Annotated in this window: 55 protein-coding genes and 2 tRNA genes; 31 read left to right on the forward strand and 26 right to left on the reverse strand. The window is 57.7% G+C overall.

Going from position 1 to position 56,125, the window contains the following annotated elements; genetic code table 11:
- Positions 1–96 precede the first annotated feature (96 nt).
- A complete protein-coding gene (locus AWX27_RS24980; RefSeq protein WP_060419594.1) occupies positions 97–411 on the reverse strand; it encodes a hypothetical protein in 315 nt (104 codons plus the stop codon).
- A 540-nt stretch (positions 412–951) separates the two neighbouring features.
- Here AWX27_RS24980 and AWX27_RS04485 point away from each other — a divergent pair.
- Positions 952–1,311 (forward strand): hypothetical protein, encoded by a 360-nt coding sequence (locus AWX27_RS04485; protein WP_004927961.1) that lies wholly within the window; start codon positions 952–954, stop codon positions 1,309–1,311.
- Positions 1,312–1,358: 47 nt separating this feature from the next.
- Here the strand turns inward: AWX27_RS04485 and AWX27_RS04490 are convergent, their stop codons facing one another.
- Genes AWX27_RS04490 through AWX27_RS04500 form a run of 4 tightly spaced genes read right to left on the reverse strand, consistent with a single transcriptional unit; the run spans position 1,359 to position 4,948 of the window.
- Positions 1,359–2,627 carry an NAD(P)/FAD-dependent oxidoreductase gene (locus AWX27_RS04490; protein WP_060419596.1) on the reverse strand — a complete coding sequence of 423 codons (1,269 nt, stop codon included), beginning with the start codon at positions 2,625–2,627 and terminating at the stop codon, positions 1,359–1,361.
- A complete protein-coding gene (locus tag AWX27_RS24370; protein ID WP_072265404.1) occupies positions 2,620–2,880 on the reverse strand; it encodes a (2Fe-2S)-binding protein in 261 nt (86 codons plus the stop codon). The genes AWX27_RS04490 and AWX27_RS24370 overlap by 8 nt, the downstream gene beginning before the upstream one ends.
- The gene (locus AWX27_RS04495; protein ID WP_060419599.1) at positions 2,877–4,001 is read right to left on the reverse strand and encodes an NAD(P)/FAD-dependent oxidoreductase; all 1,125 of its coding nucleotides are present in this window, start codon (positions 3,999–4,001) and stop codon (positions 2,877–2,879) included. Before AWX27_RS04495 ends, AWX27_RS24370 begins: the two co-directional genes overlap by 4 nt.
- Positions 4,001–4,948 (reverse strand): 4-hydroxyproline epimerase, encoded by a 948-nt coding sequence (locus tag AWX27_RS04500; RefSeq protein ID WP_060419601.1) that lies wholly within the window; start codon positions 4,946–4,948, stop codon positions 4,001–4,003. Before AWX27_RS04500 ends, AWX27_RS04495 begins: the two co-directional genes overlap by 1 nt.
- A 389-nt stretch (positions 4,949–5,337) precedes the next feature.
- Between AWX27_RS04500 and AWX27_RS04505 the strand changes: the two genes are divergently transcribed.
- The 5 genes from AWX27_RS04505 (at position 5,338) to AWX27_RS04525 (ending at position 11,637) form a co-directional block, all read left to right on the forward strand.
- Positions 5,338–6,192: an AraC family transcriptional regulator gene (locus tag AWX27_RS04505; RefSeq protein ID WP_060419604.1), complete on the forward strand. Its 855-nt coding sequence runs from the start codon at positions 5,338–5,340 to the stop codon at positions 6,190–6,192.
- A gap of 209 nt (positions 6,193–6,401) precedes the next feature.
- Positions 6,402–7,322 (forward strand): dihydrodipicolinate synthase family protein, encoded by a 921-nt coding sequence (locus AWX27_RS04510; protein WP_060419606.1) that lies wholly within the window; start codon positions 6,402–6,404, stop codon positions 7,320–7,322.
- 55 nt (positions 7,323–7,377) lie between these two features.
- On the forward strand, positions 7,378–8,994 hold the full coding sequence (locus tag AWX27_RS04515; protein WP_060419608.1) for an aldehyde dehydrogenase (NADP(+)): 1,617 nt from the start codon (positions 7,378–7,380) through the stop codon (positions 8,992–8,994).
- Positions 8,995–9,038: 44 nt separating this feature from the next.
- Positions 9,039–10,604 (forward strand): APC family permease, encoded by a 1,566-nt coding sequence (locus AWX27_RS04520; RefSeq protein WP_060419610.1) that lies wholly within the window; start codon positions 9,039–9,041, stop codon positions 10,602–10,604.
- A 19-nt stretch (positions 10,605–10,623) separates the two neighbouring features.
- Positions 10,624–11,637 (forward strand): Ldh family oxidoreductase, encoded by a 1,014-nt coding sequence (locus AWX27_RS04525; RefSeq protein ID WP_060419613.1) that lies wholly within the window; start codon positions 10,624–10,626, stop codon positions 11,635–11,637.
- 46 nt (positions 11,638–11,683) lie between these two features.
- Here AWX27_RS04525 and AWX27_RS04530 read toward each other — a convergent pair whose 3' ends face one another.
- From AWX27_RS04530 to AWX27_RS04540, 3 genes are all read right to left on the reverse strand, one after another.
- A complete protein-coding gene (locus tag AWX27_RS04530) occupies positions 11,684–12,364 on the reverse strand; it encodes a hypothetical protein (protein ID WP_060419615.1) in 681 nt (226 codons plus the stop codon).
- Between the two features lie 177 nt (positions 12,365–12,541).
- On the reverse strand, positions 12,542–12,970 hold the full coding sequence (locus AWX27_RS04535) for a universal stress protein (RefSeq protein ID WP_033642623.1): 429 nt from the start codon (positions 12,968–12,970) through the stop codon (positions 12,542–12,544).
- Positions 12,971–13,149: 179 nt separating this feature from the next.
- Positions 13,150–13,866, reverse strand: coding sequence for an autoinducer binding domain-containing protein (locus AWX27_RS04540; RefSeq protein WP_060419617.1), 717 nt, complete (start codon positions 13,864–13,866; stop codon positions 13,150–13,152).
- Between the two features lie 338 nt (positions 13,867–14,204).
- On the opposite strand from AWX27_RS04540, the gene AWX27_RS04545 reads away from it, so the two are divergent.
- From AWX27_RS04545 to AWX27_RS04555, 3 genes are all read left to right on the forward strand, one after another.
- On the forward strand, positions 14,205–15,377 hold the full coding sequence (locus AWX27_RS04545; RefSeq protein ID WP_060419619.1) for an MFS transporter: 1,173 nt from the start codon (positions 14,205–14,207) through the stop codon (positions 15,375–15,377).
- A 107-nt stretch (positions 15,378–15,484) separates the two neighbouring features.
- Complete coding sequence (locus tag AWX27_RS04550) at positions 15,485–16,051, forward strand: GNAT family N-acetyltransferase (RefSeq protein WP_060419621.1); 567 nt, start codon at positions 15,485–15,487, stop codon at positions 16,049–16,051.
- Positions 16,035–16,589, forward strand: a complete 555-nt coding sequence (locus tag AWX27_RS04555) for a hypothetical protein (RefSeq protein WP_060419623.1) — start codon at positions 16,035–16,037, stop codon at positions 16,587–16,589. The genes AWX27_RS04550 and AWX27_RS04555 overlap by 17 nt, the downstream gene beginning before the upstream one ends.
- 116 nt (positions 16,590–16,705) lie before the next feature.
- Here the strand turns inward: AWX27_RS04555 and AWX27_RS04560 are convergent, their stop codons facing one another.
- Complete coding sequence (locus tag AWX27_RS04560; protein WP_047730753.1) at positions 16,706–17,008, reverse strand: putative quinol monooxygenase; 303 nt, start codon at positions 17,006–17,008, stop codon at positions 16,706–16,708.
- A gap of 383 nt (positions 17,009–17,391) precedes the next feature.
- On the opposite strand from AWX27_RS04560, the gene AWX27_RS04565 reads away from it, so the two are divergent.
- Both AWX27_RS04565 and AWX27_RS04570 read left to right on the forward strand, forming a co-directional pair.
- The gene (locus tag AWX27_RS04565; protein ID WP_060419624.1) at positions 17,392–18,705 is read left to right on the forward strand and encodes an MFS transporter; all 1,314 of its coding nucleotides are present in this window, start codon (positions 17,392–17,394) and stop codon (positions 18,703–18,705) included.
- Positions 18,706–18,779: 74 nt separating this feature from the next.
- Positions 18,780–19,283 carry a DedA family protein gene (locus AWX27_RS04570; protein ID WP_060419625.1) on the forward strand — a complete coding sequence of 168 codons (504 nt, stop codon included), beginning with the start codon at positions 18,780–18,782 and terminating at the stop codon, positions 19,281–19,283.
- Between the two features lie 220 nt (positions 19,284–19,503).
- On the opposite strand, the gene AWX27_RS04575 is transcribed toward AWX27_RS04570, so the two are convergent.
- Positions 19,504–19,579, reverse strand: a tRNA-Lys gene (locus AWX27_RS04575).
- Positions 19,580–19,928: 349 nt separating this feature from the next.
- Here AWX27_RS04575 and cycA point away from each other — a divergent pair.
- Complete coding sequence (gene cycA / locus AWX27_RS04580) at positions 19,929–21,329, forward strand: D-serine/D-alanine/glycine transporter (RefSeq protein ID WP_060419626.1); 1,401 nt, start codon at positions 19,929–19,931, stop codon at positions 21,327–21,329.
- Positions 21,330–21,380: 51 nt separating this feature from the next.
- On the opposite strand, the gene AWX27_RS04585 is transcribed toward cycA, so the two are convergent.
- Positions 21,381–22,304: a DMT family transporter gene (locus AWX27_RS04585; RefSeq protein WP_049201628.1), complete on the reverse strand. Its 924-nt coding sequence runs from the start codon at positions 22,302–22,304 to the stop codon at positions 21,381–21,383.
- A 67-nt stretch (positions 22,305–22,371) separates the two neighbouring features.
- Between AWX27_RS04585 and AWX27_RS04590 the strand changes: the two genes are divergently transcribed.
- The 6 genes from AWX27_RS04590 to AWX27_RS04615 all read left to right on the forward strand — a co-directional run bounded on the left by AWX27_RS04590 (position 22,372) and on the right by AWX27_RS04615 (position 27,319).
- Positions 22,372–22,947, forward strand: coding sequence for a helix-turn-helix domain-containing protein (locus AWX27_RS04590; RefSeq protein WP_060419627.1), 576 nt, complete (start codon positions 22,372–22,374; stop codon positions 22,945–22,947).
- Between the two features lie 117 nt (positions 22,948–23,064).
- Complete coding sequence (locus tag AWX27_RS04595) at positions 23,065–23,535, forward strand: helix-turn-helix domain-containing protein (protein ID WP_060419628.1); 471 nt, start codon at positions 23,065–23,067, stop codon at positions 23,533–23,535.
- An 86-nt stretch (positions 23,536–23,621) separates the two neighbouring features.
- On the forward strand, positions 23,622–24,221 hold the full coding sequence (gene wrbA / locus AWX27_RS04600) for an NAD(P)H:quinone oxidoreductase (protein ID WP_049201633.1): 600 nt from the start codon (positions 23,622–23,624) through the stop codon (positions 24,219–24,221).
- 236 nt (positions 24,222–24,457) lie between these two features.
- Positions 24,458–24,772, forward strand: coding sequence for a hypothetical protein (locus AWX27_RS04605; protein WP_016928271.1), 315 nt, complete (start codon positions 24,458–24,460; stop codon positions 24,770–24,772).
- A 133-nt stretch (positions 24,773–24,905) separates the two neighbouring features.
- Positions 24,906–26,366: a TrkH family potassium uptake protein gene (locus AWX27_RS04610; protein WP_060419630.1), complete on the forward strand. Its 1,461-nt coding sequence runs from the start codon at positions 24,906–24,908 to the stop codon at positions 26,364–26,366.
- A 152-nt stretch (positions 26,367–26,518) separates the two neighbouring features.
- The gene (locus AWX27_RS04615; protein WP_038875289.1) at positions 26,519–27,319 is read left to right on the forward strand and encodes a DNA/RNA non-specific endonuclease; all 801 of its coding nucleotides are present in this window, start codon (positions 26,519–26,521) and stop codon (positions 27,317–27,319) included.
- A 49-nt stretch (positions 27,320–27,368) separates the two neighbouring features.
- Here AWX27_RS04615 and AWX27_RS04620 read toward each other — a convergent pair whose 3' ends face one another.
- Positions 27,369–30,449, reverse strand: a complete 3,081-nt coding sequence (locus AWX27_RS04620) for a MexW/MexI family multidrug efflux RND transporter permease subunit (protein WP_060419632.1) — start codon at positions 30,447–30,449, stop codon at positions 27,369–27,371.
- A gap of 10 nt (positions 30,450–30,459) precedes the next feature.
- On the reverse strand, positions 30,460–31,545 hold the full coding sequence (locus AWX27_RS04625; protein WP_060419634.1) for an efflux RND transporter periplasmic adaptor subunit: 1,086 nt from the start codon (positions 31,543–31,545) through the stop codon (positions 30,460–30,462).
- A gap of 145 nt (positions 31,546–31,690) precedes the next feature.
- Here AWX27_RS04625 and soxR point away from each other — a divergent pair, with 145 nt between their 5' ends.
- The gene (soxR, locus tag AWX27_RS04630) at positions 31,691–32,155 is read left to right on the forward strand and encodes a redox-sensitive transcriptional activator SoxR (RefSeq protein ID WP_060419636.1); all 465 of its coding nucleotides are present in this window, start codon (positions 31,691–31,693) and stop codon (positions 32,153–32,155) included.
- Positions 32,156–32,208: 53 nt separating this feature from the next.
- On the opposite strand, the gene AWX27_RS04635 is transcribed toward soxR, so the two are convergent.
- The 8 genes from AWX27_RS04635 to AWX27_RS04670 form a co-directional block, all read right to left on the reverse strand.
- Complete coding sequence (locus tag AWX27_RS04635; protein ID WP_060419637.1) at positions 32,209–32,730, reverse strand: helix-turn-helix domain-containing protein; 522 nt, start codon at positions 32,728–32,730, stop codon at positions 32,209–32,211.
- An 82-nt stretch (positions 32,731–32,812) separates the two neighbouring features.
- A complete protein-coding gene (locus AWX27_RS04640; RefSeq protein ID WP_139159299.1) occupies positions 32,813–33,337 on the reverse strand; it encodes a hypothetical protein in 525 nt (174 codons plus the stop codon).
- Positions 33,338–33,472: 135 nt separating this feature from the next.
- Positions 33,473–34,537, reverse strand: coding sequence for a fimbrial protein (locus AWX27_RS04645; RefSeq protein ID WP_060419641.1), 1,065 nt, complete (start codon positions 34,535–34,537; stop codon positions 33,473–33,475).
- Positions 34,538–34,552: 15 nt separating this feature from the next.
- Positions 34,553–37,048, reverse strand: coding sequence for a fimbria/pilus outer membrane usher protein (locus tag AWX27_RS04650; RefSeq protein ID WP_060419643.1), 2,496 nt, complete (start codon positions 37,046–37,048; stop codon positions 34,553–34,555).
- A gap of 14 nt (positions 37,049–37,062) precedes the next feature.
- Positions 37,063–37,758, reverse strand: a complete 696-nt coding sequence (locus tag AWX27_RS04655; protein ID WP_060419645.1) for a fimbrial biogenesis chaperone — start codon at positions 37,756–37,758, stop codon at positions 37,063–37,065.
- A 48-nt stretch (positions 37,759–37,806) separates the two neighbouring features.
- Positions 37,807–38,403: a fimbrial protein gene (locus AWX27_RS04660; protein WP_369803984.1), complete on the reverse strand. Its 597-nt coding sequence runs from the start codon at positions 38,401–38,403 to the stop codon at positions 37,807–37,809.
- 819 nt (positions 38,404–39,222) lie between these two features.
- Positions 39,223–39,435: a hypothetical protein gene (locus AWX27_RS04665; RefSeq protein ID WP_060419649.1), complete on the reverse strand. Its 213-nt coding sequence runs from the start codon at positions 39,433–39,435 to the stop codon at positions 39,223–39,225.
- A gap of 228 nt (positions 39,436–39,663) precedes the next feature.
- Positions 39,664–39,751, reverse strand: a tRNA-Ser gene (locus AWX27_RS04670).
- 227 nt (positions 39,752–39,978) lie between these two features.
- On the opposite strand from AWX27_RS04670, the gene yccA reads away from it, so the two are divergent.
- Together yccA and tusE are read left to right on the forward strand one after the other, a co-directional pair.
- Complete coding sequence (yccA, locus tag AWX27_RS04675) at positions 39,979–40,638, forward strand: FtsH protease modulator YccA (RefSeq protein WP_004928091.1); 660 nt, start codon at positions 39,979–39,981, stop codon at positions 40,636–40,638.
- Between the two features lie 111 nt (positions 40,639–40,749).
- Entirely contained in the window at positions 40,750–41,079 is a 330-nt protein-coding gene (gene tusE / locus AWX27_RS04680) for a sulfurtransferase TusE (protein ID WP_033642601.1), read from the forward strand.
- Between the two features lie 34 nt (positions 41,080–41,113).
- On the opposite strand, the gene yccX is transcribed toward tusE, so the two are convergent.
- A complete protein-coding gene (yccX, locus tag AWX27_RS04685) occupies positions 41,114–41,392 on the reverse strand; it encodes an acylphosphatase (protein WP_060419652.1) in 279 nt (92 codons plus the stop codon).
- Positions 41,393–41,484: 92 nt separating this feature from the next.
- Here yccX and rlmI point away from each other — a divergent pair, with 92 nt between their 5' ends.
- Together rlmI and hspQ are read left to right on the forward strand one after the other, a co-directional pair.
- Positions 41,485–42,675 (forward strand): 23S rRNA (cytosine(1962)-C(5))-methyltransferase RlmI, encoded by a 1,191-nt coding sequence (rlmI, locus tag AWX27_RS04690; protein ID WP_060419655.1) that lies wholly within the window; start codon positions 41,485–41,487, stop codon positions 42,673–42,675.
- 60 nt (positions 42,676–42,735) lie between these two features.
- Positions 42,736–43,053 carry a heat shock protein HspQ gene (gene hspQ / locus AWX27_RS04695; protein ID WP_033637900.1) on the forward strand — a complete coding sequence of 106 codons (318 nt, stop codon included), beginning with the start codon at positions 42,736–42,738 and terminating at the stop codon, positions 43,051–43,053.
- A 57-nt stretch (positions 43,054–43,110) separates the two neighbouring features.
- Here hspQ and AWX27_RS04700 read toward each other — a convergent pair whose 3' ends face one another.
- A complete protein-coding gene (locus AWX27_RS04700) occupies positions 43,111–43,524 on the reverse strand; it encodes a CoA-binding protein (protein WP_060419657.1) in 414 nt (137 codons plus the stop codon).
- Between the two features lie 256 nt (positions 43,525–43,780).
- Here AWX27_RS04700 and AWX27_RS04705 point away from each other — a divergent pair, with 256 nt between their 5' ends.
- Both AWX27_RS04705 and AWX27_RS04710 read left to right on the forward strand, forming a co-directional pair.
- The gene (locus tag AWX27_RS04705) at positions 43,781–44,446 is read left to right on the forward strand and encodes a DUF2057 family protein (protein ID WP_060419659.1); all 666 of its coding nucleotides are present in this window, start codon (positions 43,781–43,783) and stop codon (positions 44,444–44,446) included.
- A gap of 122 nt (positions 44,447–44,568) precedes the next feature.
- A complete protein-coding gene (locus tag AWX27_RS04710) occupies positions 44,569–45,027 on the forward strand; it encodes a methylglyoxal synthase (protein ID WP_038875247.1) in 459 nt (152 codons plus the stop codon).
- A 33-nt stretch (positions 45,028–45,060) separates the two neighbouring features.
- Here the strand turns inward: AWX27_RS04710 and helD are convergent, their stop codons facing one another.
- Positions 45,061–47,115, reverse strand: coding sequence for a DNA helicase IV (helD, locus tag AWX27_RS04715; protein WP_060419661.1), 2,055 nt, complete (start codon positions 47,113–47,115; stop codon positions 45,061–45,063).
- Between the two features lie 166 nt (positions 47,116–47,281).
- On the opposite strand from helD, the gene AWX27_RS04720 reads away from it, so the two are divergent.
- On the forward strand, positions 47,282–47,734 hold the full coding sequence (locus AWX27_RS04720; RefSeq protein WP_004928120.1) for a YccF domain-containing protein: 453 nt from the start codon (positions 47,282–47,284) through the stop codon (positions 47,732–47,734).
- A gap of 26 nt (positions 47,735–47,760) precedes the next feature.
- On the forward strand, positions 47,761–49,896 hold the full coding sequence (gene yccS / locus AWX27_RS04725; RefSeq protein ID WP_060419663.1) for a YccS family putative transporter: 2,136 nt from the start codon (positions 47,761–47,763) through the stop codon (positions 49,894–49,896).
- 4 nt (positions 49,897–49,900) lie between these two features.
- Here yccS and AWX27_RS04730 read toward each other — a convergent pair whose 3' ends face one another.
- Positions 49,901–50,557, reverse strand: a complete 657-nt coding sequence (locus AWX27_RS04730; RefSeq protein ID WP_060419667.1) for a TfoX/Sxy family DNA transformation protein — start codon at positions 50,555–50,557, stop codon at positions 49,901–49,903.
- A 229-nt stretch (positions 50,558–50,786) separates the two neighbouring features.
- Here AWX27_RS04730 and sulA point away from each other — a divergent pair, with 229 nt between their 5' ends.
- Both sulA and ompA read left to right on the forward strand, forming a co-directional pair.
- Positions 50,787–51,293, forward strand: coding sequence for an SOS-induced cell division inhibitor SulA (sulA, locus tag AWX27_RS04735; protein WP_047727899.1), 507 nt, complete (start codon positions 50,787–50,789; stop codon positions 51,291–51,293).
- 357 nt (positions 51,294–51,650) lie between these two features.
- Positions 51,651–52,730, forward strand: coding sequence for a porin OmpA (gene ompA, locus AWX27_RS04740; RefSeq protein WP_060419786.1), 1,080 nt, complete (start codon positions 51,651–51,653; stop codon positions 52,728–52,730).
- Between the two features lie 101 nt (positions 52,731–52,831).
- Here ompA and matP read toward each other — a convergent pair whose 3' ends face one another.
- Positions 52,832–53,290 (reverse strand): macrodomain Ter protein MatP, encoded by a 459-nt coding sequence (gene matP / locus AWX27_RS04745; RefSeq protein WP_019454505.1) that lies wholly within the window; start codon positions 53,288–53,290, stop codon positions 52,832–52,834.
- A 210-nt stretch (positions 53,291–53,500) separates the two neighbouring features.
- On the opposite strand from matP, the gene AWX27_RS04750 reads away from it, so the two are divergent.
- Both AWX27_RS04750 and fabA read left to right on the forward strand, forming a co-directional pair.
- Positions 53,501–55,249, forward strand: coding sequence for an AAA family ATPase (locus AWX27_RS04750; RefSeq protein ID WP_060419669.1), 1,749 nt, complete (start codon positions 53,501–53,503; stop codon positions 55,247–55,249).
- 68 nt (positions 55,250–55,317) lie between these two features.
- The gene (gene fabA / locus AWX27_RS04755; RefSeq protein WP_049200448.1) at positions 55,318–55,836 is read left to right on the forward strand and encodes a bifunctional 3-hydroxydecanoyl-ACP dehydratase/trans-2-decenoyl-ACP isomerase; all 519 of its coding nucleotides are present in this window, start codon (positions 55,318–55,320) and stop codon (positions 55,834–55,836) included.
- Positions 55,837–56,125 lie beyond the last annotated feature (289 nt).

The raw sequence follows: 56,125 nt of genomic DNA on the forward strand, positions 1-56,125 counted from the left end.
GCGAAAAAATCGGACAACTTCCCACGCCCCCACCACCCCGCAGGAATAAGAAGATTCTGCATTAAAGCTATTGAAATAAAGGAGATTCTTGCAAATTTAAAACTTGACCATGCCACGTTGGATATCTGCCGCAAACGCACCACTGACGTAACTGAAACCATCCGGCGTGACGTAAACCCGGGTATGGCCGGTCTCTGATAACACCGCCACCATATATCCCAGGCTGATCATTTCATGTGAAGGCACATTCATCGGGGTTAGAAATCCACGCCCGCGGCACCACTGATAAAAGCGAGTTCGCCCATATCCCAACACGGTGCCAACATCAGAGAGGTGCTTAAACGTATCATAATCCTCTGATGATGAAGGTAAACCGTCATGACTTTCAGGCGTTTTCTTTATCCCAGACAAAATAAACTCCTTTTTTGACTCTGTCGCTAACGGTTATCCTTCATCTGAGCTGAATTTAAAAAATCCAAATTTAAAATGCAAATGAATTCCCTGTAACTAAAAAGCCTTTCATGGATGAAATCTGAAAATAAAACCACAATAAAAAAACAGAAATAAAAAAATAAGGTATTAATACCGGGAATTAAATCTTAGGTATGGGTAAATATCCTAAATAAAAATGACATTAAAATAGAATAAGAAAATACTTAGCATGCATATTGTTTCCCTTCTCAAAATGCTGCAATGGCGATCGGTATATTGCGGCAAAAAAGAGAATGGATAAAACCAGCTCACGTCGCCCTCTCGTCGTGAGATCGCGATCCCTGCTGGCCTCCCTCAATTCGCCACATCCTCTCTCGACGCGGCGCTACCTCAATCACACCTAAACAATAACCATTATCATTTCCAATTGTTCCGTCAGTTTATTACACTTTCTCACCTCGCCAGTTAGGAACATTCCTAGGCGGCGAGCCCCAGGATAGAGAAAGAATTAGGGACACCATGAAGAATTGCCGTTGTTTGATTGTTTTGCCGTTATTGATGTTGACCGCCTGCACACAATGGGAAAGGCCCGGCGCGGTTGAGAGTACCCGGAATGCCGAATATGCCGAATGCCGTAGCCGCGGCTATGATCGCTTCCCCCCGGACGTGGTGCGGGACGTGGAGTTCAGCTACGAAAACAAATACATTCCTTGCGAGAAGAACAAGAAAGACTGCCCATCGGGATACCGCTATGACAAGGAACCGTCGATTAAAACAGTGCAGACCGATCGCAATCAGTCCGCCCGAGACGCCACCATCGAAGCCTGTATGTACGGCAAAGGCTGGCGTGAGAAAACCTACTATTGGCCGCAATGGTGATGCAGCAACGTAGGATTGGACTGAAACGTCACCGCAGCGATGCGCCATCAATTGGCATCGTCGCTGCAATGCCCTCCCAGAGCAACCAGCGTTTCCGCTCTGACCGGCGTTAAAGGCACATGCGGTGGCGGTAAAGGCCAGCCCAAAAGCTGCCTCGCCGCCGTCGCACAGACTTTGCCCTGGCAAGCCCCCATGCCACAACGGCTGCTCAGCTTGGCCGTGTTCCAATCTGGCTGATGGCTCACCTGTTCCAGCGTGACGTCTTCGCAGCGACACAGTATCGTTTGCGGTTTGGCCAACGAATTCAAGCGCTCATCAAGTGCAAAGGTGCTTGCCACCGCCGTGGCGAAACGTCGCCACTGCCGCCGCTGCGCCGCCAGGCGCTCTGCCTTTTCCCGCTGCCCAGTGGCAGCATAACCGGCGATAGCGCCTTCAGTGAGTGCCAATTCACTGCCGCCGATGCCGGTACACTCCCCGGCAGCAAAAATATGCGCCAGGCTGGTTTGCTGCCAATGATCCACCGCTACGGCGTCGTGTTCTATCCGACACCCCAGCAGCATCGCCAACTCAATATTCGCCACCAGGCCAAAACCGCAGGCCAACCTGTCGCAGGCGATCGTTCTCTCCCGCCCGCCGTTATTGACGTGCACCGAGGTTAAACGTTCCTGCCCCAACGCCGCCAGTACCCGGCTGCCGGCAAGGTAACGACGCGGCATCAGGGAAAACGCCTGACGCAGTTTGGCCGGCCAGCGCCACAGCCCGCCGGCGAACGCCGCCAACCGCCAAAGCGGCGCCTGTTCCGCCACCAGCACTACCTCGCCGCCGGCCTGTTTCACGCTGTTCGCCACCGCCAGCAACAGCGGACCACTGCCGGCGATCGCCACTCGCTCACCACGGATCGCCAGTCCCTGCTTGATTTGCGCCTGTAGACCACCGGCGCCGGTCACCCCCGGCAGCGTCCAGCCGGGAAACGGCAATAACAGTTCACGCGCGCCATTGCATAAAATCAGCTTTTGATAGCGAATCACGCCGCAGCCTTCGGCATCTTCATAGGCCAATCGGTTAGCGCCACACTGCGCCACCAGCTTGCAGCCGGACTGCAGCGCAATATTTTCCATCGTCGCCACCGCCTGCCGATAGCGGTTCGCCGTTTCAGGCAAAGCCACCTGCGGCCCATCGCGCCAGATTTGCCCGCCGGGATGCGGATTATCATCAATCATTCGCACCTGGCCACCACTTTCCGCTGCGGCCAGCGCCGCCGCCATGCCGGCCGGCCCGGCACCGACGATCAGCACCTCACAGTCGAAGTTACTCATCATCGCTCCTCTCAATGCGCATACCGGCTTGGCACAGCGTCTGGCACGCCAGACGACGCAGACCATTAATGGTCACCCGGCACTCCTGGCAAACGCCCATGCCGCAAAAGGGGGCGCGAGGTTGGTGAGAAATAGACAACCGACAACGATCGTCGCCACACAGGCTGAGTGCCGCAGCAACGCTAATGCCAACCGGCACCCGGCAGGGATCGCCATCGATGCTCAACGTAAGCGTGTTTTGTCCTTCATTCATACCGGCAGCTCCTCGGCAGCAAACGCCCGCGCCGCCAAATACGGGGTATCGTCAATCTCCGGCGTTTGCCGGCCGATCTGAGCAGTAATCAGCGCGGCGCTGCCGAGGGCAGTCGTGACGCCCAATCCCTCGTGCCCCAACGCCAGCCACAGCCAGGAATGCCGCGGATGCACGCCCAGCAGCGGCAACCCGTCGACAGAGGCGGCGCGCAGCCCGGTCCAGCAGCGAATGATGTTCATCTGCGCCAGCGCGGGCAAGAAATGCTGCGCACGCGTGAGCATCGCCGCCAGCACTGGCATGTCCAACGCCGAATCGACGGCATCGAACTGGCGGGAAGAACCGATCAGCCATTGCCCGGTGGGCCGTGCCTGCACATTGAATGCCACCGATGTGCCGCCGCTGGCATGCGCGCTGGCACCGTATCCCAACTCCACCAACTGATGCCGCACCCGCGGCGGATAGCGATCGGTGATCGCCAGATGGCCCTTCTTGGCGTGCAGCAAAGTCTGCGGCAATAGGCTATTGGCCCTAAGGCCGCAGGCCAGGACCACCGTCGGCGCAGCCAGGCGCCTGCCGTCCGCCAGCCGCACAGCCCCCTCTTCCAGCGCTGCTGCTTCGCCATGCACCACGTCGATCGCCGCGCCACCGTCGGCCAACAGCCAGCGAGCCACGAGCGGCGCATACAGAATGCCGTCGCCCGGCACCCGCAGCCCACCGGCCAGGCCGTGCCGCAGCATCGGCTCCATGGCGGCGATCTGCTCCGCCGTCAGCAATTCAGCGGCTACGCCCTGCTCCGCTAGCCGCGCCCGCTTTTGCTCGGCGATGGCCATTTCATCCGCTTTATCCGCCAGCCATAGCGTTCCGCAGCCGCGCCAGGCACACGCTTGCGGCATGCGCCCCGTCACTTCACGCCATAACCGCAGCGAATAAGCGCTCAACGCCAGCTCGGCCGGGTTGTCGTCCATGCACACCAGATGCCCCATGCCGGCGGCCGTAGCGCCGGCGCGGCGATCGTCCACCACCGAGACGCGATACCCTTCCCGCGCCAGCCACCAGGCGCAGGCGGCACCGATGATGCCGGCGCCGATCACGATGACATCGGCTTTCCGCCCGACGCCCATCAGCGTATTCCCCAGACAAAGGGATCGCGTTCGTCGAGCAGCAGTTGGCTATCGGCGCACACATAGGCTTGCCCGCGAATAAAGGGGGTAATGCGATCGCCATTCCGGCGATAGTAGGCCTGAAATTCGCTGCCGATCACGCTGGCCTGCCGCCACTGCGTGTCCGGCGGCAGCTTGCCGTCCGCCGCCAGACACGCCAGTTTGGCACTGGTGCCGGTGCCGCACGGGGAGCGATCGTAGGCTTTTCCGGGGCACAGCACGAAGCTGCGGCTGTCGGCCTGCGGATCGTCACCGAACAGTTCGATATGGTCTATCGCTCCGCCGTCTTCACCGCAGATACCCGCCTGCTCCAACGTCTGCCGCACCGCCCAGGTGAACGCGGTCAACGCCTCCAGATTTTGTTTATCGATGGGCAACGGCGACTCGCCGATCAGGAAGAACCAGTTGCCGCCCCAGGCGATGTCACCCGTCACCGGCCCGTAACCCGCCACCTCAAGCCGCACCTGGCGGCGGTAACGATAAGCCGCCACGTTCTCCACCGTGACGCTGCCGTCCTCGTGCAGCGTGGCGTTTACCGGGCCGACCGGGGTCTCTATCAGGTGACGCCCGGCGTGGATGCGCCCCAGGTGCGCCAGCGAAGCGATCAGCCCGATGGTGCCGTGCCCGCACATGCCCAGGTAGCCGCTGTTGTTAAAGAAGATCACGCCGGCGGTGGCCTGTGGCGAACAGGGGCGGCACAGCAACGCCCCCACCAACACGTCGTTACCGCGCGGCTCGAGCATCACCGCACAGCGCCAATCGTCATAATGTTGCGCGAAACGCGCCCGCCGTTCCGCCATGCTGCCCTCGCCAAGATCGGGAAAGCCTTCCACGATCAGGCGGGTCGGCTCTCCGCCGGTATGAGAATCGATCGCCCGCAAAGCGGTGATATGCGCAGAAAGTGCCATCGGCGTCTCCTGGGTTAATGAGATGTTACCAATGGCGTTAGCCTGAACGAATGTGGCCATTACGGCTTGATGCGTTTCGGCGCGGCAAATGAAGAAATCAGCACAGTGACAAAAGTCAGGCCTGACGCGTCACGGGCGCGCCCTTAACGAAAACCATAACAATAACTTATTTATCATAGCCTTAATTTCATGCTAAACCTCCCCGTGGCGAGAAGCGCCGCAGTTTTCAAGCAACCGCCACGCACCGCGCGGCAAAAGTATGCGGCAATCCGCATATTTGGCAGGCGGCCGGAAATAGCGCTTGATTCGTTAAAGAAAAGTTAATATTGATGCGAAGACATCAACCCGAGCCGCCTGTTTTTCCGGCTAACGACCGAAAAGGGACAGCTATGCGATTCACTTCAGACTATCAGCCTCCGGTTTCTCTCTCTCCGCCTTCGCTCGTGGGACTGCCGGAGCAAGAGGACGTTTTCGCCGTTGAACATCTGTCGCGCCTGTGCGACGGCCTGGCGCAGCAGCGCCCGAACAACCTGCGCGATCTGCTGAATACGCTGGCGCTGATCGCGCCGCTGCTGAACGCGATCCCTAACGTGGTGTTCTTTATCAAAGACGCCCAGGCCCGCTACCTGCTGGCCAACCTGACGCTGGCCAGGCGCTGCGGTTTCAAAACTGTTACGCCGTTGCTGGGCAAGACCTCCGCCGACGTTTTTCCCGCCCAGCTCGGATCCGGCTACACCGAGCAGGATCTGCGGGTATTGCGCCACGGCGTGCTGATCCAGGATCAGTTGGAAATGCACCTGTACAACGGCCGCGAAACCGGCTGGTGCCTGACGCAAAAGCTGGCGCTGTACGACGCGCAGGGAAAAATCATCGGTATGGCGGGTATTTCTCACGATCTGCAGGAGGCCAGGGCCCATCACCCGGCCTACCAACGGCTGGCGGCGATCGACGTGCACATCCGCCGCCACTACGCACGGCCGATCGCGCTTGAGGAGCTAACGGCGCTGACCGGCTTGTCGGTGGCGCAGATCGAACGCTACTGCAAACGTATCTTCCACCTCACCCCGCGCCAGATGATCCACAAAGTACGGTTAGAAAAGGCCACGGAACTGCTGGCCGGCGATCTGCCGATCACCGACATCGCGCTGCTGTGCGGCTACACCGATCACAGCGCCTTCAGCCGTCAATTCAAAGCGATGACCGGCTCTACGCCGCGCGATTTCCGCCTGACGCTTTCCGCTTAATGCGCTGATTTATCTGGTTAACCCCCCTCTTTTCACGGTGCACCGGCGCCCGGTTTTTTCACGCCCGCTATTCGGCGCCATTGTGCCAATTTCGTCGCGGCAATCGGCGAAAAGCGTCAAGCCTCTCCGCGCAATACCGGTCAATCTGTCGGTGAGCCTTACCAAAGATTCACTTTTCATTAACACTTTCGGACGACAGGACAAACACGATGAGCCATAAAGCCATAAGCTGGAGCGGCGTATTCCCGGCGGTGACGACCCAGTTCCGCAACGATTTCTCTCTGGACCTCGATGCCACTCATACGGTGATTAAAAACCTGGTGCGCGACGGCGTCTCCGGCCTGGTGGTGTGCGGCACCGTCGGTGAAAACACCTCGATGACGGCGCAAGAGAAGCTGGCGGTGATCGAAGTGGCAAGAGACGCCGCCGACGGTAAAGTTCCGGTGATCGCCGGCATCGCCGAGTTCACCACCGCCTTCGCGCAGAACATGGCGCGTGAAGCGCAAAAGGCCGGCGTCGACGGGATTATGGTGATGCCGGCGCTGGTCTACTCCGCCAAGCCGCACGAAACCGCCGCGCACTTCCGCAGCGTCGCCGGCGCGACCGATCTGCCGATCATGGTCTACAACAATCCTCCCATTTACAAAAATGACGTCACGCCCGACATCCTGACCTCGCTGGTCGACTGCGAAAATATCGTGTGCTTCAAAGACTCTTCGGGCGACACCCGCCGCTTTATCGATCTGCGCAACGAAGTCGGCGATCGCTTCGTGCTGTTTGCCGGGTTGGACGATGTGGTGTTGGAAAGCCTCGCCGTTGGTGCGCAAGGTTGGATCTCCGGCATGTCCAATGCCTTCCCGCGCGAAGGAGAAACGCTGTTCCGGCTGGCGAAGGAAAAACGCTATGAGGAAGCCTTGGCGCTGTACAGCTGGTTTATGCCACTGCTGCACCTCGATGCCCGCCCCGATCTGGTGCAGTGCATCAAACTCTGCGAACAGCGGGTCGGCCGCGGCAGCGCCGTCACTCGTCCGCCGCGCCTGCCGCTGCAGGGCGAGACGCTCACCGAGATCAACGCCGTGATCGAGAAAGCGCTGGCCACTCGCCCTGCGCTGCCGAACGTCGGCCTGTAACACCTTCATCGCCCGGCCATGCCGGGCGTCATGCTTTCTCTACCGGGGAGAACCGATGCCCAACGATCGCTATGCCGCCATCAGCGGCCAACAATTTATCGGCGGCCAGCGCTGCGCCGCAGGGGAAGCGACGCTGCTCAGCCTGCGCGCCGACGACGGTGAGCCGACCGGCTACCGCTTCCACCAGGCCACGGCGGCAGAAACCGCCGCCGCCGCAGAAGCTGCCGCCGCGGCCTTTGCACCCTATTCGCAGCTCAGCGCGGAACAACGCGCGAACTTTCTCGACGCCATTGCCGAGGAGTTAGACGCGTTGGATGAGGCTTTCTTCGCCTTCGCCATGCAGGAAACCGCCTTGCCGCCGGCGCGGTTGAGCGGCGAACGCGCCAGAACCAGCGGCCAGATGCGGCTGTTCGCTACGCTGCTGCGGCGCGGCGACGTCGAGGGCGTGCGCATCGACTGCGCGCTGCCGCAGCGCTCCCCCCTGCCGCGCCCCGATCTACGTCAATACCGCACGGCGCTCGGCCCGGTGGCGGTATTCGGTGCCAGCAACTTCCCGCTGGCGTTCTCCACCGCGGGTGGCGATACCGCCGCCGCGCTCGCCGCCGGCTGCCCGGTCGTGTTCAAGGCGCACAGCGGCCATATGATCACCGCCGAGCTGACCGCTCAGGCGATCGAGCGCGCCCGGAAACACACGGGGATGCCTGCCGGCGTCTTCAACATGATCTTCGGCAACCGCGTGGGAGCCGACCTGGTACAACATCCGGCGATTCAGGCCGTGGGATTCACCGGCTCACTGCAAGGCGGTCGAGCGCTCTTCGATCTGGCGACGCAACGCCCTCAACCCATCCCGGTCTTCGCCGAAATGTCGAGCATCAACCCGGTCGTGATCCTGCCACAGGCGCTGGCGCGGCGCGGGCAGCACATCGCGCAGGAACTGGTCTCTTCCTTTACGCTCGGTTGCGGTCAGTTCTGCACCAAGCCCGGCGTGATCGTCGCGCTGCGTGGCGCCGCCTTCGATCGGCTGGCCGAAACGATGAGCGCCTTGGTCAACGCCGCCGAGCCGCAACCGATGCTGAATACCGGCACGCTGGAGCACTACCGTCACGGGCTGGCGGCCCTCGATGCGCACCCGGGTATGCGCCGTCTGGCGGGCCGCGGCGAAATGCCCCCTCATCGGGCGACGGCACAGCTGTATCAAGCGGAGGAGGCGCTGCTGCTGCAGGCCGATCCGCTGCTGCAACAGGAGGTCTTCGGCCCGGCTAGCATCCTGGTCGCTGTAGATAGCGAAGCACAGCTGTACGCGGCGCTGGCGGCATTGCAAGGTCAGTTGACCGCCACGCTGCTGGCGGATGACGGCGATCTCGATATGGCCGCCGGGCTGACGACGCTGTTGGCACGCAAAGCCGGTCGGGTGCTGTTCAACGGGTATCCGACCGGGGTAGAAGTGTGCGACGCCATGGTGCACGGCGGCCCCTATCCGGCGACCAGCGACGCACGCGGCACCTCGGTAGGCACGTTGGCCATCGAACGTTTCCTGCGGCCGGTCTGTTTGCAAAACACGCCAGCGGCGCTGTTGCCGCCACCGCTGCAGGACGCCAATCCGCTCAACCTGCTGCGGCTGGTGAACGGCGTATTCACCCGAGATCCCCTGGTTTCACCTGCCAAAAATTAGCCCGGCCGCATCTGCCTGCCACTCAATAACAAAAGGGTAATACCATGACAACCCAAGGCAAATTCAAGAAGCAGCTTACGCTCACCGATCTGACGTTCATCGGTCTGGGCGCCATCTTCGGCTCCGGTTGGCTGTTCGCCGCCAGCCATGTCTCCTCCATCGCCGGCCCGGCCGGCATCTATTCCTGGCTGATCGGCGGCCTGGCGGTGCTGCTGCTCGGCATCGTCTACTGCGAACTGGGCGCCGCCCTGCCGCGCGCCGGCGGCATCATTCGCTATCCGGTGTTCTCGCACGGCGAGCTGATGGGTTATCTGCTGGGGTTTATCACGCTGATCGCCTTCTCCAGCCTGATCGCCATCGAAGTCGTCGCCGCCCGGCAATACGCCGCCGCCTGGTTCCCGTTCCTCAGCCAGCCGGGTTCCGGCGACCCTACGCCGATCGGCTGGCTGGTGCAGCTGGCGCTGCTGTGCTTTTTCTTCGCGCTCAACTACTACAGCGTCAAAACCTTCGCCAAATCCAATAACCTGATCAGCGTGCTGAAATTTCTGGTACCGCTGCTGGTGATCGTGGTGTTGTTCAGCTTTTTCAAACCGGAAAACCTGCACAGCCAGGGCTTTGCTCCCTTCGGTTCCGCCGGGGTTGAGGCCGCCATTTCCGCCGGCGGCATCATCTTCGCCTACCTCGGCCTGACGCCGATCATTTCGGTCGCCAGCGAGGTGCAAAGGCCGCAGCGCACCATTCCCATCGCGCTGATCCTGTCGGTGGTGCTGTCCACCATCATCTATGTGCTGCTGCAGATAGCGTTTCTCGGCAGTATCCCCAGCGAGATGCTGAGCGGCGGCTGGGCCGGTATCAGCCAACAGTTCTCCCTGCCGTTCCGCGATATCGCCATCACGCTGGGCATGGGATGGTTGGCATTTCTGGTGGTCAGCGACGCGATCGTTTCACCGAGCGGCACCGGCAATATCTATATGAACGCCACGCCTCGCGTAATCTACGGTTGGGCGCGCGCCGGCACCTTCTTCAAACTGTTCACCCGGGTAGATGGCGAGTCCGGCATTCCCCGCCCGGCGCTGTGGCTGACCTTCGCTCTCTCGGTATTCTGGACGCTGCCGTTCCCGTCGTGGGAAAAGCTGATCGGCGTGGTGTCCGCCGCGCTGATGCTGAGCTACGCCATCGCCCCGGTCACCGCCGCCGGGCTGCGGCGCAATGCACCCGATATGCCGCGTCCGTTCCGGGTGCGCGCTTTCTGCGTGCTCGGCCCGTTGTCGTTTATCATTTCGGCGTTGATCGTCTTCTGGTCCGGCTGGGATACCGTCTCCTGGCTGCTCGGTTTGCAGATCCTGATGTTCTTCATCTACATCCTGTTCAAAAATCAGGTGCCGACCCACGCCGTTAGCCTCCGGCAGCAAATTTGGTCCTCGCTGTGGCTGATCGTCTTCTATGCGCTGGTGATCGCACTCTCCTACCTCAGCAGCTTCGGCGGGATCAGCGCCATTGCCCACCCGTGGGACACCCTTACCATGGCGGTGATTGCGCTGGCGGTTTACTACTGGGGCGCCTATACCTGTTTACCCCAGGCCAATTTTATCGGCGATGAAGAAGAATGAACCCAGGGAGGACATCAAAATGACATCCATGCACGTTCTGTCGCTGGAACAGGCTTATCAACTGGCGTTGCGCGCACTGCGCAGCAACGGTTTCAATCAGGCGCATGCCGAGGCGGTAGCGCAAAATGTCACCCAGGGTGAACGCGACGGCTGCGCTTCGCACGGGTTGTACCGGCTCTTGGGCTGCGTGCGATCGCTGCAGGCAGGCAAGGTTTCTGCCGATGCGATACCCAGGCTGTTCGACCAGGCGCCGGCTATCTTGCGCGCCGATGCCGGCGGCGCGTTTTCTCTGCTGGCCTACCGCACCGCTCTGCCGGCCTTTATCGATAAGGTGCGCACCAACGGTATCGCCGCGTTGACGATCAACCGCTGCGTGCACTTCTCCGCGCTGTGGGCCGACATCGAACCGCTGACCGAGCAGGGGTTGGTGGCCTTGGCCTGCACGCCCAGCCACGCCTGGGTGACGCCGGCCGGCGGTTCGCGCCCGCTGTTCGGCACCAACCCCATTGCCTTCGGCTGGCCGCGCCCGGATCGGCCGCCGTTTTTGTTCGACATGGCCACCAGCGCGACGGCACGCGGCGAAATCGAATTGCATCGCCGCGCAGGCACCCCGCTGCCTGAAGGCTGGGGCATTGATAAGGCAGGCAATCCGTCCACCGATGCCGCCAGCGTGTTGGAGGGCGCAATGCTGACCTTCGGCGGACATAAGGGCTCGGCGCTGGCGGCGATGGTTGAATTGTTGGCCGGGCCGCTGATCGGCGATATGACCAGCAAGGAATCGCTGGCCTACGACGACGGCACCGGTTCGTCGCCTTACGGCGGTGAGCTGATCATCGCGTTGGATCCTGAACGTTTTCTCGGTGCGGATAAGGCGAAATATTTCGCCAGCGCAGAGGCGATGTTTGCTGATATGCAGGCGCAAGGCGCACGCATCCCCGGCGAACGCCGTTATCGGCAGCGGAGGCAGAGCGAACAAGACGGCGTGGAGATCCCCAGGGCGCTATATGACGAAATCGTGGCGCTGTGCGATTAGCGCCGGATTGATTCCCTCGCGCCGGCAATCCGGCGCGAGGTGAGTTTTACCCTGCCTGAGCCAGGTCGCTGTGCAGACGCTTGCGCCATACCGGTTTGGTATCCCAGCGGGCGAAGTGTTTCGCCTCTTTACCCGACTGCACCTGATGCCACATGTCTTCTTGCCACCGGATCGGTTCCTTTCCTCGCAACGTTGGGCGGGTCTGTTTAATCGTCCGTTGCAAAATGCCCGCTTCCTTAGCGGTAATGGGCGGCGCCTGTCTGGCGGCGTCCAGCGCCCGGCGGCCCAACGGCTCCATCACCCGGTACAACACGTTGACCTGCTGCTGCGTCGCCTGCTGGTTAGTGCTCATCCCCTTACCCGACCAACCGTCGAAATTTTCACCGGGATCGTCTCCCTGCGCACGATATTCATTACCCGGCCCCTCGACGATATTCCATCCTTGCCAGGTCACCAAAGTGTGTAATCCATCGCGATCCTGCAGGTTTTTATTCTTGATCTGTTTGAGCACCTCGGCGCGGTTTGGCACACCGATCAGGTTCATAAACTCGTCCAGCGCGTCCCAATGCTGCCCCGCGACCAGACCATTCCAGACATTACGCAAACAGTTCCAGGGAATGGTGTGATGCCAGGTCAGCGTGATAAGCGGTTTGGTTGACGCGTGTTGCCAACGGCTCGGTTCACTGCCCCGATCGCCTCTGATGATCCCATCGACTTCTAATGGCATGGCTGCCCCTCTTCTGGCTGAGATGAAGAATATGCGCAAGGCCGGTGGCCCGGTTGGCATAAAAACGTCAGCTAAAATCGTAGCAGCTCAGGCTGAGATGGCAATAAAACGCCAGGCACGCTCTGCAGCCGACCGGCAAACGCAGAACGCGCCCGAAAACGGTGGACTTAAAACGGATTATCTGACGACCATCACCGAAATATTGGCATGGCGAACGATAGCGGCAGCGTTAGACCCCAGCAGATAGGTTTTCACGCTCGGGCGGCGCGAACCGATGATGATCAGATCGGCGTCGATCTCTTCCGCCAGCTCCAGCGCCTGATCGCGCGCAGAGCCGAAGCTGACGGTGTAATTGAGGCGATCCAACGGCAGATCGATTTCCGACATGATTTTCTTCAGCTTCTCGACCGCCTTCACTTCCGCCTGATTCTCAAATTCCTTGAGGCCGAACGAATAGGCAGTCACAAAAGCCGAGGCATCCGGCAGCGCATGGAAGAAATGCACTTTAGCGCCAGACATCTTCGCCAAGTATTCCACATGCTTCAGTGCATGTTCGGTCAACAGGTCCTCTTCAATGTCGATCGGCACCAAAATAGTCTTGTACATATCACGTCCTTTCAATGTAAACCGGGTGCCTACAGAATACTGCCGCGCACGGGCGCGGTGAATCGCTTTATCACGCTTTTGTGATCGGAGGTAAATACTGATAAGGATAATTCTTAATTTAACAAAATATAAACATCACACCGATAACGGATAGGCACTTAATTATTTAGTACTCGAGATTAAATCAGCTGCAAATAAACCGCCTTGGCGGTAGCGGCGGTCTTATTGGCGACAGAAAGTTTTTTAATCGAGTTGCCGATATGGAAATTGACCGTGCGCTCGCTCAACCCCATCAACAGCGCGATCTCTTCCGCCGTTTTCCCTTCGCTGCACCAGCGTAAAATGTCTTTTTCACGCAGCGTCAGCACATCTTTTATCGCGTCGTCGTTCACCGAGATCAAGGCTTCACGCAGCGTTTTATGGGCGGTTTGCGCCAGCCAAAGGAAAAAAGTTTCATTTACTGCACGCGCTTGCGGCGCTTGCTCGGGTAGTGCTTTACCGGCAAACGTCAGGATCCCCAGCCGGCCATAGCAATCCTTAACCGACTGCGACCAACCTGCGCACAGGCCGAATTGCGCCATATGCCGCCAAAGCGTCGGCCGCTCGTGATAAAAGCTTTCGTCCCACTGGAACTGCAGCGTGGAATGGTGAGCGCGCTCAATAACCGGATCCTGCAAATACACCCGCTGCCGCCGATAATCCTCGAGATAGTTCGCTGAAAAATTCCCTTCGATCAGCATCTTGGGGCGGCTGGCCGGATAACAGGAAAACACGATGTAGGAGAAATAATCAAACCCCAGCGCCTCGGCGCAGGGCTCCAGCTGCGTCAGAAAGCATTCGCGATCGGCCAGGCTGCCAATCACCTCCGCCATGAGCCGTTGAGTGCGGGTATCCATAACGCAGGTTCTCCAGATAGCGATGCCGATTTATCGATAGGTCAGACTCACTATAGAATATCGTCGCCCGGCGCCAGTAGCCGTTTCATATAATAAAAAACACCAACGCTATAACGAAAACAGCTATTCCCTTTAAAATAAGCCTTTTATTGCACCGAATTGGAAAACTGCGCGAATAGCATAATCTCCTCGGCACGTAAACCTGTTATTCCTGTCATAGACAACGCCACCTATCCACCATTACTTTTCCTGTGAGCCTAAGTTTGATGAATAGACGCCGTCATGCAGAAAATAATGGTGGCGTGCCGCGATAAAAACGAACATGCCAGGAATACAGAATGAGATTAACGGGCTATAACGGTCAGCTTTCCCCGCTTTATCTGATGGCGACCGGCACGTTCGCCATTGGCACCGACGCCTTTATCGTCGCCGGCGTGCTCAGCGACATTTCCGATACCTTTGCCGTCAGCCCCGCGCAAGCGGGGCAGTTGATATCGGTATTCGCGCTGGCTTATATGTTGTTCGCGCCACTGACCGCCTGGCTGCTCGGCAACGTCAACCGCAAGCATATCCTGCAGTTGGCGCTGGTGCTGTTCATCGCCGGCAACCTGGCCTGCGCCTGGGCCACCAGCTACCTGCAGATCGCGTTCGGCAGAGTGCTGGCCGCATTGGGAGCGGCCTGTTACACGCCGCAGGCCGCCGCCGCCGCGGTGGGGCTGGTGGCGGAAAAACGCCGCGGTCTGGCCATTTCCATCGTCTATGGGGGCATGACGTTGGCTATTGCGCTCGGTATTCCATTCGGTACCTTTCTCGCCAAACTGCTCGGCTGGCGTGAAATATTCCTGTTCATCGCCCTGTTGGGGGCAATTGCGCTACTGGGCCTTTCGCTGGCGCTGCGCGCCATTGCGCCACCGGGCAAGCATTCGCTGAAAGAGCGGCTCACCCCGCTGCGGCAAAAGGCGGTGCTGACTACGCTGCTGATCACCTTTTTTGCCGTTTGCTCGGAACACATCGTCTACAGCTACGTCAGCGTCTTGCTGAAAAACACCCAGTTCGGCCCGCAGGCGATTCTTCCCCTCGCGCTGCTGCTGTTCGGCATTGGCGCGGTGATCGGCAATTTTGCCTCCGGTGCGTTAACCGATGCCCTCGGCAGCAAGTTTGTGCTGCTGTTTTCCGTGGCGCTCCAGACGCTGTCCCTGTTTCTGTTAGCCTTTTATGTCACCTCACCCTGGTGGGTGCTGGCCATCTTTCTGGTCTGGGGTATCACCGGCTGGATGTATCTGGTGCCGATCCAACATCACCTGTTGTCGCTGTCGAAACGCTTTGGCGCGCTGACCGTGTCGCTCAACAGCTCGGTGCTGTACGCCGGCATCGCGGCGGGCGGCATGCTGGGCGGCCTGACGCTCTACGCGCTGCCGGCCCATTACCTGCCGCTGTTTTCGCTGCCGCTCGGCGCCATCGCCCTGCTGCTGACGCTGATCTTTTTTCAGAGAAACACTCCCGACGAGTGAACGATGACCGACTTTCCTCACCTTTTTCCACAGCTCATTTTACGCAGCCCACCTCTCGGCGCTGGGCTACACTGCCGGTAGCCCTAATGCGCTGATAAGGAAAAACAATGCGCCCTTTGCCTCTGCAGACTCCCAGGCTGATCCTGCGCCCGTTCACGGCCGACGATCTGCCCCATTTTACCGCCTACCGCAGCCACCCCGACGTGGCGCGCTATCAAAGCTGGAGCGACTACAGCGCCGCCGATGCGCAGGCCTTTTTCGAACGGCAGCGGCGGCTCGAGTTCAACCGTGACGACAGCTGGTTTCAACTGGCGGTCGAGCGCCGCGAAGACGGCGCGTTGCTCGGCGATGTCGCAGTGCATTTCTTCGATGCGGGGCGCCAGGCTGAACTGGGCGTGACCTTCGCGCCTAGCCATCAGCGGCAAGGGATGGCGCACGAGGCGCTGAACGCCGTCATCACCCTGCTGTTCGGGCCGCTGGCGAAGCACCGCATTACCGCAGTGGTGGACGCGCGTAATCTTGGCGCCGCCGCGCTGTTCGGCAAGCTGGGTTTTCGGCGCGAGGCCCATTGGCGGCAAAACGTGTTTTTTAAAGGCGCGTGGGGCGACGAATTCGGTTTCGCTCTGCTGCAAAGTGAATGGCGGGAGAATGCAAAGCATGGCGCTGCTGAATAAATACCTTGGGCAATACCAGTTCTCGGAGCGGCATGCCATCACCATCGCCGCGCCGTCGGCCCGGATACTGGCGGCCGTGGCCGCTTACGATCCCAAGCACGATCGCTTTTTCCGCAGCATGATAGCGCTGCGCGAATTGCCCGCACGGCTGATGCCACGCGATAAACCCAGCCCACCGCCGTTTGGCCTGCATAACTTTTGCCTGCTTGAGCGGGATGAAACGGCGCTGGTCTATGGCCTGATCGGCCGCTTTTGGCAGGCCGAATACGGTCTGGAGGACGTCGCCGACGGGCCGGGGTTTCTGGCCTTCGCTCAGCCCGGCGTCGCCAAACTGGCGTTGGGTTACGTCGTGACCCCTTTGCCGAGCGGCCACTGCCGCCTGGTAACGGAAACGCGCATCTTCTGCCCCGACGACGCCAGCCGACGGCGGTTCACCCCCTACTGGTATACTATTCGCCTGGTCAGCGGGCTGATACGCCGCCGTATGTTGCGCGACATCAGGACCGCCAGCGAGGCCACCGCGCATAATCATTCATAGGATGAATACATTTAGGAGCATTCTCAGAGCATGCCTCAAGCAATAAGGTTATTTATTAACCATTACAAGATGCATTGAGAAGCCATTAGCCCCGCCCCCGGCGGGGTTTTTTTCATCTAGTCGCCGTTCAAACCGGGAAATACCTGCATAAACAGGAAGGTGCAAGGCTTGCGCTGATGCTGATTGATCTGCGGCACCAGCCGGGTGAAATGCTCGGTCTGGCAATGTACATCCAGGGCGGCGCGATCCGGCCAGCTTTCGATAAAAATAAAATGCCCGGGGTCCTGCTGGTCGATGCACAGCTCATAACTGATGCACAAAGGTTCCTGCCGGGTTTTCTCCACCAGCTCGCGATACCATGGCATAACGGTTTCAATGTGTTCCGGATGGATAAAATCTTCAGCGATGACCTTCAGCATGTTGCGCTCCTGCATTCTGTTTTGCCGTGCCTCACCTTATCGTCCTCACTCCCGAGATGAAAGCCCCCTACTCCAGGCCTATCGCCGGGTTGCCAATTCGGTGATAGCGCACACAGATCTCGATCAAAGCGCTTGAACCTACCCTGGCCCTGTGTGAACTTCCGGTTAACAAAAAAGCAACACACCATTCACCATGGTGATGTCTGCACCACCCTGCCGACCCGATACGCGGCGTTTTTTTCGCCCTTAAAGGCCTGACCATTAGTCCTTTAGACCTTTAAGGATCGCGAAGAAAAACCGGGGTTACCGTCGTGTTGAGGGCAACGGCATCAGGACGGTCCTGTGACCGACGCTTGTCATTCTCAGAAGAGAGGTTAACGCCAGTGAATCACACCACCTATGCCGCTCCTGCGCTCAACGTCGCCATTCGTAAAACCTGGCGCAGGCTGGTGCCATTGATGTTCGCCATGTACTTTATCGCCTTTATCGACAGGGTTAACGTCGGCTTTGCCAAGGACGCGATGGCCATCGATATCGCGCTGTCGCAATCCGCCTTCGCATTGGGTGCCGGGATATTTTTTGCCGCCTATGCGCTGTTCGGCATCCCGGCCAACCTGCTGATGAATCGCTGGGGCGCCAAACGCTGGCTCAGCGCCACCACTGCGCTGTGGGGGGCGCTGTCGGCCTGCACCGGGCTGGTGACCAACGAACAACAGTTTATCGTCCTGCGGTTTCTGCTGGGGATCGCCGAGGCCGGGTTTTACCCCGGCATCCTGCTGCTCGCGTCGATCTATTTTCCCAATAAGGTGCGCGCCTCTGTCATTGGCATTTTCGTGCTCGGCGTGCCGGCGGCCCTGACGCTCGGCTCCCCGCTGTCGGGGGCATTGCTGGAGATGCACGGCGTGCTGGGTAAGCCCGGCTGGTTCTGGATGTTCGTGCTGGAAGGGTTGCCGGCCGTCGCCCTCGGCGTCTTCGCCTTTTTCTATCTCGACGATAGCCCGCAGCAGGCCCGCTTTCTGACTGAGGAAGAACGCACGGCGCTGGTCGCACAGTTGGCCGCCGAACAGCAGCAGACCGAAGTCAGCAGCGTCAAAGCAGCGATGAGAAGCGGCAAAGTTTGGCATCTGGCGTTGATCTACGGCACCCTGCAGATCGGCGTGTACGGCCTGATGTTTTTCCTGCCTTCGCAGGTCGCCTCGCTGATGGGCACCCATCTCGGCTTCAAGGCCTCGCTGGTGGCCGCCATTCCCTGGGCGTTCTCTGCGCTGGGCGTCTATTTCCTGCCGCGCTTTGCCGACAGAAACACCGCCAGAAGACTACCGATCGCCGTCGCCTGCATGGTCGCGGCGGCGTTAGGGCTGGTGGTCTCTTCCTATGCCGGTCCTTTGCTCGCTATCGCCGCACTGAGCTGTTGTGCAGTCAGTTTCCTGGCGGTACAGCCAATTTTCTGGACGTTTCCCGCTCAGGTGCTCACCGGCCCGGCGCTGGCGGCCGGCATCGGCTTTTGCACCACGCTCGGCGCGGCGTTCAGCTTTTTAGCCCCGCTTATCCGCACCGAGGCGGAACAGCGTTTTCACAGCCCGCATGCCGGGCCGCTGGTGCTGGCCGCCTTTGCACTGCTGTGCGCCGCGCTGTTGTGGGCGCTCAAAAACCGGCGCGCCGACGTGAGCAAGCAAGACGCAAAGATTGCCGGATAGCGGCGCGTTATTTAGCCATTATTGAACCTGCGGATGGGACACTGGCATTCAGCCTCCTCGCCCACAGGTGTTAAATGGATGAATTGACGCACATTATCGCCAAATACAGCCCGGAGCCGGAGATGTTGCTGCTGCTGATTTTCCTGTTTGCGCTGGGTAAATCCGTGATCTTCGTTTCCTCCGTCCTGCCGCCCGCCTCGGTCACGCTGCTGATGGGCATCGTTGCGGGCAAGCACGCGCTGCCTGTCGGCACCGTTTGGGCGGCCATCACCCTCGGGGCCGCGCTGGGATCGATCTTGTCGTTCCACTGCGGCGCGCTGCTATGCCGCCGCGATCTTGGCAGCCGGCTACCGGCGCGTTTTCATGCGCCGCTGCACAAAGCCCAGCGCGCCCTGCAAAAGCGCGGGTTGCCATTGCTGTTCGCCTCGCGTTTTCTGGCGGTAATGCGCTATACCGTACCGCTGATGGCCGGCATGCTGAAGCTGCCGCTGGGGCGCGTCTATGCCACCGCCGCACTCTCGGCCGCCGCCTGGGCGCTGATCTTGATGTCGGCTGCGCATTTATTCCCCGCATCTTGACCTGAAAGATTCTTGGGCAAATGACCGCCCCATGCGCCGACGTTGCGCCAGCGCACAGCCTCTCTTGCCGTATAAACTGCCGTGCAACACCGCAGTTTGCGCCAGATCACCTTTCTGAACATCAGTCGAAAAATGCGAATTTTTTTGCAGAATGCGCGCTTAAAACGGCGCAATGCGGGAAGAAACGGAGAAAAGCCTGGGCGTAACACGCTGATTTGGTTGGTGGGTCGTACAGGGTTCGAACCTGTGACCCATTGATTAAGAGTCAACTGCTCTACCGACTGAGCTAACGACCCAACGAGATAAATTGTCCTCCTCGCCAATGCCGCTGTCAAACGCTTACACTCATTACTTTTTCTCATGCGAATTTTACAACCCTTTGTTTAATCAACGAGATAAGCCGCATAAGGTCTATTAATCCCACCTTTTGAAGAGTAATCTTCCGCTCCCTGAACGTCCGATTTGCCTCCTCCGTGTAAAGATTGATCGACTTTTATCCCGCGTATAAATGTTGTAAACATGTTGCACAAAGGTGGCGTTATTGCACTACCTTACTAAAGCCGGGCCAACCGGATAAATGTATAAAAAAGAGCCACTTCAGAGCTCGCGACTTCACTAATGACAGGTAAAACAGGACATCATCAGATGGTAGATCACTCTAAAATAGCGACTGACGCGACGCCCGCTTCAGAAGATCATCTACGGCGAAACCTCACTAACCGACATATTCAACTGATCGCCATCGGCGGCGCCATCGGCACCGGTCTGTTTATGGGCTCAGGTAAAACCATCAGCCTGGCCGGCCCTTCGATCATCTTCGTGTACATGATCATCGGCTTTATGCTGTTCTTCGTGATGCGCGCCATGGGCGAGCTGCTGCTGTCCAATCTGGAATACAAATCGTTCAGCGATTTCGCTGCAGATCTGCTCGGCCCGTGGGCCGGTTTCTTCACCGGCTGGACCTACTGGTTCTGCTGGGTGGTCACCGGCATCGCCGACGTCGTAGCGATTACCGCCTACGCCCAGTTCTGGTTCCCCGGGCTGTCGCAATGGATCGCTTCGCTGCTGTGCGTACTGTTGCTGCTCGGCCTTAACCTGGCGACGGTGAAGATGTTCGGCGAAATGGAATTCTGGTTTGCGATGATCAAAATCGTCGCCATCGTCGGACTGATCGTCGCCGGGCTGGTGATGATCGCCATGCAGTTCCAGTCGCCGACCGGCACCGTGGCCTCATTCACCCATCTGTGGAATGACGGCGGCATGTTCCCGAAAGGCATCAGCGGCTTCTTCGCCGGCTTCCAGATTGCGGTATTCGCCTTCGTCGGCATTGAGCTGGTGGGCACCACCGCCGCAGAAACCAAGGATCCGGAGAAATCGCTGCCGCGCGCCATCAACTCGATTCCGATCCGCATCATCATGTTCTATGTGTTCGCCCTGATCGTCATCATGTCGGTGACGCCGTGGAGCTCCGTGGTGCCGGACAAGAGCCCGTTCGTTGAACTGTTCGTGCTGATCGGCCTGCCTGCCGCGGCTAGCGTGATCAACTTCGTGGTGCTGACCTCCGCCGCCTCCTCCGCCAACAGCGGCGTGTTCTCCACCAGCCGCATGCTGTTCGGGCTGGCGCAGGAAGGCGACGCGCCAAAATCGTTCGCCAATCTGTCCAAGCGCGCGGTGCCGGCCAACGGCCTCACCTTCTCCTGCATCTGCCTGCTGGGCGGCGTGGTGCTGATTTACCTGATCCCGAACGTGATGACGGTCTTCACCCTGGTGACCACCGTATCGGCGATTCTGTTCATGTTCGTCTGGACCATCATCCTGTGCTCGTATCTGGTCTACCGTAAACAGCGCCCGGCGCTGCACCAGAAATCGATCTACAAGATGCCGGCCGGCAAACTGATGTGCTGGGTATGCATGGCGTTCTTCGTGTTCGTGCTGGTGCTGCTGTCGCTGCGCGAAGACACCCGCCAGGCGTTGATCGTCACCCCGCTGTGGTTCATCGTGCTCGGCCTGTCTTACGTGTTCCTGCGCAAGAAGAAAACCGCATGATGCAAAAAGGGGCGGATATCTCCGCCCCTTTTTTCCTTCTAAGCCTCCGCGCTAATCCGCTTCCGTCGCCACCGCCGCTTTATCCTTGCGCCGCACGCGCAGCTCGCTGACCACCACCCCAATCACGATCAACGCGCCCCCCAATAACGCCACGCCCGGCAAACGCTCGCCGGCCAACCGCCCGACGATGCCCGCCCAGACCGGTTCGCCGGCGTAAATCACCGTGGCCCGCGTCGGCGAAACGCTGCGCTGTGCCCAGTTCATGGTCAGCTGAATCAAGGCGCTGGCCAGCCCCAGCCCAATGGCGCTGTACAGCAGATAATCCGAATACGGCGGCGGTGACTCGCCGGTCGGCGCCATCATTAAAAATGAGGTCAGCGAGGCGGTCGCCAGCTGCACGATGGTCACCCGGCGGATATTCACCTTACCGGCGAAGGCGCCGATCAGAATGATCTCTGCCGCCATCCCCAGGGTGCCGGCCAGCGTCAGAATTTCGCCGAGGCTCAGCGTCATGTCGGTGCTGCTCGGCGCCGCCAGCAGCATCAGGCCGGTAAAGGCCAGCAGAATGCCGATCCACGACATGATGCCGGGGAACCGCCCCAGCACCAGCCATTGCAACAGTGGCACGATCGGCACGTACATGGCGGTGATAAACGCCGATTGGCTGCTGGTGATGGTCTGCAGGCCGACGGTTTGCATACTGTAACCAAACATAATCGCCAGCCCAATCAGCCCGCCCGCCTTCAGTTCATACAGGGTCAGGCCGCGCAACACGCGCAGCGAAAACAGGGTCAGCGCCAGCGTCGCGGTGGCGAAACGCAGGCCGACGAAAAAGAACGGCCCGCTGACCTGCATCGCGTGATGCACCGCCAAAAAGGTGCCGCCCCAGATCATGGTGATGAAAATCAACACCGCTTCCGGCAGCCTGATTTGCGGAACCACGGCGGAAATAAAGGATTTTTTTGCTGCTGACACCGGCTTGCCCTTCCTGCTGAGTGCAATATAATGCACAGATCCTGCCAGTATGAGATAAAGTCCGGCGATGAGCAATACGGCGCATAACGCAAAAACCGATCCCCCCAAGGTGCTGCAGTACCTGAGCAGCAATCTGCGCGGCTACCGCCAACAGGCGGGCCTGAGCCAAATGGCGCTGGCCGAGCTTTCCGGCGTCAGCCGCCGCATGTTGGCGGGCATCGAGGCCGGCGATCGCAACGTCAGCCTGGCGGTGCTCGACAAGATCGCCGCCGCCCTGGCGATTTCCTTTACCGACCTGATCCAGGCGCCGGAGGCACGCGGCAGCCATATGGTCGGGGAATTGGCCTGGCAAGGCGCGCAGCCGGGCAGCCAGGCGCTGTTCGCCGCCAGCGTACCGGCGCGGCAGCGGGCCGAGCTGTGGGAATGGACGCTGATGCCGGGCGAGCGCTATGACTCTGCGCCGGACGCCGAAGGCTGGAGCGAAATGATCTACGTGATTGCCGGTACCCTGACGCTGGAGCTGGAACAAGATACGCTGACGCTCACCGCCGGCGCCGCGCAAACCTTCAACAGCAATCAACGCTACGCTTACGCCAACCACGGCGACCTGCCCCTGCGTTTTATCCGCAACGTCGCCTTCTGACCGCCCGCCGGCCCGCACCGGCGGCGGATGTCGTGTCGCTGTCGTGCCGCTGTCGTGGCGCCGCCACCCCGCTCGCCCTACACTGAATGACAGTGACAGCGAACTCAGGAGTGCACCATGCAAAAGTACCGCATCAGGCTATTACGTCTGGAAAAAGGCTGGTCGCAGGAGCAGCTGGCGACGATCGCCGGCCTCAGCACTCGCACCGTCCAGCGGATTGAAAACGGTGAACAGGCCAGCCTGGAAACCTTGACCGCGATCGCTGCCGCGCTGGGCGTGCAGGTCAGCGATCTCAATGCGCAGCCGCAACAGGCAATAGAGGAGGAGACGCCTGACGAACAGCGCATTCGTCGCCAGGTCGCGGCAGAAGGCAAACTGCTGAGCATGGCGGTGCGTTTCGCCGTGATTGGTGTGATGTTGTTCGCCATCAACTGGTTTACCCATCCGCAATATCTCTGGTCGCTGTGGGCGATCGGCGGCATGAGCCTCGCGCTGGTCATGCGGGCGGTGCGTACCCTGCTGCTGCGCAATGTCTTCAGCCGCTGGCAGGAACAGCGGCTGGCGCACAAGCTGCGGCGCTTGCCCTGAATCCGCCATTCGACAAAACCAAATTCGTCATTCGCTTCTATGCTTATCAAGGGTTTTTGTTAATCATCTGAGCGGGGGTACGGAACATGACGAAAGTGTTGGTGCTTTATTACTCAATGTACGGCCATATCGAACACCTGGCGCAGGCGGTGGCCGAAGGCGCGAATCGGGTTAACGGCGTGGACGTGACGATTAAACGCGTGCCGGAAACCATGACGCCGGAGGCCTTTGCCAAAGCAGGTGGCAAACAACATCAGCAGGCGCCGGTCGCCAGCCCGCAGGAGCTGGCGGACTATGACGGCATTATCTTCGGCACGCCGACCCGCTTCGGCAATATGGCCGGGCAGATGCGCACCTTCCTCGATCAGACCGGCGGCCTGTGGGCTTCCGGCGCGTTGTACGGCAAGGTAGGCAGCGTCTTCTCTTCCACCGGCACCGGCGGCGGCCAGGAACACACCATCAGTTCCACCTGGACCACGCTGGCGCACCACGGTTTCATCATCGTGCCGATCGGCTATGCCACGCCAGAGCTGTTTGACGTTTCGCAGGTACGCGGCGGCACCCCGTATGGCGCCACCACCATCGCCGGCGCCGACGGTTCGCGGCAACCGAGCAACGAAGAGTTGACCATTGCCCGCTATCAGGGCGAGCACGTGGCAAAAATCACCGCCAAGCTGAAAAGTTAAGCACCCTCCTGCGCCTGTGATTCAAAGGGCCGCGCATTCGCACGGCCCCATCTTGTTGCCGACCCGCCGCAAGGTTAGAATGCCCCTCCCCCGGCCATTCAGCGTCTGAAGGCCAGGCCCGAATTCGTTCTGCCCGTCGCTTGTCAGCCTTAGGCGCGAGGACGGGCGTTCTGTTTTTTGCGCACAGCGAAGGGAATAAGTCAGTGTCTAAAGATTTTGATGAACTAATAAGAGACATGGATCTTATTATTGAAAATGTAGACAGCTTCAAGGCTCTGGCTCCGCGCGCGCCCGAGCCGGCTCCGGCCCCGCCGCCGCCGGTTCATCACTACGATTCGTTCTGCGAGAACATCGCGCTGAAAGTGGTCTTGAAGGTGCTGCTGTCTTCGGTGGACAAGATAGTCAAAGTGCAAATCGCCAACAAAGTCGAGCAAGAGATCGCCCAGATTGAACAGCAGGTGGTGCGCGCCGGCGGCGGCCCGGTGTCGCCGGACGATCTGGCGCAAATGACGCACTATGTGCGCCGCACGGTCAACGACCTGCTGGAATAACGTCTCCCCGGCAGGCTCACCGGCCATATTTATTCGGCGATATGAATTTTTACGCTATTTTTATATCGCCTGCTTTATGCTTGATACACTTCAATAAATTGACACATTGTCGGCAGGTATTCCGAGCAACAGCATGGTCAGAACCAAACAAATCCTGGTCGTCATTCATCTTTGCAGCTTTTTGGTCCTTCTTTACAGCCTTTCGATGATCCCGCCCCTGCTGATGGGCCTGTTGTATAAAGAAAAAAGCGCCTTCTCATTCTTCTATACCCTGGTGGTGGCCGCCACGCTCGGCGGATTGGGCTGGTTCAGCACCCGCCAGTCGAAAGTGCAGTTGCGCACTCAGGACGGCTTTCTGATCATCGTGATGTTTTGGCTGCTGTTTTCCGCGATCAGCGCCCTGCCGCTGTGGCTGGATGATACGCTGAACGTCCGGCTGGTCGACGCGATGTTTGAGGGAGTCTCCGGCATCACCACCACCGGCGCCTCGGTGCTGAATGACGTCTCGAACGTGCCCAAATCGGTCCTCTACTACCGTTCCCAGCTCAATTTTATCGGCGGCCTCGGGGTTATCGTGTTGGCGGTGGCCGTGCTGCCGCTGCTGGGCATCGGCGGCGCCAAACTTTACCAGTCGGAAATGCCCGGCCCGTTCAAGGAGGAACGCCTGACGCCACGCCTGGCCGATACCTCGAAAAACCTGTGGTTGATCTACCTTGGGCTGGGGTTGGCCTGTACCGTCGCCTTTCGTCTGGCGGGCATGCCGTGGTTCGATGCGTTATGCCACGGTATTTCCACCGTTTCGCTCGGCGGATTTTCCACCCGCAACGAGAGCCTGGGGTACTACGACAGTTCGGCGGTGGAAATGGTCGGCGGCATTTTCTCTATTCTGGCGGCGGTGAACTTCACGCTCTATTTCGTGGCCGTCGGCCGCCGCAGCCTGAAACCGCTGTACCGCAGCCCCGAGCTGCGCTTTTTCCTGTTGATTCTGGCCATCGTCGTGGCGATCGTGTGTATCGAGCTATACCGTTCAGGCATGTACGGCGCCAAAGACGCCTTCGTGCACGGCTTTTTCCTCACCAGCTCGATGATGACCGACAACGGCCTGGCGATTGCCGATTACACCCGGATCCCGTCCCATACCATCATGCTGCTGCTGGCGGCGAGTTTCTTCGGCGGCTGCGTCGGCTCCACCTGCGGCGGCATTAAAGCACTGCGTTTTCTGATCATGTACAAGCAAAGCCGGCTCGAGATCAACCAGCTGGTGCATCCCAACGCCATGTATACCATCAAGGTCGGCAATGCACCGATCCAGGATCGAACGCTGCGCTCCGTTTGGAGCTTCTTCTTTCTCTATGTACTGTTCACCTGCTTGTTTATCTGGCTGCTGAATCTGATGGGCTATGATCTGGTCACCGCCTTCGCCACCGTCGCCGCCTGCATCAACAATATGGGGCTGGGGTACGGAGAAACCGCCGCCGGTTTCGGCACGTTGAACGATGCGGCGAAATGGCTGATGTGCGCCGCCATGCTGCTCGGCCGCCTCGAGATCTATCCGATGCTGATCCTTTGTTCACGCGCATTTTGGCGTTTTTGATCGGCCAAGCGGCGTGTAAGGCGCCGTTCCGCTCTGCTAACGCTGACACATTCGCAACATGAATATGTTGCATTGTTGTATTCGTTTCACTGCGATAAGTTTAATTCACTGTAAATATATACAGTATTTTTTAACTTATTGAGGATATGAATATGCGCTTTAACAACAAGATGTTGGCCCTGGCCGCCCTGCTGTTCGCCGTACAGGCGTCGGCCGACACGCTCGAATCCATCGACAACTGCGCGGTCGGCTGCCCGACCGGCGGCAGCAGCAACGTGTCGATCGTGCGTCATGCTTATACGTTGAACAACAACAGCACCACCAAGTTCGCCAACTGGGTGGCCTATCACATCACCAAAGACACGCCGGCCAGCGGCAAGACGCGCAACTGGAAAACCGACCCGGCGCTCAATCCGGCGGATACCCTGGCGCCCGCCGATTACACCGGTGCCAATGCGGCGTTGAAGGTCGATCGCGGCCATCAGGCGCCGTTGGCCTCGCTGGCGGGCGTTTCCGACTGGGAATCGCTGAACTACCTGTCCAACATCACGCCGCAAAAGTCCGATCTTAACCAGGGCGCCTGGGCGCGGCTGGAAGATCAGGAACGCAAGCTGATCGATCGCGCCGATATCTCCTCGGTCTATACCGTGACCGGGCCACTGTATGAACGCGATATGGGCAAACTGCCGGGCACCCAGAAAGCGCACACCATCCCCAGCGCCTACTGGAAGGTGATTTTCATCAACAACAGCCCGGCGGTAAACCACTATGCCGCCTTCCTGTTCGATCAAAACACGCCGAAGGGCGCCGATTTCTGCCAATTCCGCGTGACGGTGGACGAGATCGAGAAGCGTACCGGCCTGATCATCTGGGCCGGTCTGCCGGACGACGTACAGGCCTCGCTGAAGAGCAAGCCCGGCGTCCTGCCGGAATTGATGGGCTGCAAAAACTGACGAAAAAACCCGCCGAGGCGGGTTTATTTTTCATCCGGGCGCCGGCGGTTTATTCCGTCAGCGCCTTTTGCGCGGCGGCCAACTCACGCTGCCGGGGCGACGCCACCGCGTGATCGCGCGCCAACAGTGTGTACACCGTCGGCAGCACGAACAGGGTAAACAGCGTGCCCACCAGCATGCCGGACACGATCACCAGCCCCAGACCGAAGCGGCTGGCGGCACCGGCGCCGCTGGCGAACAGCAGCGGGATCAAGCCGAACACCATCGCCCCGGTGGTCATCAGCACCGGCCGCAGGCGAATTTGCGCCGCCTGCAAAATCGCGGCGCGCCGCGTCAACCCCTGATGCATCTGCAGTTCGTTGGCGAACTCCACCATCAGAATACCGTGCTTGCTAATCAGCCCTATCAGGGTCACCAGCCCGACCTGGGTATAAATATTCATCGTGGCGTAACCCAGCGCCAGCGGCAATAAGGCGCCGCAGATCGACAGCGGCACGGTGATGAGGATGATCAGCGGATCCTTCAGGCTCTCATACTGCGCCGCCAGCACCAGGTAGATGATCACCAACGCCGCCAGGAACGCGAATGCCAGCGCGCTGCCTTCCTGGGTATATTGGCGCGAATCCCCCTGCCAGTCGTGGCTAAATTCGGCCGGCAGCGCATTGGCCTGCCGCTCGAGGAAGGCGACCGCTTCGCCCATCGAAACGCCGGGGGCGGGGATGGCCTGCAGTGTGGCGGCGTTCTGCTGGTTAAACTGGGTCAGCTTGTTCGGCTCGACCTTAACGGCCACCGACACCACGGTGGAGAGCGGCACCAGCGTATTGTCCTGCGTGCGAACGTACTGCCGCGCCAGCGCCTGCGGCGTCAGCCGCTGTTCACGCAGGCTCTGCGGGATCACGTCATAGGCGCGCCCGTCCATGCCGAAGCGGTTGAGGTAGTTCTCCCCCACCAGCACCGCCAGCGATTCGCCGATGTCGCTCATGCGTATCCCGAGGCTGTTGGCCTTGGCGCGGTCGATATGCACCTCCGCCAGCGGGTTGTTGTAGTCCAGATCGCTGTCCACCACCATAAACAGGCCGCTGTTTCTGGCATTCTGCTTCACCTCTTCCAGGGTGCGATACAGCTGCGGGTAGTCCTGCGGCGTGCGCAGCACCATCTGCACCGGCAGCCCGCCGGTGGAGCCCGGCAGCGCGGGCAGTTGGAAGGCGAAAATGCTGGTGCCTTCGACGTCGTTCACCGCCCGTTGCAGATCGGCCTGCACCGCTGACGCCGAGCGCTGGCGCGCCTGCCACAGCGTCAGGTTGATGCCGCCGATGCCGGACGCGGTGCCGTCGCTGCCGTTGATGATCCAGCGGCTTTCGGTTTCCGGCATGCGGTTGTAAACCTCGTCCAGCTTGTACGCAAAACGCTCGACATAGTTCAGGTTGGCGTGCTGTGGCGCCTTGATGGCGGTCAGTACGATGGCCTGATCCTCGGTCGGCGCCAGCTCGCGCTGCGGCATCAGGTACAGCAGCGGCAGGCTGATCATCACCAGCAGCGCCAGCGCGCCGGTCACCCAACGGTGGTGCAGCGAGAAATCCAGCGCGCGCGCATAGCGCCGCGTCAGGCCGCCGAAGAACCACTCGGCGGCGCGCGCCACGCGCCTTTCGCTCTGTTTGGCCGGCAGTAGAAGAGAACTCATTACCGGCGACAGCGTCAGCGCCACCACGCCGGACACCACCACCGCGCCGGCCAGCGTCAGCGCGAACTCGCGAAACAGCGCGCCGGTCAGCCCGCCCATCAGGCCGATCGGCGCGTAGACCGCCGCCAGCGTCAGGGTCATGGCGATCACCGGCCCCGCCACTTCGCGCGCGCCGATCATCGCCGCCGCCAGCGGCGTTTTCCCCTCTTCGATATGGCGATGCACGTTCTCCACCACCACGATGGCGTCGTCCACCACCAGACCGATCGCCAAAACCATCGCCAGCAGCGTCAGCAAATTGACGCTGAAGCCGAAGGCCAGCATCAGCCCGGCAGCGCCAAGGATCGACAGCGGAATGGTCACCACCGGGATCAGCACGGTGCGCAGCGACCCCAGACACAGGTAGATCACCGCCACCACGATCGCCAGCGCTTCGAGCAGGGTATGCACCACTTCATCGATCGAGGCCTGGATAAAGCGTGCGGTTTCGAACGCCAGCGCCATCTTCACGCCCGGCGGCTGCATCTTGTCAATTGCCGGCATCAGGTGACGAATGCCGTCGACGATCACCAGCGGGTTGCCGGTCGGCGTGGGGAAGACGCCGAGAAACACCGCCGGTTCGCCATCCATCAGCGCGCTGGTTTCCGTGGCTGCGGCGCCCAGCTCCACGGTGCCGACGTCTTTCAGGCGCACCAGGCCGTTGCCGTCGTTGCGCACCACCAGATTACGGAACTCCTCCACGCTGGTGAGATCGGTATTCACCCGCACGTTGGCAACCACATACTGCCCTTTCACCTTGCCCGGCGCCGCCTGGTAATTGTTGCGCCGCACCGCGTCGGCCACGTCGGCGGCGGTCAGGCCGCGGCCGGCCAGCCGATCGCTGTCCAGCCACAGGCGCATCGCCATTTTTTGCCCGCCGAACACTTCCACCTTGGCGACGCCGTCGATAGTGGTGAACATCGGCTCCACCACCCGCGTCAGGTATTCGCTCAGCGCCGGCGTGGACAGCGTTTTACTGGAAAAGCCGACATAGGCGACGGCGGTAGCTTCACCGGCGGAGCGCTCAATCACCGGATCGTAAGCCTGCTCCGGCAGCTTGTAGCGCACCTGGTTGACCTTGGCCATCACTTCAGTCAAGGCCTGGGTCGAATCGCGGTTCAGCGCCATGCGCACCGTCACCACGCTGCGCCCCTGCACCGACGAGGATGAAAGGTAGTCAACGCCCTCGACGGACGACACCGCCTGGGCGATCGGCTGCGTGACAAAGCCCTGCATCAGCTCGGACGACGCACCGGGATAGTCGGTGCTGATGGTGATGGTGGAGTTTTCCAACAGCGGGTATTGACGGATCGGCAGTTGGCTGAGCGCCAGCGCGCCGAACAGCAGGATCAGGGTGCTGACCACCAGCGCCAGCACCGGCCGGCGCACGAACAGATCGGTAAATGTCATCGGTCTCTCCTCAAGAACCAGCCTGGGCGGCGTTCAACGTATCCTGCGCCACCGGCTCGGCCGCCATGCCGTCGCTCAGCTTGAGCTGGCCCGAGGTCACCACCCGATCGCCTTCCTGCAGGCCGCTGACGATCTCGACGCGCCCGTCGTTGCGCTCACCCACGGCGACCGAAACGCGTTTGACCGTCATGCCCTTTTCACCCTGCTGTGCCAGGAACACGGTATCGCCGTAGGCCGTGTAGTTCAGCGCCGTTTCCGGCACCGTCAACACCGCCACGCGCTGCTGCTGCGTGACGCGAATGCCGGCGTACATGCCGGCCTTCAGCAACCCCTGGCGGTTGGTCAACGTCGCCTGCACCTGCACGGTGCGGGATTTGCCGATCATCGGGTCGATAGCGGTAATGGCGGCAGGGAAAGCGCGATCGGGATACGCCCCAACCTGCACCGACACCGCCTGCCCCAGCGCCAGCCCGGCGCTGCTTTGTTCGTCCAGCGAGAAGTTGACGCGCAGCGTATCGGCGTCCACCAGGTTCGCCACCGCGTCGGCGGCGTTGAGGTATTGCCCTTCATGCACGCGGCGAATGCCGATGGTGCCGGCGAACGGCGCGCGGATCGCCTTTTGCGCGATTTTGGCCTGCGTTTCCTGCACCGCACCGAGCGCCATATCCCGTTCGGCCAGCGCATCGTCCAGCTGTTGCCGCGCGGTGGCGTTGAGGTTCATCAGCTTGCGCATGCGCGCCAACAGCAGATCGGCATTGCGCAATTGCGCCTGCAGGCGCACCAGCTCAGCCTGCTCGACCGCATCGTTGAGCTGCACCAGCAGTTGCCCCTGCCGCACCGTTTGGCCGGATTCGAACAGAATGCGCGTGATGCGGCCGCTGGTCTCCGCCGCCACAACCACCTGGCTGGCCGCCTCCAGCTCGCCCACGCCGGCGTAACTGCGCGCCGCCTGTTCACGCAGGGCGGGCGCCAGCGCCACTTTCACCGGCGGATAGGCCGGCGCGCCTTCGTTTTGCCGCGCGGTGGATCGCATCGCAACGGTGGCGACGGCGAGCGCCGCCAGCAGCGCGGCAATAATGAGGTTTCGTTTCATCATGTAACGGTTTCTTCCTGATTTTACAGCCAAAGCCATCCTTCCCCCGACGCAGCGCAGGCAGGTGACGAGAGATGCCGGTTGCCAAGCCCGGCTGGCTGCACTATAAAACCTCAGGTTAACTTGAGGTCAAGCTGAGGAACGTGGAATGGCAAGAAATGAACCGATTGACACCTATCGGCTATTGACCGTGGGGGAAGTGGCGAAGCGCAGCGGCGTGGCTGTATCCGCGCTGCACTTTTACGAAAGCAAGGGGCTGATTCAGGCCACGCGCAACGCCGGTAACCAGCGCCGCTACACGCCGGTGGTGTTGCGCTACATCGCGGTGATCAAAATCGCGCAAAACGCGGGCATTCCGCTGGAGGAGATCCGCGCCACGCTGGGCCGCTTTCCTGCCGGCAGCAAGCTGACCGCCGAACAATGGGGAATTTTGTCCTCCGCCTGGCGCAAAACGCTGGATGAGCGCATTCAGCGGCTGACGGTGCTGCGCGACCATCTCGACAGCTGCATCGGCTGCGGCTGCCTGTCGCTCACCGACTGCCCGCTGCGCAACCCAAACGATATTTTGGGCCAACAGGGCGCCGGCGCGCATATTTTCGAACGCCCAGACTAACACGGGTGAACAGGTGCTTTCCCTGCGGCCCAACGCCCCCTGTGGGATAGCGATTAAACTCGCTCATCCGCGGCCAAAATGAACTGATGAAAACGTTCAATCTCCAGCTTACGCATGGCATTCATTTTATGTTGGCTGACGGTTTTCTCAGAAATGCCTAATGCTTTGGCAATACGAGTATTGGGTTTTCCCGCCAACAACATGGCCAATACCGAAATCTCTCTCGACGACAGACGCTGCCCTTTGGCGCTTGCAACAAACGACGTGATGGCCTCCGTGAACGCGACCAACCCGATGTTTTTTTTTAGGCAATTAAAATTCGACAGGCGCGGCGTTTCCACACCGGTCAGCACGATAGCATGGTCAGGTCTGTCTATAATATGCGACAAAAAATTCATGATCCGGCAGATAGAAGAAAAAGAAACAATAACTATATCCGCATGACAATAAACGGCATGCATTCTACCACCGGCGGGTGAATAGAGATTAATGACCTCAATACCCTCAAAAGGCATCAAGAGCTGCGACATCCCATAAAATAAATAGTAATCGTCGGAAAAAATAGCCACTTGCATAGATTCATTCCGTTGCCATTCGTGATGGGCCATTTTTTAGACAGCCCATGAAAGCGATGTTAGTTAATCGGTGTTGGTTAACTTACTTCAGAGAAGTACATAATGAGCTCAACAACCCGGACAACGATGAAAGGTAAAAATCATCCAGATACATAACACCTTCTTCACTGTATTTTACATTATTCTCTAAAATTTCATGAATACCCTCTACCGCACCTACGGCATCCTTCCAGACGACACGCTGGCCAAATGGCGAAATACCTAGATATTGCGCATTCTGGCGGAATCCAACGACGAAATCGTGCAGTATATCGAGAATGATCAGCACCTCCCCCCTACTTATACTCTGTTTTAATTGGACTTTATCAAAAAATACGCGAAGTGTGTTCTGTAAGGAAAAGAGGTTTTTGAACACCCCTCCGGCGATGTCCTTCGGTGTTTTCACACTGGTTGATATGACAAAAGGAAGTTCACCGTGCTGCGAAATATATTGATAGAGTCCATTTATCGCCGTCGTCGGTTTAATATCCAAACCGCGAAGAATTACGTCAACCTCATCTTTTAGCGACTTTTCCACCTTAACACCGATCTGGATTTGTTCCGTCATACAGTTCATCCTCAACATAGAGATCCTGATTAAACACCAATATTATTCAAATAATAATATTTGCCATCAATTACCATGTTAAGATTTTTCTTATTCACATCAACCTGTTTTTTATTATTAAAAATAACAGAAGATTTATTTATATATAATATTAAGCGTGGCGGATGTGTTAATCGTCCCGCTGCTCAGGGTAACCTTGTCGTAAGGATAATAATAGGCCGCCATGCCGATGGAAAATTGCGCATCTAACGCATTACCGACGCCAACATGAAATAATGATGTCGCCGAGCCTTGTACCGTGCTGGAAAGCGCTAACATAACGGGCGTATCCGGTGTTTTAGCATTCACCAGACGAATACCTACACCTCTCGCCGCCCCAGCACTCTTGTCAATCAAAACTGAATTATCCGATGACAGCAGGTTGTTGCTGGATAAAAACATATTGATATCACGATCGGTCGTGCCGTCGCTTTGTCGATTCTGACAGCTGAAATTGAGCGTAAAAGGCGTCAGCCCATTTTGCGCGCCCTGAGTTATCTGGGACACTCCCAGCGTCGGCAGTTTCACCGCCAAGCCGGCGTTGTCGAAAGAACAGGTCGTCATTTTAGGCGCATATTTGATAGTCATCGGCTGCCCGTACATGTCACGCTGATCGTAAGGCCAGTTGAAACCGTTGAGCAGCCAGGTCAAAATCTTCAGCAACTGCTTGGCCGGCCATAAAATGATCTCCAGCAACGACATTCCGCTCAGATCGGTCACGAACATCACGTCTTTAAGGCTGACGGTATCGCCGGGTATCGATGTGCCTGTCTTGCTGACCAGACTGAAGCGAATATTCATCGGCTCATTCAATTCCGAGGCGTTGTGCGTTCCCCAGCCACTGAGTTTCTTGTTAGCGACATCGTTGATTATCTCTGCTCGCACCCAATACTTTCCATTACTGAACCCCAGAATGGTCGCTTTCGAGCTGTCGGTTGACAGGATCCGGGTATAGCCGAATTCGCTGCTTGAGGTTGAACAGCTAAATGAACCACTGTATTGCGTATAAAAACTGCCTTCCCAGACCGGTGTCTTGGCGCTGAGCTTATCTGACAAGTCGACGTAGATAGGCGGCGCATATTGGATGCCGTTGCCGTAACATGAAGCGTAACTGTAACCGCTGAACACTAAGGACAGCGTCAGTGCGAGTATCCTGAGCATGGTGTAATTATCCTTTTATCGACAAATGTTGGCTGCGCTGTCCATCGAGATTTGCGGGCGTTCAATCTTGCAGATACCGTCATTCAGCCTGACTTCCAGCGACGTGGGTTGCTGTTCCACACGCAGATACAGGACGCTGGCCTGCCCGACGAAGCCAATGGCATGCCCGCTTTGATCCGCCACCTCCGCACCAAATGGCAAGGGCACATCGCCACGTTTAAGGGCGCGAAGCGTATAAGGCCGACGCTGATCGGTTTCGAATCTCAAATAGTTGACGGCGCCGGCATAAGGCACGCTGTTGGCGATATTGCCGACGATCTCCGCCCCGGAGCTATTGCCGGAATCCGACAACGTTACGGAGTTTTGCCGGTAAGGCGTCGCGTACGGCACCAAAGCCAATCCCTCGTCGTTAGTGACAATACTTTCGTCACCGTTCACCATCAGCCCTTTGGCTTTAGGCGCCTCCACCACCATCATGGTGTTACCCATTTCGTTTGACGCCAGCAAATGCCAAGGGATCGCCACCAGACTACCGCGGGCGCTCATACCCAATTGTCGATAGTCAGAGGATTCGCTGTAGGAGCCGCCGACGGTCGTCGCGTTGGCGCGATAGGCTGCATTTACACTCGCCATGCTGTTGCCACCGCTTTGATTACTGCCGGCAAGCGCATAACTCAGTCGGTTCGATTCCAGCGCATTACCGCTCAGGCTCAGCGTGCTTTGTTGATAATGTGAATCGGTAGCCGACAAGCCGGTGCTGAGATAGGCATTATTGTCAAATATCGACAGCGGCACGCTCAGCGAAAGATAAAATCGCGTCTCCTCTTTTCGATCGGAGTTTCTTACCCTGCTGGCGGAAACGTTATAGCTGATACGTTCAAAGGCGTTTGAATACCCCAGTTGATATTCCCGGCTTTTATTCGTATCCGACCAGTAATCACGCTGGGTACCGGAAAAATACAGCGTTCCCCATCCCTCACCGAGCCGCTGATTAAGGTTCAGATTGAAGGTATTGCGCGGACGAGCGGCGCGAACGGCATCCCAGGTATTCAAATCCAGCGGTGCAAGTTCATCGTCATCTTGGCTGTTCCAGTAGTCGTGGAAGCGTTTGTCGCGTTCTCGGTAACCTTGATGGGTATAGATGGCATCGTTGAAACTGTAATAACCTTTAGTCGAATAACGGTAAGCGGCCAGCGTGAAGTTGGTCGCGGTGGCATCCAGAAATTTGCTGTAGGCAATGCGGAAACTCTGCCCATCCTCTGTGCGATCCTGCAAAGACGTCGAGGCTTGAGTCACATCGACGGATACCGCGCCGATCGGCAAGTTCCAGCCACTGCCGAGCAGCCAGGCGCGGTAATCCTCACTGAGGATCGTGCCGGCATAACCGGTGACCAGATTATTGAATCCATACTGCAGCGTGCCCTGAACGAAAGCAGGAGAGTAGTCGGTATTTGCCTGATTGACTTTACCGGCAACCAGGCCGTATTTGCTGACGCCCTGCTTCAACATATTGGGTACGGCGGAAAACGGCACGGTAAAGGACTGCTCTCGCCCGTTAGCTTCCTTGACCACCACCAGCAGATCACCCGCGGAGCCGGTAGGCAAGATGTTGTCCAACGTAAAGGCGCCCGGCGGGACGTTCTCCTGATAGATAAGGTTGCCATTTTGTAGCACTTTCACCAAGGCGTTGCTCTGTGCGACACCCCGCACTATCGGAGAAAACCCCTGCTGTGAATTGGGTCGCATATTCATGTCAGACGCTAAGGCGCCGCCCCGAACCCGGATAGAGTCGAACAAATCGCCCGGCGAGTAAAAATCGCCCATGGTCAAGTTTGATTTGATGGCAGCGAAGCCACGCTGCACATAGCGAGTATTATTTTGCCAATCGCTACCTTGCCGAGAACTGCTACGGAAATTGCTGCTGTCTCTGAATTGCCAGCCCGCAAGGTTGAATCCAGACTCCAGGCCGGTATAAAAATCGTCCGCAGACGCTTGATCGCCCTGCAACGATTGCACGTGGTAATAGGTCGCGTTATAAGCCAACAACAGCGCCGGTACGCCACGATCCCAAAATTTGGCATCAACATAGCCGGCTTCTGCGCGAATGACTCGCGACTGGGGCACCGTCAACTTCAGGCTAAGCGTTGCCACTTCAAAATCGAAACGCCCCCCTTGCACCAACTTATCAATGGGAATAAGGTCGTTGTCCGCAACGGCGGGCAATGCGTCCAGATCGATGCCCAATAAAGCGGCATCGCGACCGGCAATGCGGATATCGCCTTGGTGCTCGCCGAACAGCAACGAGAATCGGCCTTTCCAGCTTTGGTTGACATAAACGTCGACAGTCTGGGTTCCCGCCGGCATATCATTGTTGAGGTAAAAGCGCGACAGGTCTGACTCGCGGGATGCCCCTGCCAATAAAGAGGTGTCAAATTTCATTGCCGATGCTTTATTCGGCGAGATGAATGCAGATACGGTCAGTATCGAAAGCAATTTTATTTTAAGCTTCATTGCTATTCTTCACGTTAGCGGGCAGTAATGGCTTTGGATTTATAAGCCCCCAGGTCATCGATATACAGCAGGGTATAAGGGACGTTTCGGCTCACTCCAGACTTCGTCGCGGCAAATAGACTGGAAAATGGCGCGACCATCACTGAATCGACCAACAGATTTTTCTTGCCCTTCTGATCAACATTGGCCAACGTAAAAAAATAAGGGCTTTTGTTGATAACCTTAAATCCCGCTCCTGCCGCCTGTAACTCAATAAAATCCGTAATGGCATTAGCGTTGCTGCTTAACCCTGCCGGACGATAAAATAACTTGATACGCGATTTTATGGCTAACTGCAGCGTATTGACCCCCTGCAAATTCTCCGGCGTAGGTGGAATATCTAACACATTCAAATAAAATACAGACTCACGATCGCCAGGAAGCGTGGCACCCATTTTCTGTATGCGCAATTGCTGGCCATTATTTCCAGCCACTTTCACCACCGGTGGAGATAACAAGAACGGTACGTTTGCCGTCTCAGGCGTCGAGTTTATATCACCGTCATCAATCCATGCCTGCACGAGCGCCGGATCGTTACCGTTGTTCACCAACTGAACGATAACATCTTTGTTTTTTTCGGGATAAATAACACGTGTTCCATTAATTACAATATTGGCATCGGCGAAAAAGCTGCTGAAAAATAGCCCAACAAAGATTAAGCATTGTTTCATAGTCACCTCAGAAGCCAGGCCTCTGGCACAGGCCTGGCTTAATTGCGATTACAGGTAAGAAATGGTGTAAGTCACGTTGGAGCTCAATTCCCCTACTTTCGCCGCAGTCACATTGGTCTTGTAGTAATAGACGTCCAGCGTCAGCGTTTCGGCATCTGGCGCCGTTTTATCGCCTTTGATCTTGGTGACATAAGGTACGTTCAACGGAATCGGCGTGGATGAACCCGGCTCGGCAAGAGAGAAACCGACGTTTTTCGCTACGGCGGCGTCGCTTTCATTAACAGAGCTGTTTAACAGATATTTTCCGTCGGTAGAGATATTATTCGCCGAAGAGAAGTAGATCTTCAGCTTCGAATCCGCTTCCGATGCCGCCGGCTTACAGCCGGAGAACGTCAATGAGAAAGTTTTCTTGTTTTTGGGTATTGGCCCGACGACGGTGCCCGCATCAGTGACGGAAATAGGGCTGAGCGCAACGGTAAAGTCAGCGCTTTTTCCACCGTTGATGGTACAAGTGGTATCCGTCACGGCACCGCTAAACGAAATAACGCCACCGGCAGAATTATCTGCCGCCGTTGCGCTCACAGAAGTTAACGCGGCAGCCAATACCGCCAAAGAGATACCTTGCTTAATCATAATAAACTCCATTACTTTCTTCGCTGAAAGAGCATATATAAAACGACCTATACCATTAAACCGTTCAGAGGCTAACGAAGCTTAGACAATAGCAGAGCATTGACAGCATCCTGCCATCTCAAAGTTTATATTTGAAGGTATATGCTTATATATATCCAAGTGTATTTAAAAATATATCCAGCAATGGGAAAAATCTCATTCATCGCCAGACGCAGAACATATTAATTCCAAAGGCAAAAAGATTGCAACATCGAATCAAATAATTTTCACAACAATAAAAAAATGAATCAGGCAATAGATGGGAAGCTACGCATCATAAAAGAGTGGGCATGGTATGCATGCATACTACTCAGGTTAAATGAGTACACCCATTTTTTCATGAAGTATGATGTGAGATAAAAACAAAAAACCATTGAAAATAAAAAGAAAAATACACAGGAGAAAATCTTAAATTTCTTAATTAACCCTCTTAGCGCCCACGCAGGGTTAGCTTATTTCTACCTTAAAAATTATCTGACCTACCGATATAGGAGTAGGACAAAAACGCGATACCATCTACGTTTGGATATCTATACATATCAAGAATAATCCCCATTATTTCCCTCTATCAGCCGATGAGGCTAAACGCGTCAGACTGAAATATATCTTTTGTTATAAATACAAAGCCATCTTTGAAGTATATTTTTTAATATACCGAGAGATAAATCACGCCAATAAAACGCTATAGGGGCTGATCAATGCTGGGTAGAGAAAAACTCAGAAAGAGAAAGGGCAGGAATAAAAAACCCGAACGCACTGGCTCGGGTTTATAGAAAGACAGACATTCGACGCTCAGAGCTGTTTTTCAGCCCGAACGATGCCATGGTTTTTCATCACCTCTTCCATGGTGAGGTTCTCATCATACGGCTTATCGTCCACCACGACGTCTTGCGGGCGCACATAGGGTTTGGTCGCGCGTTTGAACATCCACCACCACACGAACACCAGGAAAGCGCCGGACTTCAAAAATATCATGGTCCATAGGGCGACTTGATACCAGTTCATCTCTGTCTCCATAAGAGCATTAAGCGAAATTGATAAGGTGGCGTTGATTATCACCCCGGCGGCGCCTGGCAGCAGCAGGCATCCGGGCAGCCAACCTTGATGACCGCATAATCTCACCGATGCGTGGCCCTTATCAATAGCCGATCGCGTTTCCTGCAAAAGCGCCCCAGTTTCTGAGCACGCAAAAGCAAAAAACCCCGTGCTCAGAGAGCACGGGGTCAGAATGTATGGCGGAGGAGCAGAGATTCGAACTCTGGAACGGTTTCCCGTCGACGGTTTTCAAGACCGTTGCCTTCAGCCACTCGGCCACCCCTCCGCAACGACGCGCACTATAAACAGACCTCATTCGCTTGTAAAGCCCAAGCGCGTTCAACCGCGCGAAAAATCGGCGAAGGCGCAGCAAACGGCGAACAAACGCGCACCTCCCCCCCGCTGTTGCCGTAATGATAACTAAGGGTAAAGATTGGTAAACAAACTTTAATCAAGCGCTTGCGCTGCCTATTATCGGGATTATTTTGTGATGGCTTGATAAGAGAGAGCATTATGGACCGCATTGTCGTCTCATCTTCTTCGCGCGACTCGCTGCTCAGCACGCATAAAGTCCTGCGCAACACCTATTTCCTGTTATCCCTGACCCTGGCCTTCTCAGCCCTGACCGCAACCGCCAGCACGATGCTGGGTCTGCCGGCTCCGGGTCTGCTGCTGATGCTGGTCGGTTTCTATGGCCTGATGTTCCTGACCCATAAACTGGCCAACAGCCCGGCGGGCATTCTGGCGGCGTTCGCGCTGACCGGTTTCATGGGATACGCCCTTGGCCCAATCCTCAGCTCGTTCCTGAACGCCGGCGCGGGCGACCTGATCATGCTGGCGCTGGGCGGTACCGCAGCCGTCTTCTTCTGCTGCTCGGCGTACGTGCTGACCACCCGTAAAGACATGTCGTTCCTGTCCGGCATGATGATGGCCGGTTTTGTGGTGCTGCTGGTGGCGGTGATCGCCAACCTGTTCCTGCAGATCCCTGCCCTGCACCTGGCTATCAGCGCGCTGTTCATCCTGTTCTCCGCCGGCGCGATCCTGTGGGAAACCAGCAACATCATTCACGGCGGCGAGACCAACTACATTCGCGCCACCGTTAGCCTGTACGTGTCGCTCTACAACATGTTCATCAGCCTGTTGAGCATTCTGGGCTTCGCCCGCAGCAACTGATCGCACGTTACGCATGCCTTCCTGGCCCCGCTCCGGCGGGGCTTTGTTTTTTGCGGCCGAAAAAATTTGCTAAACTGACGGCCGTTCCGAATTATCCGTTATCGAGGCAGTATGTTGGAGTTTGAAGGTCGGGTTATCGACACTGACGCGCAGGGCTATCTGAAAAACAGCGCCGACTGGCATGAAGGGCTGGCGCCACTGCTGGCGGCACAGGAAGAGATCGTGCTCACCGAAGCACACTGGGAAGTGGTGCGCTTCGTGCGTGACTTCTATCAGGAATTTAACACCTCACCGGCGATTCGCATGCTGGTCAAGGCCATGGCGCAAAAATACGGCGAAGAAAAAGGCAACAGCCGCTATCTGTATCGCCTGTTCCCGAAGGGGCCGGCTAAACAAGCCACCAAGATCGCCGGATTGCCGAAACCGGTAAAATGCATCTGACCGCTCCGCCCGCAGCGCCGCTGCAGATGGGCATTCAATAGCGAATGCCAAACCCGGCGTAATCGACCACGCCCTGTGGCTCCACCAGCACGCGTTCGACGCGCGCGCTGCGCGGGCCGCCCTGTTTCAACCACGCCACCAGCTTGTCCACCTGCGCCTGCGTGCCGCAGGCCACCACCTGAACGCTGCCATCATCAAGGTTGCGCGCATAGCCGGTCACCCCCAGCGCCTCGGCCTGCCGCTGTGTGGAATAGCGGAACCCGACCCCCTGCACCACGCCATACACATACGCAGCTATGCAAACTTGTGTCATAATCGCCCCCTTATTCAGTTTTCGTTATGGCATTGCCGTGCTTTTGCACCGCCGTGTCACTCTTTTTCTCCTAGCTGGCAGCATTATTAATTATGACCGTACGCCTGTTTCTCGCCAAAGGACGTGAAAAGTCCTTACTCCGTCGCCACCCTTGGGTGTTCTCCGGCGCCGTTCAACGCGTTGAGGGCAAAGCCCACTCCGGTGAAACCATCGATATTCTCGACAGCCAGGGAAAATGGCTGGCGCGCGGCGCCTATTCGCCCGAGTCGCAGATCCGCGCACGCGTCTGGACCTTCCAGCCAGATGAAGAGATTAACATCGATTTCTTCATCCGCCGCCTGCAGCAAGCGCAAAGCTGGCGCGATTGGGTCGCGCAGCGCGACGGTCTGGACGGATACCGCCTGATCGCCGGCGAGTCCGACGGCCTGCCGGGCATCACTATCGATCGTTTCCAGAATTTCCTGGTGCTGCAGCTGCTGTCCACCGGTGCCGAATACCAGCGCCCGGCCCTGCTTTCCGCCCTGCAACATTGCTACCCGGAATGTTCGATCTACGATCGCTCCGACGTTGCGGTGCGCAAAAAAGAAGGCCTGCCGCTGGCACAGGGCCCGGTGCTGGGCGATCTGCCCCCGGAACTGCTGCCGATCACCGAACACGGCATGAAGCTGCTGGTGGATATTCAGCAGGGGCACAAGACCGGTTTCTACCTCGACCAGCGCGACAGCCGCCTGGCGGCGCGCAATTACTCCGCCGGCCGTCGGGTGCTGAACTGCTTCTCCTACACCGGCGCCTTCGCCGTTTCCGCTCTGATGGGCGGCTGCGCGCAGGTGATCAGCGTGGATACCTCGCAGGCGGCGCTGGATATCGCCCGGCAGAACGTCGAGCTCAACAAGCTGGATCTGAGCAAAGCGGAGTTCGTCCGCGATGACGTGTTCCAGCTGCTGCGCAACTACCGCACCCAGGGCGAGAAATTCGATCTGATCATCATGGATCCGCCGAAGTTCGTCGAGAACAAAAACCAGCTGGCTAGCGCCTGCCGCGGCTACAAAGACATCAACATGCTGGCGCTGCAGCTGCTGAATCCGGGCGGCATTCTGCTCAGCTTCTCCTGCTCCGGCCTGATGCCGACCGACCTGTTCCAGAAAATTTTGGCCGACGCCGCTGTAGATGCCGGACGTGATGTACAATTTATAGAGCAGTTCCGGCAGGCTGCCGATCACCCGGTGATCGCCACGTATCCTGAGGGGCTGTACCTGAAAGGATTCGCTTGTCGGGTGATGTAACTTGAAATGCGCTGCCTTGCCCCCATATATGAGCAAGGCATTGTTTCTCAGGAGGTCATCATGATTGCCAGCAAATTCGGTATCGGACAACAGGTTAGGCATAAACTGCTGGGGTATTTGGGTGTCGTGATCGATATCGACCCGGAATACTCTTTGGAACAACCCAAAGCTGACGAGATAGCGGCGAACGATGAACTGCGTTCCGCCCCTTGGTACCACGTGGTGATGGAAGACGAGGAAGGCCAACCGGTACACACCTATCTGGCGGAAGCGCAGCTGGATAGCGAAGCCCAGGAGGCACACCCCGAGCAACCATCGCTGGATGAACTGGCGGAATCCATCCGCCACCAGCTACAGGCGCCACGCTTGCGCAATTGACCGCGCCAAGACCTGAGAAACCCGAGAGGGCCTGGCATCGCGCCAGGCCCTTTTTATTCAACGCTCCAGCCCCAAACGCGGAATGTCGATTTTCGGACAGCGATCCATCACCACGCGCAGCCCGGCCTGTTGCGCCAGCTCCGCCGCCTGATCGTTAATCACGCCAATCTGCAGCCACAGCGCCTTGGCGCCGATCGCTATCGCCTCTTGCGCCACGCCGTAAGCCGCCTCCGAATTGCGAAACACGTCAACCATATCCACCGGCTGCGGTATAGCGGCCAGCGTAGCGTAAACCGGCTGCCCCAGCAGCGTCTGCCCCGCCAGTTTTGGGCTGACCGGGATCACCTGGTAGCCTTGCGCCAACAGATATGCCATCACCCCATAGCTGGGCCGCGACGGGTTATCGCTGGCACCGACCAGCGCGATAGTTTTCACCTGCTGCAACAGCTCGATAATCTCTTGATCTTGCATCTTTCAACTCCCGTTTATCACTCCACCACTCTCCGCTTCGAGTGTAACCGATCGGCACCCGCTCGGCTAAACGCAACGCGAGGGAAACTTCAGCACAATCTTATGGTCAGAGGCTGTCGCGGTTCAGCTGCCCATGGTCGTGTCTAATCGCGATAAAATATGTAAAAATGTGAACATAACGCCCGATTGAAAAATTTTGACACAACCTGTGCCGTGTTCAACACTTAGAGCTACGTCACTTTATAAGGAGATAATGATGAAATTTGGTCTGGTGGTTGCGGCGTTGCTCAGCATCAGCATGCCTGCCGCGGCTACGACCCTGAAACTCTCCCCGGACATCGACCTGCTGGTGGTCGACGGCAAGAAAATGACAGGTTCGTTGTTAAAAGGCGCCGACAGTCTTGAACTGGATGGCGGACAGCACCAGCTGCTGTTTAAAGTGACCAAAAACGTCCGCGCCGGCCAGCATACGCAGGCCTATGCTTCCCTGCCGCTGGTTGCCTCCTTCAATACGCAAAAGATCAGCCAGGTGGCGATCGAACTGCCGCGCATCGAGAACGATCGCGATGCGCAACGCTTTGACAAGACGTTGAATTATCTGGTGGTCGATAAAGACGGCAACGCCCTGCCGTTCCGGCATGACGTGCTGCATCCCGACAGCGTCACCTTCAATGCCGATTTGGAAAAGGTGATGACAGATTACAACCGCCAGAATCGCTCCGCCTCCGTCGCGGCCTTCGTTCAGGCGAACGCCGATAATCCCTCAACGCCCTCGCTGGCCGGCACGCCGCTGAACGCTCCAACGGTCACGCTGAAAGGGGAAAACGTGTCGGAACAGATGCTGCAATATTGGTTCCAGCAAGCCGACAAGGAAACACAGAAGCGTTTTCTGCGGTGGGCCAATAAACAACCGGTTCGCTGATACTTCCCGGCGTCTTTCCCCGCAAAGGCGCCTTTTCTTCGCATTTTCAAGCGCAAACGCTAGGCAGTGAAAAACAGTTTCAGTAATCTGTCGCACATCCCCGATTAGCGAAGGACACCGAGATGGAATTGACCACCCGCACTATCGCCGCGCGCAAACACATTGCGCTGGTGGCGCACGATCACCGCAAACAGGCCCTGTTGGAGTGGGTAGAGAGCCACAAGACCATTTTGGCGCAGCACCAGCTGTACGCCACCGGCACCACCGGTAACCTGATCCAGCGCGCCAGCGGCATTCCGGTCACCAGCATGCTGAGTGGCCCCATGGGCGGCGATCAGCAGGTTGGCGCATTGATTGCGGAAGGCAAGATAGACATGCTGATCTTCTTCTGGGATCCGCTGAACGCGGTACCGCACGATCCGGACGTGAAGGCGCTTCTGCGGCTGGCGACCGTATGGAATATCCCGGTGGCCACCAACCGCTCGACCGCGGACTTTCTGATCGACTCTCCGCTGTTCAAAAGCGAGGTGGAGATCGCCATCCCCGACTATCAGCGCTATCTGCAAGAGCGCCTGAAATAGTCCTCGCGGCCTGGCTACCGCCAGGCCTGATGCCTACGGTTTTTTCTGCACCGGTACGCCAAGATCTTGCAGCTGTTCGACGAACACCGAAGGGCGTTCACGATCCTGCAACAGCCAGACCTGGTGTTTGGCGCGAGTCAATGCGACATACAGCAGGCGGCGCTCTTCGGCATCCGGAAAATCCTCCGGCTGTGGCAGCAGCACCTCTTCCAACACCGACTCGCGCGCCACGGCCGGGAAACCGTCACGCCCGTCATGCAAACCGGCGATGATGACGTATTCCGCCTGCTGCCCCTTGCTGGCGTGGATGGTCATAAACTCCAGATCCAGCTTGGGCCAGCGGGTGGCCGCTTTCGCCAGCGCTTCCGGTTTCAGATGATGGTAGCGCGCCAGTACCAGAATACGCTCGTCCGGCTTGGCATAGCCGCTCAGTTTATCCAGCAAGGGCTCCAGCTGCTCGTGCGGCAGGATCGCCACCGACTTTTTATTGCCCTTGCTCAGGCTGTTGAGCGGTTTTTTCAACTGGTGCGGGTTCTGCTGCACGAACCGGTTGGCTACCTCACCGATACGTTCATTAAAGCGATAAGTGGTGTCCAGCGCGCACTGCGCCCCTTCACCGAAGTGAGTGGTGAACGCCGTGGTTAACGTCAACTCTGCGCCGCTGAAGCGATAAATCGCCTGCCAGTCATCCCCCACCGCAAACAGGCAGGTCTGTTTGTTTTGTCGACGCAGCGCCGCCAGCAACAGCGCACGCTGCGGCGAGATATCCTGAAACTCATCGACCAGAATATGTTTCCACGGGCTGACAAAGCGCCCCTTGTCGAGAATATTGACCGCCTGATGGATCAGACCGGAGAAGTCCACCGCCCCTTCCTCTTTCAAGGCGCTTTTCCAGGCTTTCAGCAGCGGTGCCATCAGCCGGATGCGTTTTGAAAACAGATCGCGGATTTCTTCATCCGCCTGCTCAATCATTTCCGCCTGGCTGCCGCCGTGCATGCGCATCAGCCCCAGCCAGCGTTCCAAGCGGCCCGCCAGCCGATCCGCCAGGCGTTGATCCTGCCAAAAGTCGCCTTCCGGCACTTCCCATTCCAGCTCGTCGCTCAACCATTGACGCCACCCCTTGGCCTGGGCTTTTTTCTCTGCACACTGCTGGCGCCAATGGGTAATCAGCAACGCTTTGCGCGCTTTGGCATCGGTTTCCAATCGGCTGATGGCCGGGGCTTTGCGGCTGCCCTGTTGAATGATCTGCAGCGCCAATGCATGGAATGTCTTGGCCTGAATGCCAACATCGCCCAAACGCGCTTTGATGCGATCATTCATCTCACTCGCTGCCTGACGGCCAAACGCCAACAGCAAAATTTGGCCCGGCTCCGCCTCCTGACGGCGCAGCAGCCAGCCGGCGCGCGCCACCAGCACCGACGTTTTGCCGCTGCCGGCCCCTGCCAATACCAGAACGGAATCCTCGCCATTGACCACCGCACGGCTCTGAGAGGCATTGAGCGGTGAACTCTCGACGGTCTGGAAGAAGTCGTGATGTTGCTCCAGCATGCGCTCGGTCCACTGCCGGTTGCGTTGTTCGACGCTTCGCAGCCCCTGCTGCAGCCATTGCAGACACAGATGATAATCAGCCCGGCAGTTATCAAACTCATCCAGACGCGCCACCGGCATCGGCAACGCGGAGAAAGCCTCGTGGATTTGCTGCTGCAGCTTGCCCAGCTCAGACTTTTTAAACCATTTGTCTTGCTGCTCGATGCGCTGGATCTGCGCCACCTGCTGTTGCAACACGCCGGCGCTGACCTCGCTCATTTCTGCGCTCCACTGCTGCCAGGCCTGCTGCAGATAATGATGAAAACGCTGCGTTTCCTGCCATTCGGTGCCGTGCAGCCGCACCACTTTTTCGTCCGGCAATTCAAATTCCAGCTCGCCCCAGACGATGCCGCGCTTGCACCTGACCTGAATCAATTGATTGAAGGGGATCAGGTATTCATGTTTTTCCCCGCTCACCTCAACGCCGGCGTGCAGCAACCGCACGCGGTTATAAGGGTGCTGAGCCAGGTGTTTCCCCAGCGATGTCGCTTTAAGTTCCATATCGTCGCGCCATGACTATGTTGAGATTAAATAACGGATATCTGCCAGTTTACCTGTGATAAGCAGTGGCACTCTAGCGCTAAAAAAAGGGTAGAATAGATTTTGCGTTTTTATCGTGAATACGCCCGCATCGCGGTTTGGCCATCATTAGAGCAGAATGACGTCTATGCGTACTGTACTGAATATTCTTAATTTTGTGTTGGGCGGTTTCTTCACCACGCTGGGTTGGCTCATCGCCACGGTGTTCAGCGTGCTGCTGGTCATCACGCTGCCGCTCACCCGCTCCTGCTGGGAAATCACCAAGCTGTCGCTGGTGCCTTTCGGCAATGAGGCAATTCACGTCGATGAACTCTACCCGGAAAAAAGCAATGCGCTGCTCTCCGCCGGCGGTTCGCTGCTCAACATTATCTGGTTGGTGCTGTTCGGCTGGTGGCTATGCCTGTCACACATCGCCGCCGGCATCGTGCAGTGCGTTTCGATCATCGGCATTCCGGTCGGCATCGCCAATTTCAAAATTGCCGCCATCGCGCTGTGGCCGGTGGGGCGCCGCGTCGTCTCGGTAGAAATGGCCCAGCAAGCGCGTATTGAGAATGCTCGCCGCCACTATCATCAGCGTTAATTTTTTCTCCGTTTGAGGAGTTTTTCGTGCTCTCTTTTGCACCCGCAGTTCGTCGTTATACCTACAACAGCAACCTGCTGTATCACCTGCGCATCCTTATTGCGTTGATCGGCACCACCGCCGTTCCCTGGTGGTTGGGCATTCCCAAGCTGACCATCCCGCTAACGCTGGGCGTCGTGGCGGCGGCCCTGACTGATTTGGATGACCGTCTGGCCGGCAGGTTACGCAACCTGCTGATCACGCTGGTGTGCTTCTTTGTCGCCTCTGCTTCAATCGAGCTGCTGTTCCCCTACCCCTGGTTGTTCGCCCTTGGCTTAACCACGTCGACCTGCGGTTTTATCCTGCTCGGTGCCTTGGGGCAACGTTACGCCACCATCGCCTTCGGCGCGCTGCTGATCGCGGTTTATACCATGCTCGGCACCGCCATGTACGATGCCTGGTATCAGCAGCCGCTGCTGTTGGTGATCGGCGCACTGTGGTACAACCTGCTGACGCTGGCGGGCCACCTGCTGTTCCCTATCCGGCCGCTGCAAGAGAACCTGGCGCGCTGCTACGATCAGTTGGCCAACTATCTGGATGCCAAAGCCAATCTGTTCGATCCCGATGCCGAGCGCGACGCCGATCTGCCCTGGATGGATGTCGCGATGGCCAACAGCGCCCTGGTCGCGTTGCTTAACCAAACCAAAGCCTCGCTGCTGACGCGCCTGAAAGGCGATCGCGGCCAGCGTGGCACCCGCCGCACCTTGCACTACTATTTTGTCGCGCAGGATATCCACGAACGCGCCAGCTCTTCCCACGTTCAGTACCACGCACTCAGCCGGCAATTCCGCCACAGCGACATTTTGTTCCGCTTCCAGCGTTTGCTGAGCATGCAGGCGCGCGCCTGCCGCCAATTGGCGCAATCGATCCTGCTGCGGCAAAAGTACCAGCACAACCCGCGCTTTGAACCGGCTTTCAGCCGCATTCAGGAGGCGTTGGCGCGCATCGCCGAAACCCAGGGCAATACCGAGCAGACCAAGGCGCTGGCGCATCTGTTGAAAAACCTGCATGCGATCGATGCGCAGCTGGCCAATATCGAATCAGAGCAGACGCTGGCCAGCGGGCAAGCGGAAGAGAATAGCCTGGCCGATGACCGCTTAACCGGCTGGAGCGATATCCGGCTGCGCATCAGCCGCCATTTGACGCCCCAGTCGGCCCTGTTTCGCCATGCGATCCGCATGTCGGTGGTGCTGTGCGTGGGTTACGCCTTCATTCAATTCACCGGCATGCAGCACGGTTACTGGATCCTGTTGACCAGCCTGTTCGTCTGCCAACCGAACTACAATGCCACCCGCCGACGCCTGGCATTGCGCATCATCGGCACCCTGGCCGGTATTCTTATCGGCCTGCCAATCCTCTATTTCGTGCCTTCACTGGAAGGACAGCTGGTGTTGATCGTCATCACCGGCGTTCTGTTCTTCGCTTTCCGCACCGTACAATATGCGCATGCGACGATGTTCATCACGCTGCTGGTGCTGTTGTGCTTTAACCTGTTGGGTGAAGGATTCGAAGTGGCAGCTCCGCGCGTTTACGATACCTTGCTGGGCTGCGCCATCGCCTGGGCGGCAGTCAGCTTTATCTGGCCGGACTGGAAGTTCCGCCAACTGCCGGCGGTGGTGGATAAAACGCTGAATGCCAACTGCCGTTATCTGGACGCCATTCTGGTGCAATACCACCAGGGTAAGGATAACGGCCTCGCCTACCGCATTGCGCGGCGAGATGCCCACAACAGCGATGCCGAGCTGGCTTCGGTCATCTCCAACATGTCCGCCGATCCCAAGGCCGACAAGGCGCTGCAGGAAGCCGCCTTCCGCCTGCTCTGCCTGAACCACACACTCCTGAGTTATATCTCGGCGTTGGGTGCGCACCGCGAGCGGCTGAATACCCCTGCCACGCTCGACCTGCTCAATGATGCCGTGTGTTACGTGGACGGCGCCCTGCATCAGGAAGAACAGAACAGCCAGCGCATTGCTCAGGCGCTGGAACAGCTGGCGGAGCGTATTCGCCAAGTCGTTCCGGAACCTGAAAGCAAAGAACAGCTGGTTTTGCAGCAGGTGGGGCTGGTGCTCGAACTTCTGCCGGAACTCACCGCGCTGCACACCCAAATCAATAAGACAGCCTAATCATTCAGGGCCCGCTCGACGGGCCCTGAATCACCGGCTCATGTCCATGGCGGCGCATCGCCATCATATGATCGAACCAGCGCACCAATTCGTTATGCAATTCAGCCGGTAATGCCGCCTGATGATAACCGGCTATCGCCCCGCCCAGCGACAACAGGACTCGCAATCCCAGATTGGTCTGTTGTTGCAGCAGGCTAAGATAGCTGCGTTTCGCGCCCTGCAACCGCAGGTCATAGGCGTTGCGGATACCCGCTCGCCACAACAGCCGCTCCATATTGACATCTATATTCGGCAGCGCCTTCAATCTGCCGTGGTCGCCGGCCTTGAGCCGCTGTTCCCGACGGGCCTCCCTGACAGCTTGCCAAGCCAGCCCCACCAATTCGTTACGTTCCCGCCACAGGGACTCGTCAACCCAGTAATAGCGCAAAGTGATGGGCACTCCGCGCTTGGAATAGACCATATTGACCATGCCCCGAGCGCGAAAGGCCGGTTCCATGCTCGCCGTAGCCCGCAAATACAGCTCGCCTTCCGCTATCACTGCAAACATCACCCCCTCAGCCAACAGCCCATAGCCGCCAAACTGTGACCGCGTGGTGATGGTGCCCAGCGCCGCGAAGCAACTTTTAGCCTGCGTGATTCTTCTCGTCGACATCCTTTTCATAGCATTCCTCCTTTTTAGGTTCCGGTCGTATTATTTCTCTCATCAATGAAAAAAGTAACGTGAACAACTAATTAGAAAAATACGCACTATCCGTCTGCATGCCAATCACAAAAAACACCGGTACAAAAAATGATCGCAATTATGCGAGCCGCTACGAAAATTTGGGTTGATCTTATCCGAAATCAGGGATACTGTATAAACATACAGTAACACGACGGGCGGGAACTTTATGCGTACTCAATCACTCTACCAACCTCATTTTAGCCATGGCTCTTTTACCGCGAACAGCGTTGCGAAGAACACAAATGTCGGCAAAGAGAATGGCTTGATCAGTGAACTTGTTTACAACGAGCGCCAGCCCGCAGTGGCTCAACTGCTGTTGCCCCTGCTGCAGCAACTGGGCAAGCAGTCTCGCTGGCTTCTGTGGCTGACGCCGCAGCAAAAGTTAAGCAAGCAATGGCTGCAGCAATCCGGCCTGCCGGTGGATAAAATGGTGCAGTTGAGCCAAATCAGCCCGGTGAATACGGTTGAGGCAATGGAAAAAGCGCTGCAAACGGGGAACTACAGCGTGGTTCTCGGCTGGTTGCCCGAGCTAACGGAGGAGGATCGTCTAAAATTGAGACGTGCGGCAGAATTGGGTAATGCCTACGGGTTTATCATGCGTCCTCAACGTGACATTGACCCGACTCACGGACACTGTTCCACCCTAAAAATTCACTCTTCTTTGTATCATTAAGTAAATTTAGGATTTTTCCCATCATTTTCGCACCCCGTAGAGGGAACCTTTGCGGGATAAGGCACAAAGCTAGTCCGGCTGCGGTTTGCCAAGCAAAAACGCCCGATGAATCGCCGTTTTTTTAGGCTAAGAATGTTAGCAAATATGTACGATTCCGCGTTTTTTTTTAGAGCCTTATCACATCACACTTGTAACTTTCGCGCCACGTTGTAGACTTTACATCGCCAAGGTTGCTCTATAACGTCAGAAAAACTGGCGAGTAACAAACGAGGGCTTAAACCTTGGCGAAGGAATTTAACCAAGGGCTTAAAACAGCTTTAAAGCTCATTGCCTATTTGGATGATAACGAGGCGCAAAATGAAAAAGACAGCTATCGCATTAGCAGTGGCACTGGCAGGTTTCGCTACCGTAGCGCAAGCCGCTCCAAAAGATAACACCTGGTACACCGGTGCTAAACTGGGCTGGTCCCAGTACCACGACACTGGTTTCTACGGTAACGGTTACCAGAACGGTATCGGCAACGGCCCAACCCACAAAGATCAGCTGGGTGCCGGCGCGTTCCTGGGCTACCAGGCAAACCAATACCTGGGCTTCGAACTGGGCTATGACTGGCTTGGCCGTATGCCTTACAAAGGCAGCGTGAACAACGGTGCTTTCAAAGCGCAGGGCGTTCAACTGGCCGCTAAACTGAGCTACCCAATTGCTGACGATCTGGACATCTACACTCGTCTGGGTGGTATGGTATGGCGTGCAGACTCCAAAGCTAACTACGGCAACGGCACTCGCCTGAGCGACCACGACACCGGCGTTTCTCCGCTGGCTGCTGTTGGTGTTGAATACGCACTGACCAAAAACTGGGCTACCCGCCTGGACTACCAGTTCGTAAGCAACATCGGTGACGCAGGTACCGTTGGCGCACGTCCAGACAACACCATGCTGAGCCTGGGCGTTTCTTATCGCTTCGGTCAGGATGACGTAGTTGCTCCAGTTGCTCCAGCTCCAGCTCCGGCTCCAGTTGTTGAAACCAAGCGTTTCACTCTGAAGTCTGACGTGCTGTTCAACTTCAACAAAGCAACTCTGAAGCCACAAGGTCAGCAGGCTCTGGATCAGCTGTACTCCCAGCTGAGCTCCATGGATCCTAAAGACGGTTCCGTAGTTGTTCTGGGTTACACCGACGCCGTTGGTTCTGCTCAGTACAACCAGAAACTGTCTGAAAAACGCGCACAAAGCGTTGTTGACTACCTGGTCTCCAAAGGCATCCCGTCAGACAAAATCTCTGCACGTGGCATGGGCAAAGCTGATCCAGTTACTGGCAACACCTGTGGCTACAAAGCTGGCCGCGCTACCAAAGCTCAGATCGACTGCCTGGCACCAGATCGTCGCGTAGAGATCGAAGTTAAAGGTATCAAAGACGTTGTAACTCAGCCTCAGGGCTAAGTTTACTCGCCTAATAAAAAACCCCGCATTGCGGGGTTTTTTTTCGTCCTGCTGTTATCAGAACATTCAAGACCCAGTGTAACTAAGGCGCTCTGCCCCGTTTACTTAGGTTCTTTACCGAGAATCGCCTTCAAATCTTCTTTCAACGACGACATCTGATTCGCATACTTCTCTTTGCGCTCAGCATCTTCGATAAGCTGCACAACCGTTTCCGACAGCGTGACGCCACGACGGCGCGCCAGGGCTGCCAAGCGTTGCCAAACCAAAAACTCCAGATCGATAGATTTTTTACGCGTATGCTGGTGTTCTGCGTTAAAATGACGTTTGCGGCGGGCGCGGATCGTTTGCTTCATCCGGTTATCCAGCTCCGGATTCATATGAGCGGCAATCCATGCAAGTACCTTGACCGGCTCATTTTCCAGCTTCAGCAGCTCGTTAACCGCCTCCTGAGCAGCGCTGTTTTCAATGTAGCGGGTAATAAGTTCCCCTTCCCGGTGCTTCTTCACCAGGTACTTCCATTTCCAACCGCTCTCCAGATTTTCCAGTTGCTGATATTTCATCTTGAGCTCTTCAGTGACCGCGTAACTTCAAATAAGCATAACAGCTTTGCGCCGAATTTCCCCGGCAATTAAGCCGTCTTTTAGACTGTTTTTTGCACAGTCATCGCGCGATGTCAAACTCCCTGACGCCAACTGGCACTCCACATGTATCAAGCCGCCGTTATTCTTGTATAATCGCCCTTTCCCTTTTTAACGATTGCATCTAACACTTTGACCAATAACCGACTTGAATGGCAATCTTTATTGCCGGACGTAACGCCTTATCAGGCGATATTTGATACCGCCGCTCAGTTGGCACCCGTGCCCTTTTCCGCCATTCAGCCTCGGCTGGAAAATGCCCTGACGCTATTTTGCCACCCTCAATCGCCACCGCGTTTCATGCTGTTGAAAGCGCAAGAAACGCGAGAGTACCTGGAACTGATCGCTCACGCCGTCACACCACTGCTGGCTAAGAATACGGCATGCCGCGGCAGCCACTATGCCATTCAGGATGGCAAGGTCAGCATAGAGCCGGCCAGCCGTGGCGATGAGCCTTTCGCCGCCGGCGGTGCTTGTCTGTTCCAGGAGTGGATTGAACCGGAGCAGCTGTTTGGTTGCGTACGGATCCACAATGGCGACATTACCCTGCAACCGGGTCTGGTGCACCAGGCCAACGGCGGCGTCCTGATCCTGTCGGCTCGGGCGCTGCTGGCTCAGCCATTGCTATGGCTGCGGCTGAAGCAGATGATCGGCCAGCGCCAGTTCCATTGGGTTTCGCCAGACGAAACCCGCCCGCTGCCGGTAGCCATTCCACCGATGCCGCTGGACCTGCGGCTGATTGTGGTCGGCGACCGTCACGGCCTGGCCGATTTCCACGATATCGAGCCGGAACTGAGCGAACAAGCGGTCTACGGCGAATACGAAGACGATCTGCAGCTGACCGAAGTCGATGATATGGCGCAGTGGTGCGGCTACGTCAACGGCGTGATTGCCGATCGGCAGTTGCCGATGTTAGCGGCCGACGCCTGGTCGCCGCTGATCGTCCAGGCTGTGCGTTACACCGGCGATCAGGGCATCCTGCCACTCTCGCCGGTTTGGCTTGGCCAGCAGCTGTCCGAGGCTGCACTGTATGCCGAAGAGGAGCGCATTACCGCCAAAGCGTTTGAGGCAGCGTTGAATGCCCGCGAATGGCGCGAAAGCTATCTGGCCGAGCGTATGCAGGATGAGATTGAGCTGGGTCAGATCCTGATTGAGACCGAGGGTGAAGTGATCGGGCAGATCAACGGCCTGTCAGTCCTGGATTATCCCGGCCATCCGCGCAGCTTCGGCGAGCCCTCGCGCATCAGTTGCGTCGTGCATCTTGGCGACGGCGAGTTTACCGACGTCGAGCGCAAAGCCGAGCTGGGAGGCAACCTGCATGCTAAAGGCATGATGATCATGCAGGCGTTCCTTATCGCCGAACTGGATTTGGATCAGCAGTTGCCCTTCTCCGCTTCCATCGTCTTTGAACAATCTTACGGTGAAGTGGACGGCGACAGCGCCTCGCTCGCCGAGCTGTGCGCCTTGGTCAGCGCTCTGTCGCAGCAGCCAATCACACAGCAGATCGCCGTCACCGGCTCCGTCGACCAATTCGGCAACGTACAGCCGATAGGCGGCGTTAACGAAAAGGTCGAAGGTTTCTTCGAAGTTTGTTTACGCCGCGGCCTGACGGGCAAACAGGGCGTCGTATTGCCCGTGACCAACGTGCGCCACCTGTGCCTGCGTCAAGATGTCGTCGACGCGGTACGCGAGGGGCAATTCCATCTGTGGGCGGTAGAGAGCGCGGCGGAAGCCTTGCCTTTGCTTACAGGTTGCCTCTACTCTGATGAACAACAGCCGAATTTGTTGGCGGCCATTCAGGAACGGATTGCGCAGGTGAGCCTGCAGGAACGCCGCCGTCCATGGCCGCTGCGCTGGCTCAACTGGTTCAACCACGGCTGATCGGACTTGTTCAGCGTACACGTGTTAGCTAACCTGCGTCCTTCATTAAAATAAGGCTTACTGAGAACATGGTAGATAAACGCGATTCCTATACGAAAGAAGACCTCGAAGCATCCGGCCGTGGCGAGCTGTTCGGCGCCGGTGGCCCACCGTTGCCGGCAGGTAACATGTTGATGATGGACCGCGTGGTCAAAATGAGCGAAGACGGCGGGACTCACAACAAAGGTTATGTGGAAGCGGAGCTGGATATTAATCCGGACCTATGGTTCTTCGGTTGCCACTTTATCGGCGATCCGGTCATGCCTGGTTGCCTGGGCCTGGATGCCATGTGGCAGTTGGTCGGTTTCTACCTCGGTTGGCTGGGCGGCGAAGGCAAAGGCCGCGCGCTGGGCGTCGGTGAAGTCAAGTTCACCGGCCAGGTGCTGCCAACCGCCAAGAAGGTGACTTACCGCATTAACTTCAAGCGCGTTATCACCCGCAAGCTGATCATGGGCGTCGCCGATGGCGAAGTGCTGGTTGACGGCGAAGTGATCTATACCGCTACCGATCTGAAAGTGGGCCTGTTCAAGGATACCGCAGCGTTCTAATCACGCTGACGAGAAGACGGCCACCGCCTTCTTTTCCAACGATCGCGCATGCCGTCACGTCTCTCGTGGCGGCATTTCTTTTATCCCTCAATGCCTTGCACCGCCTCCGCCCTCCCTTTAAGGATCTCCTGTTTACCCACCGCCAGAGCGCCTAAAGCGTGCCTCGTCTATACGAATCACGCTTTCTCGCTCCTCGTCAGGCCAGCGCGAAGCAATAACCCCACTGAGAACGCCCTGGGTGATGCCACCTCAGAGGCCACAAACAAAAACCTCCGCCAAAGGGCGGAGG

This window comes from Serratia sp. 2880STDY5682894 (assembly GCF_001537385.1).
In the GTDB taxonomy this organism is placed as follows: Bacteria; Pseudomonadota; Gammaproteobacteria; order Enterobacterales; family Enterobacteriaceae; genus Serratia; species Serratia nevei.

Excerpts from the sequence above, each read along its gene's own strand:
- rlmI (WP_060419655.1), top strand. The coding sequence starts at position 41,485 with ATGACCGTACGCCTGTTTCTCGCCAAAGGACGTGAAAAGTCCTTACTC.
- AWX27_RS04625 (WP_060419634.1), bottom strand. The coding sequence starts at position 31,545 with ATGATGAAACGAAACCTCATTATTGCCGCGCTGCTGGCGGCGCTCGCC.
- AWX27_RS04595 (WP_060419628.1), top strand. The coding sequence starts at position 23,065 with ATGCAAAAGTACCGCATCAGGCTATTACGTCTGGAAAAAGGCTGGTCG.
- tusE (WP_033642601.1), top strand. The coding sequence starts at position 40,750 with ATGTTGGAGTTTGAAGGTCGGGTTATCGACACTGACGCGCAGGGCTAT.
- yccX (WP_060419652.1), bottom strand. The coding sequence starts at position 41,392 with ATGACACAAGTTTGCATAGCTGCGTATGTGTATGGCGTGGTGCAGGGG.
- AWX27_RS04710 (WP_038875247.1), top strand. The coding sequence starts at position 44,569 with ATGGAATTGACCACCCGCACTATCGCCGCGCGCAAACACATTGCGCTG.
- AWX27_RS04495 (WP_060419599.1), bottom strand. The coding sequence starts at position 4,001 with ATGGGCGTCGGGCGGAAAGCCGATGTCATCGTGATCGGCGCCGGCATC.
- AWX27_RS04505 (WP_060419604.1), top strand. The coding sequence starts at position 5,338 with ATGCGATTCACTTCAGACTATCAGCCTCCGGTTTCTCTCTCTCCGCCT.
- AWX27_RS04515 (WP_060419608.1), top strand. The coding sequence starts at position 7,378 with ATGCCCAACGATCGCTATGCCGCCATCAGCGGCCAACAATTTATCGGC.
- AWX27_RS04555 (WP_060419623.1), top strand. The coding sequence starts at position 16,035 with ATGGCGCTGCTGAATAAATACCTTGGGCAATACCAGTTCTCGGAGCGG.
- AWX27_RS04655 (WP_060419645.1), bottom strand. The coding sequence starts at position 37,758 with ATGAAACAATGCTTAATCTTTGTTGGGCTATTTTTCAGCAGCTTTTTC.
- AWX27_RS04550 (WP_060419621.1), top strand. The coding sequence starts at position 15,485 with ATGCGCCCTTTGCCTCTGCAGACTCCCAGGCTGATCCTGCGCCCGTTC.
- AWX27_RS04610 (WP_060419630.1), top strand. The coding sequence starts at position 24,906 with ATGGTCAGAACCAAACAAATCCTGGTCGTCATTCATCTTTGCAGCTTT.
- AWX27_RS04650 (WP_060419643.1), bottom strand. The coding sequence starts at position 37,048 with ATGAAGCTTAAAATAAAATTGCTTTCGATACTGACCGTATCTGCATTC.
- AWX27_RS04660 (WP_369803984.1), bottom strand. The coding sequence starts at position 38,403 with ATGGAGTTTATTATGATTAAGCAAGGTATCTCTTTGGCGGTATTGGCT.
- AWX27_RS04700 (WP_060419657.1), bottom strand. The coding sequence starts at position 43,524 with ATGCAAGATCAAGAGATTATCGAGCTGTTGCAGCAGGTGAAAACTATC.
- AWX27_RS04635 (WP_060419637.1), bottom strand. The coding sequence starts at position 32,730 with ATGCAAGTGGCTATTTTTTCCGACGATTACTATTTATTTTATGGGATG.
- AWX27_RS04560 (WP_047730753.1), bottom strand. The coding sequence starts at position 17,008 with ATGCTGAAGGTCATCGCTGAAGATTTTATCCATCCGGAACACATTGAA.
- AWX27_RS24370 (WP_072265404.1), bottom strand. The coding sequence starts at position 2,880 with ATGAATGAAGGACAAAACACGCTTACGTTGAGCATCGATGGCGATCCC.
- helD (WP_060419661.1), bottom strand. The coding sequence starts at position 47,115 with ATGGAACTTAAAGCGACATCGCTGGGGAAACACCTGGCTCAGCACCCT.
- AWX27_RS04500 (WP_060419601.1), bottom strand. The coding sequence starts at position 4,948 with ATGGCACTTTCTGCGCATATCACCGCTTTGCGGGCGATCGATTCTCAT.
- AWX27_RS04590 (WP_060419627.1), top strand. The coding sequence starts at position 22,372 with ATGAGCAATACGGCGCATAACGCAAAAACCGATCCCCCCAAGGTGCTG.
- AWX27_RS04485 (WP_004927961.1), top strand. The coding sequence starts at position 952 with ATGAAGAATTGCCGTTGTTTGATTGTTTTGCCGTTATTGATGTTGACC.
- ompA (WP_060419786.1), top strand. The coding sequence starts at position 51,651 with ATGAAAAAGACAGCTATCGCATTAGCAGTGGCACTGGCAGGTTTCGCT.
- AWX27_RS04720 (WP_004928120.1), top strand. The coding sequence starts at position 47,282 with ATGCGTACTGTACTGAATATTCTTAATTTTGTGTTGGGCGGTTTCTTC.
- AWX27_RS04510 (WP_060419606.1), top strand. The coding sequence starts at position 6,402 with ATGAGCCATAAAGCCATAAGCTGGAGCGGCGTATTCCCGGCGGTGACG.
- AWX27_RS04525 (WP_060419613.1), top strand. The coding sequence starts at position 10,624 with ATGACATCCATGCACGTTCTGTCGCTGGAACAGGCTTATCAACTGGCG.
- AWX27_RS04535 (WP_033642623.1), bottom strand. The coding sequence starts at position 12,970 with ATGTACAAGACTATTTTGGTGCCGATCGACATTGAAGAGGACCTGTTG.
- AWX27_RS04640 (WP_139159299.1), bottom strand. The coding sequence starts at position 33,337 with ATGACGGAACAAATCCAGATCGGTGTTAAGGTGGAAAAGTCGCTAAAA.
- AWX27_RS04490 (WP_060419596.1), bottom strand. The coding sequence starts at position 2,627 with ATGAGTAACTTCGACTGTGAGGTGCTGATCGTCGGTGCCGGGCCGGCC.
- AWX27_RS04705 (WP_060419659.1), top strand. The coding sequence starts at position 43,781 with ATGAAATTTGGTCTGGTGGTTGCGGCGTTGCTCAGCATCAGCATGCCT.
- fabA (WP_049200448.1), top strand. The coding sequence starts at position 55,318 with ATGGTAGATAAACGCGATTCCTATACGAAAGAAGACCTCGAAGCATCC.
- AWX27_RS04665 (WP_060419649.1), bottom strand. The coding sequence starts at position 39,435 with ATGAACTGGTATCAAGTCGCCCTATGGACCATGATATTTTTGAAGTCC.
- hspQ (WP_033637900.1), top strand. The coding sequence starts at position 42,736 with ATGATTGCCAGCAAATTCGGTATCGGACAACAGGTTAGGCATAAACTG.
- AWX27_RS04615 (WP_038875289.1), top strand. The coding sequence starts at position 26,519 with ATGCGCTTTAACAACAAGATGTTGGCCCTGGCCGCCCTGCTGTTCGCC.
- soxR (WP_060419636.1), top strand. The coding sequence starts at position 31,691 with ATGGCAAGAAATGAACCGATTGACACCTATCGGCTATTGACCGTGGGG.
- yccA (WP_004928091.1), top strand. The coding sequence starts at position 39,979 with ATGGACCGCATTGTCGTCTCATCTTCTTCGCGCGACTCGCTGCTCAGC.
- cycA (WP_060419626.1), top strand. The coding sequence starts at position 19,929 with ATGGTAGATCACTCTAAAATAGCGACTGACGCGACGCCCGCTTCAGAA.
- AWX27_RS04520 (WP_060419610.1), top strand. The coding sequence starts at position 9,039 with ATGACAACCCAAGGCAAATTCAAGAAGCAGCTTACGCTCACCGATCTG.
- AWX27_RS04645 (WP_060419641.1), bottom strand. The coding sequence starts at position 34,537 with ATGCTCAGGATACTCGCACTGACGCTGTCCTTAGTGTTCAGCGGTTAC.
- AWX27_RS04540 (WP_060419617.1), bottom strand. The coding sequence starts at position 13,866 with ATGGATACCCGCACTCAACGGCTCATGGCGGAGGTGATTGGCAGCCTG.
- AWX27_RS04570 (WP_060419625.1), top strand. The coding sequence starts at position 18,780 with ATGGATGAATTGACGCACATTATCGCCAAATACAGCCCGGAGCCGGAG.
- matP (WP_019454505.1), bottom strand. The coding sequence starts at position 53,290 with ATGAAATATCAGCAACTGGAAAATCTGGAGAGCGGTTGGAAATGGAAG.
- AWX27_RS04545 (WP_060419619.1), top strand. The coding sequence starts at position 14,205 with ATGAGATTAACGGGCTATAACGGTCAGCTTTCCCCGCTTTATCTGATG.
- AWX27_RS04730 (WP_060419667.1), bottom strand. The coding sequence starts at position 50,557 with ATGAAAAGGATGTCGACGAGAAGAATCACGCAGGCTAAAAGTTGCTTC.
- AWX27_RS04530 (WP_060419615.1), bottom strand. The coding sequence starts at position 12,364 with ATGCCATTAGAAGTCGATGGGATCATCAGAGGCGATCGGGGCAGTGAA.
- sulA (WP_047727899.1), top strand. The coding sequence starts at position 50,787 with ATGCGTACTCAATCACTCTACCAACCTCATTTTAGCCATGGCTCTTTT.
- AWX27_RS04605 (WP_016928271.1), top strand. The coding sequence starts at position 24,458 with ATGGATCTTATTATTGAAAATGTAGACAGCTTCAAGGCTCTGGCTCCG.
- wrbA (WP_049201633.1), top strand. The coding sequence starts at position 23,622 with ATGACGAAAGTGTTGGTGCTTTATTACTCAATGTACGGCCATATCGAA.
- AWX27_RS04620 (WP_060419632.1), bottom strand. The coding sequence starts at position 30,449 with ATGACATTTACCGATCTGTTCGTGCGCCGGCCGGTGCTGGCGCTGGTG.